The following is a 57,671-nucleotide window of genomic DNA, read 5'->3' as shown; positions in this document are numbered from 1 at the left end:
AGGTGCCCTTCACCGTGACCATGCCCCACATCGTCTTGTGCTTGATGGCAACGGTGGTGCGGGCGGGGTCGAGCTGCCACAGGCCGGTTTCGACGGCGACGGTCATAAGAGTTCTCCAGACGATTACGGGCGGTGCGGTGCACAGGAGTGCACGACGCACGGCGCACGGGGTGCACGACAACACGGGGGTTATGGGGACAACCGCGATTATCCAAATTTGGATGACTCCACGCTAGCCGGTTCTTCAAATTTGGACAACCGGTAGACTGTGACACCATGGCCAACTCTTCCGCCCCCGCTGAGCTGCCCGAACGCGAGCCGTCGGGCGAGGGTGAGCTGCTGCCCGCCCCGCTGCGGGCCTGGATGCGTCTGCTGGCGGCGGCCGGGGCGATCGAGCAGCAGCTGCGCTCCCGCGTCAAGGACACTCTCGACATCTCGCACGACGAGTTCCTGGTGCTGTGCCTGCTGGCCGACCAGCCCGATTCCAGCCTGCGCATGACCCAGATCGCGGAGTTGCTGGGCAGGCCCAAGACGCGGCTGACCTATCAGGTGGCCTGTCTGCAGCACGCGGGCCTGATCACGAGGAACTCGGCGTGCGGCGACCGGCGCGGCATCGAGGTGGCGCTCACGGACAAGGCGCGCCGGCTGCTGCGCGAGTCCTCGGGCCCGCTGGCCGACGCCGTCTCGCAGGCCATTGCCCAGACGGCCTGCGCCCGGCGGTACGAGGCACTGCACGACTTGTTGCCGCCCGAGCCGGAGGCCGCCGCGCGTTCCGGAAAGCCGGCAGAGGCCGAAATGAGCCCTGAGGGGCGCACCCAATAGCCCCTTCGTACCCCCGGCGTGGCCCCTCAGGGACGGAGAAGCGTTTGAGGGGGCGAGCCCGGCACCCGGCCGGATTTCGTATGCCGTATGCCGTAGGTCATGACGACCTGGTGAAGTCGTGATGACCCGGTGAATCAGAAAGCGGGGAAGACCCGGCGCAGGTCGTCCAGGGTGAGGGTGTCGGCGCGGTCCGGAAGATGACCAGCGCCCCGGGGGCAGCAGATCCAGGTCCATCGCAGGATTCTCGCGGCGCGGGCGGCCACGGCGGCCGGTTCACCCGACCGGTCGAGCCGTGTGTGTCGTGGCCACAACCGGCGGGAAGGCAGCGGCGAGACTGCCGCCATGAACCGAGTACCCGACGAAGGCATGGTCCTCGTCCCTGGCGGCTCCCTCCTCACCAAGACGCCGGAGGAGGGCCGCGCGCTGGCCATCGACCTGGCCCGGCACACCATCCATAACATCCAGCCCGACCTGGACGTCCTCAAGGGCGGACGGCCCAACTACTCCACCCTTCCCGACAGTCTGATCCACGCGAGCCAGGTGGTGGCGCTGGAGTTCCAGACGATCGCCGCGGCGAACAACTACTGGCGGAGCTGACCGTCGGCTCCGGCCGAAGCGGGGTGCCGTACGCGATCGGACGTAGTCCGATCTTCGTATGCGTGATCGGACGATGGTTGGACGCGGTGGCCGACCGGCTTCACCAGGGTCGGCGGGAGTCCACGGTCTTCGGGTGCAGCTCAGCGGTGGACCGTCCGGAGTTCGGGCTGCCCGCCGAAGGAGTCCACCGCGTGTCGCGCCATTCCTCTGCTCCCCGCCCGCACCAGCCGGTCGCCGCCTCCCATCCCGCGCAGCACACGGCACTGCTTCTGCTGCGCGGGTACGCCGCCGGTGACGCGCGGGCCGTGGCCACGGCCCTGGACGGCCTGGACGATTCCGCCCTCGACGACACGTACACGTACCTGTGCGCCGTCATGGACGTGACCCTGCACCTCACCCTGACCGCCCAGCCCGCGGCCCGCGACATGAGCCGGGCCGCCGAGCACGCGGCCGCTGCCGCTCCGCCGCACTACGAGTTCGCCTTCGGCCAGGCGATCCGGGCCTGGGCGGCGGGCGACACGGAGGCCTTGACCCGCACGGCCGACGCGGACCTGCCGGGGCCGTACATCTGCTGGCCGTGATGACCGTCGCCCTCGGCGTCGCCGTCCTCGGCCTCGACGGTCTGAACGCCCTGCTCAACTGCCTCCCGGGAGAACCGGGTTGACCGGAACCTCCCGTCACCCCGGCGTCCGCGGCGGGGGCGACCTTCCCGGCGTCCCCGGTCCGCCCTGCACTGCTCCACCTTGCGCTGCTCCACCTTGCGCTGCTTCGACTTCTGGTGTTGCGACTTCAGGTGTTGCGACTTCAGGTGCTCCGACGAGGCGGCGCTGACGCCCTCGGTGACGGTGCCGGCCGTGAACTCCGTCAAAGGTGTGAATCCGGGGCCGGGATGCGGTCCTTAAGGGGCGCGGGGAACCGCGCGACCAACAACGAACCACCGCACGTGCGTTCCGGCTGGGAGGTCCGTGACATCCACCGGCGTGCCGATCCCGACCCACCGATCCGGCCGAGGCGCTCGCCTGCGACCACAGACCGCGCCGCCATGGCGCGCGGCGCGTCGCTGATCGTCGCGCCACCGCAGCCTCCATCCTGACCAGGTGCGGGCGCCCGTACCCGCCTACGCCGGTCCCGCGCTGCCCCCACCCACGGAGAACCATGGCCGCCGACAGCACACCCACCCCCGACGCCGCCCCTGTCCGGGCCCGCGCCGCCGTGCTCCTGCGCCGCCCCAAGCTGTGGCTGGTGCCGACCGTGCTGAGCGGGCTGCTCGCGCTGCTGCTGTCCCTGCTCTACATGGGCGGCATCGTCAATCCGAACGGGGCCCTGCACGACCTGCCCGTCGGCATCGTCAACGGGGACCAGGGCAAGCCGCTGACCGGACAGACCGCGAACCTGGGCACGCAGATCACCCGGTCCATCACCTCCGGCACCTCCGACAAGCCCGACTGGGAACGGCTCACCCGGGCCCAGGTCCAGGACGAGCTGGCCTCCGGCAAGATCTTCGGCGCCCTGGTCATTCCGGCCGACTTCACCCCCTCCGTCGCCGCGCTCACCACCGCGAACGCCACGACCCGGCCGACGCTGACGGTACTCACCAACCCCGGGATGGGCAGCCTCGGCTCCTCGCTGGCGAGCCGCATCACCACTGCGGCCGCCCAACAGGCGTCCACGACCATCGGCAAGCAGCTGAGCGCGTCCCCCGCCACCGCGCAGGCCGACGCCACCACCCGGCTGCTGCTGGCCGACCCGGTCGCCGTCGCCACCCAGGTCGGCCACCCCATCGGCGACCACAGCGGGCTGGGGCTGAGCGCGTTCTACTACACGCTGCTACTGGTGCTGGTCGGCTTCCTCGGCGCCAACGTCATCAGCAACGGTGTCGACACCGCCCTCGGTTACGCCGACAACGAGATCGGCCCCTGGCACACCCGTCGCCCCACCGTGCCGATCAGCCGCACCCAGACACTGCTGCTGAAGATGGGCATGACCGCCGGGCTCACCGTGCTCACCACCACGCTGGTCATGGTCGCCACCATCGGGATCCTCGGCATGGACGCCTCGCACCTGCCGCTGCTGTGGGTCTACTCGTACTGCGCCTCGCTGGCCGTCGGCCTGGGCGTGCAGGCCATCAACGCCGCCTTCGGTGGGATCGGGCAGCTCGTGTCCATGTTCGTGTTCATCGTCCTGGGCCTGCCGTCCTCCGGATCCACCGTCCCGCTCCAGGCCGTCCCCGGCTTCTACCGCTTCCTGAGCGTCTTCGAGCCCATGCGCCAGCTCGGCGGCGGCGTCCGCGCCATCCTCTACTTCGACGCCCGCGCCGACGCCGGCCTCGCCCGCGCCTGGCTCATGATCGCGATCGGTGCCGCCCTGGCCCTGCTCTTCGGCTTCGCGATGACCCGCTACTACGACCGCAAGGGCCTGCACCGACTGACCCCACAACCCGTGCCCGAGCCCGCCTGCCGAACACCGCACCGGCGATGCGGCCCGAACCGCCCGGGTAGGTGAAGCAGAAGAGCCCGCCGACGAGTTCACCCGCCGCGTACAGGCCGGGTATCGGCCGAGATTCCGTACGTAGGGGGCTCAGCCGCGGCAGACCTCACCGCGCCGCTGTCGCGGTCAGGGCGTGATCGGAGCCAGCCACCCACCACCAGCCGCCGCCCTGGCTTCAGCCGATCCCGCAGGGCGAGCGCGTCGTCCAGGGTGCGCAGCACATGCGCGTCGCGTTCGCCGGGCAGCCTGCGCGGGCGTACCCCGGTGGCGACGATCAGACCGTCGTACGACAGTTGCGTCCCGTCGGCCAGCAGCACCGTACGGGCGGTCGCGTCGAGGCCCGTCGCGGCAACCCCCAGGCGCAGGTCCAGGTCGAGCCCGTCCAGCTCCGCCGGCGCGCGCAGCGCCAGCCGCTCGGGTTCCCACTCCGCGCCCAGGAGCTGTTTCGAGAGCGGCGGCCGGTCGTACGGGGCGTGCGGCTCCTGGCCCACGACGGTGAGCGTGCCGTCGTACCCCTCCCTCCGCAGCGTCTCGACCGCCGCGAGCCCGGCGGCCTAGGTGTTCTGTCCACGGAGGTTGGTGACAGCGATCACTGGATAGTGATCTTGAAAGAGTGAGGGCCTTCCGGGTTCGGTGTGGATTGCGACATCAACATCGAACGATCAGAAAGCCCTCATGCCCCACCGTAATGCACCCCTGACCGAGACCGGCCGCCTGCGTCTGGCCCGCTGCATCGTGGACGACGGCTGGACCCTGCGCCGGGCCGCCGAACGCTTCCCGGGCGGGTCGCGCAGTTCCCCGCGCCCCTTGCGGGGCGCCCCTGTCAGCGGTGGTTGCGTATCGCTGCTCGTATCAGGCCGTCGAACAGACGCGGCCACGGTCATACGAAGGTCACCTCGGCCGTGGCGTGTCGTGGATCCCGGTGGGTGGCGATCCGCAGGTCGGCGCGCCCCTCGGCGGGCGTTGCGCTCGGCCACCGTCACCAGCGCCTTGAGCTGCTTCCTGTCCACGGCCGCCTCCCGATCATCCGCATCCGGCATGGAGCCATCACATTTCGCTATTTCTCCGACGCCTGCATGAGTGACCATGATGACGCTACGGCGGCGTCGCCGCGGTCTCCCGGCCAGCCCTCTGGAGGTCATCCCATGACCGAGCTTCCGCTCTCCGGCATCACCGTCGTCAGCGTCGAGCAGGCGGTGGCGGCGCCCTACGCCACCCGTCAGCTGGCCGACCTCGGCGCCCGGGTGATCAAGGTGGAACGCCCGGGAGGCGGTGACTTCGCCCGCCGCTACGACACCACCGTGCACGGCGAGTCCAGCTACTTCGTGTGGCTCAACCGTTCCAAGGAGTCCCTCACCCTGGACCTGAAGTCGGCCCGTGGGCGCGAGATCCTGGAACAACTGCTCGCCGGTGCCGATGTGTTCGTACAGAACCTGGCGCCGGGCGCGGCCGCCCGGCTCGGACTGGACGCCCCGTCGCTGCAGGAGCGGTACCCGTCACTGATCCCGTGCACCGTGTCCGGGTACGGAACCAGCGGGCCGTGGGCCGACCGCAAGGCGTACGACCTGCTCGTGCAGTGCCAGACGGGCCTGGTCTCCCTGACGGGCAACGCGCACGGGTCCGCCCGGGTGGGGGTGTCGGTCGCCGACATCGCCGCGGGCATGTACGCCTACTCGGGCGTCCTCACCGCCCTGTTCACGCGCGCCACCACGGGCGTGGCCCGCGCCGTGGAGGTCTCGCTCTTCGAAGCGCTGGCCGAGTGGATGGGCCAACCCGCCGCCTACACCCGCCACGGCGGCACCCAGCCCCCGCGGCTCGGCACCCAGCACGCCACCATCGCCCCGTACGGCGCCTACCCCGCGGCCGACGGCAAGGACGTGCTCTTCTCCATCCAGAACGAGCGCGAATGGGCCGCGCTGTGCGAACAGTTCCTGGGGCGCCCGGACCTCGTCGAGGACCCGCGCTTCGCCACCGGCCCGGACCGCGTGGCCCACCGTGACGCGCTCAACGCGATCGTGACCGAGCGGTTTCGCGCGCTGGACAGCGGGGAGGTGCGGAAGCTGCTGGACGCGGCGGGCATCGCCAACGCCGGCGTCAACACGGTCGAGGAGTTCCTCGCCCATCCCGTACTCGAAGGGCGGGACCGGTGGCGAGACGTACGGCTGCCCGGCGGCGCTGGCCCCGTGCCCGCGCTGCTGCCGCCGGTGGAGCTGGCCGGGGTCAGTCCCCGCATGGACGCGGTCCCCGCCGTGGGCGAGCACACGGACACGATCCTGACCGCACTGGGACACGGTGCGGCCGACATCGCCGCCCTCCGGGCCGACGGCGTCGTGTGAATCCCCGGCGGAAAGCCCCGGCTGAAGCCCCGGCACCGGACATCTCCCGACCGGAGACCTCCCCTGCCTCACCCCGCCCCACCCTGCCCTGCCCTGCCCCAAGGAGCGGCACGCCATGAGCACTCTCGATGCCCTGTCCGAGGACGAGCGGTTCATCGTCGCCGCCGTGCGCGAGTTCGTCGACAAGGACGTCAAGCCGGTCGTCCGGGCTACTCGACCGAGTTCGACGTGGAGCGCTACCTCCGCGACGCCCCGCTGATGATCGTCGGCGAGGGCACCAACGAGATGCAGAGCGATGTGATCGTGCGCCAGCGCATCAAGCGCAGAGGACTCGACACATGAGCCACCGCCGCCCTGGAAGCACTTCTACTCGACGCCGTCCAGGAATTCGAGCACGCGACGAGTGAGCAGGGTGGCTGCGTGCTCCTCGTACGAGGGCAGGCTGTTGTCGGCGAACAGGTGCTGCTTGCCGGGGTACAGGAACAGTTCGGCGACGTCCGGGGCCGACTCGACCAGGGCGCGGGCCGCGTCGAGGTCACCCTCGTCGACAAAGTCCTCGTCCGCCTCCATTCCGTGGATCTGGACCGGCACCCCCTGCGGCCAGCCGTCGCCGAACTCCGAGGTCGGGACGCAGGAGTGGAACAGCAGCGCGCCCTTCGCGCCGGCCCGGGTCTGGGCGAGGGACTGCGCGGGCAGGACGCCGAGGGAGAAGCCGGCGTAGACGAGTGCGGTGGGCAACTCCTCGGCGACGGCCCGACCGCGCTCGACGATCGAGCCGAACCCGATCCGCCGGGCGTTGGCGACGCCCTCCTCGATGTCCTCGAAGACCTGTCCCTCGTACAGATCCGGGACGTGGACGGTGTGCCCCGCCTCCCTGAGCGTCTCGGCGAACGCGCGCACACCGGACGTCAGTCCCTGCGCGTGGTGGAACAGCAGCACCTCGGCCATGTCGGCCCCCTCCGTGTGTGCGGTGCCAGGGTGGCCCCGCGGCATCGAGTATGACCTGAGGCACTGACAACGCCCCGTCGGTGGCCGCCGGCCCACGTCAAACACGTCACCCGGCGGGCGGGTGCGGCGTTCAAAGGGCGCGCGGAGCGGGAGATTCCGCACTTCGCCCATCGGGTGCGCGGCGCGACGGCAGAGTGCTTCTTCACTCAGGCGCACACCCCCTGAGTGCACTTGTCCGCATTGATCCACAACGGGTTAGGTAGGCACCACGCTGCTGTTCCGGCAGCTGACCTGGGGAGAGGTGGTAGTGGTGTCAGCTGCTGTGGTCTGTGGGATCGGCGCGTGTCTACCGGAGCGGGTGGTCCGCAATGACGACCTGACGGCCCGTCTGGACACATCGGACGCCTGGATCCGTTCGCGTACCGGGATCGCACGGCGCCGGATCGCCGAGCCCGGCACGAGCACGGGCGATCTCGCGGTCTTGGCCGGACGCGCGGCGCTGGACTCCGCGGGGCACGCCGCCGCCTCCATCCCGCTGGCCCTCGCCGACACCGCCGCGCGCGGACTCGTACGCCCCGGCGAGCGCAGTCTGCTCACCGCCTTCGGCGGCGGCCTGACCTGGGGGTCCATCGCTCTCTCCTGGCCGAACGCGGTGCCGGTTCACCACCCCCTGTCGATCCCCGCCACCCGCCGGTTGGCCTCGGTGCCGGCTCCGTCGCACGCCCTGAGCAGCCCTTTTCCCCCAGGCCATCTGAGTGGGCAACCGGTTCCACATGAGTAGCGGTACTCATGCCCACCCTCGGGCGACCCGCGGCCGACACCCGAAGTGCGCGCCGGGCACCCGCCAAGACCGCGATGCCGCCGACATGTCCGCCGGGGCCGGGCGGGCGGGCGGCCTTCCTCGCCGCCTTCCTCCCCGCCTACTTCACGCCCGCCGCATCCAGCAGCGCCGTCACCGTCGTCGTGGTCAGCCCCTCCAGCGTCTCGATCCCGGCGCCGGCCCGGGCGCTCGCGCCGTCGAAGATCAGCATCAACTGTCGGGCGAGGAGTTCCGGGTCGCGCGCGCCGCCGAGTTCGGCCTGTGCGCGGAACACCTCTTTCAGACGCTCCTTCGCGCCACTGGCGACCACCGACGCCGGATGCCCGGGGTCCTTGAGTTCCACCAGCGCGGCGAGAAACGGGCAGCCCCGGTACTCGGGTCGCACCGAGAACTCCTCCAGCCGCGCGAAGACGCCCAGGATGCGCTCGCGCGGGGTGACGACAACCCCCGGATCGACCGCGATCTGCTCCTCGTACCGCGGAATCCGTCGCTCCAGACTCGCCGCGAGGACGTCGTCCTTGCTCTCGAAGAGCTGGTACATCGACCGCTTGGAGACACCGGCCGACCGGCACAGCGCCTCGATGCCGACGGAGACGCCTTCGCGGTAGATGAGGTCGGCCGCCGCGTCCAGCAGCCGGTCCCTCGTGGACGCCTTGTCTGTAGTGGCCATACGGGAAGGTTACCGCGCCGGAGAGGACAAGGAAACCGATCGGTCTACCCGTACCGCGTGGGCACCGTCACACGTGACAGATCCACTGAACAAGCGCTTGGATAGTGGCGCTGGAGAGTGCGCCCGACCCCGCCCGCCCCGCGCTGGAGGCCCCGTTGCTGTTCACATCCGTCGACGATGTCTCCGCACGCCTCGCGGATACCGGCTATCTGGCCTCCCCCGCGGTCGCCACCACCGTCTTCCTGGCCGACCGCCTCGGCAAGCCGCTCCTGGTGGAGGGTCCCGCCGGGGTCGGCAAGACCGAACTCGCCAAGGCCGTCGCCCAGGTCGCCGGGGCGCGACTGGTCCGCCTGCAGTGCTACGAGGGCGTCGACGAGTCCCGGGCACTGTACGAGTGGAACCACGCCAAGCAGCTGCTGCGCATCAGCGCCGGCCGCGACGAGACCTGGGACGAGGCGCGCACGGACATCTTCAGCGAGGAATTCCTGCTGGCGCGCCCCCTGTTGACCGCCATCCGCGGCGACGACCCCAAGGTGCTCCTCATCGACGAGACCGACAAGGCCGACGTCGAGGTGGAGGGCCTGCTGCTCGAAGTGCTCAGCGACTTCCAGGTCACCGTCCCGGAGCTCGGCACGATCGCCGCGACCAGCCGCCCCTTCGTGGTCCTCACCTCGAACGCGAGTCGCGAGCTGTCCGAGGCGCTGCGCCGCCGCTGTCTCTTCCTGCACATCGGCTTCCCGGAGGAGGAGTTGGAGCGGCGCATCGTACGGCTGAAGGTGCCGGGCCTCGACGCGGCGCTGACGGAGTCCGTGGTGCGGGTGGTCGGCGCGCTGCGCGAGATGGACCTGCGGAAGGTCCCGTCGGTCGCCGAGACCATCGACTGGGCGCGCACCCTGCTCGCACTCGGGGCCGACACCCTCGACGAGACGGTGGTACGGGGCAGCCTCGGCGTTCTCCTCAAGCACCAGGACGACATCCTCAAGGCGGCCGCCAAGCTCGACCTGGAAGCCATGTGAACGCGCCGGCGGGCGTTACCGAGCGGCTGACGGGGCTGGTCGGCGCGCTGCGCTCGCACGGCGTACGGATCGGCACCGGCGAGACCGTGGACGCCGCGCAGGCGATGGAGGCGCTCGGCCTGGCGGACCGGGAACGGCTGCGCGAGGGCCTGGCCGCCACACTGCTGCACAGCACCGGGCAGCGGCGGGTGTTCGACCCGGTCTTCGACATGTATTTCCCGCGGCTCGTCGGGGCGCCGCTGTCCAACGGGCAGGAGAGCGACGCTCCCGCCGCCGACCGGGACGAGCTGCGCGACCGGCTCGCGGCGGCACTCGCCGCGGGCGACCGGGCGTTGCTGGAGCGGTTGGCGGTCGAGGCTGTGGACGGCTTCGGTGGCTACGGTTCCTCGCCGGGATCGGACGGCTGGTCGTCGTACCAGACCCTCGACCGGCTCCGCCCGCAGACGCTGCTGGCGCGGGTCCGCGACAGCATCCGCGCGCAGCAGGCCGGAGCGACGGGGTTCACCGACCGGCTGCTGGAGGACGAGATCCGGCGGCGTATCGAGGCGTTCCGCGCACTGGTCGCGACGGAGGCGCGGCGCCGGGTCGCCGAGCGGCGCGGCCGGGACCAGATCGCGCGGCGGGCGGTGGCCCCGACCGCCGACCGGGTCGACTTCCTGTTCGCCGGGCGCGACCGGCTCGCCGAACTGCGCAAGGCGGTTCAGCCGCTCGCGCGCAAGCTGGCCACCCGGCTGGCCGCGCGCCGCCGCCGGGCCGCCCGCGGCACCATCGACCTGCGCCGGACCCTGCGCGGTTCGCTGTCGACGGGCGGGGTGCCGATGCGGCCCGTGCTGCGTCGGCGCCGCCCCATGCGGCCCGAACTGGTGCTGCTGTGCGATGTGTCGGGCTCGGTGGCGGGGTTCTCGGACTTCACGATGCTGCTGGTGCAGGCGTTGCACGACCAGTTCAGCAAGGTGCGGGTGTTCGCCTTCGTCAACCGGATCGACGAGGTGACCGGGCTGCTCGTGCACGGCGCGACCGATCCGGAGGGGCTGGGCGCCCGGATCCGGGCGGAGGCGACGCTGACGGGCTGGCACGGCAGCAGCGACTACGGGGTCGCGTTCGGCGAGTTCGCCGAGCGGTATGTCGACGCGGTGGGGCCGCGCACGACCGTGTTCGTCCTCGGCGACGCCCGTACGAACATGGGCGACCCGAATCTGCCGGCTGTACGGCAGTTCTCCGAACGGGCCCGCCGCTTCTACTGGCTGAACCCCGAGCAGCGGTCCCAGTGGGGCACGGGCGACTCGGCGGCGCCCGACTACGCCGGGCTCGTCGAGATGCACGAGTGCCGCAACGTACGGCAGCTCAGCGAGCTGATCGGCCGCCTCCTGCCGGTATGACCGCCGAGGGGCGGAACCGGCCACGCTTGCACGACTGCGCGGCTACGCGGCTACGCGGCTACGCGACCAACTGCGGGTACAGCACACCCAGATCCGCGGCCAGCCCGGCCTTGACCTGCCGGGTGAGGTCGTCGGCCAGGACTTCGAAGGCACCGGACTCGATGCCGTCGAGGGCCTGCGCGGCGACGCCCTCGGCAGTGGACTTCGGCGCGTCGATCTTCGCGGTCATGTCCGTGTCGACGTAGCCGACATGGAGCCCGGTGACGTCGATGCCGCGCGGCTTCAGGTCGAGGCGCAGGGAGTTGGTCTGCGACCAGAAGGCGGCCTTGGACGCGCTGTAGGAGCCGGCGAGGCCGATCCACGACAGCACCGAGTGGACGTTGAGGATGTGGCCGCCGCCGTTGCGCTCGATGATCGGGACGAAGGCGCGGGTGACGAGGAGCGGACCGTAGAAGTTCGTCTCGAACTCGCGGCGGATGTCCTCGACGGGCGAGTCCAGGAAGTTGGCGCTCAGGGCCGCGCCCGCGTTGTTGATCAGGACGGTGACGTCCTGCGCCCGCTCGGCGGCCGCGGCGACGGACGCGGGATCGCTCACTTCCAGTGCCAGCGGTACGGCATCGGGGTGGGTGACGGTGCGCGGGTCGCGTGCGGTGGCATACACCTTCGTCGCGCCGCGCTCGTACAGGGCCTGCACCAGCGCCCGGCCGATGCCGCGGCTGCCGCCGGTGACCAGGGCGACCGAGCCTTCGATGGATGTCATGGGAACTCCCGAAGCAAAGAGGAAACCGATTGGTTTCCTTCTGCGAGAAGAGTAAACCGATCGGTTTCCAGGGGCAAGGGGGGGCCGCGACGCCGACGGCCGGGAACGGTTCGCTCCGGTCGATGGAGCGAACCGTTCCCGGCCGCGGTCATGAGGCTCCCGGCGCCCCGAGGCACGGGCGCCGAGCGCGGATCAGGCCGTGACGCCCGTCGTCTCCACGACAGCCTCGTCGACGGCCTCGCCATCCTTCTTGTCGACCTTCTCGACCTTCTCGGTCTCCTCGGCCTTCTCGGCCTTCTCGACCGTGTGCTCCTGAGCCGCACCCCTCGTCAGGCCGACCAGGGCCACCGCCACGATCAGCACGAACGCGATGCCGGCGATCGCGAAGCTCAGGGTGAACTGGCTCTCGGCGGGCAGCGCGGGCGCGCCGGCCGGCAGGTGCTCGATGGTCTTGGAGGCCAGCAACGAGGTGATCACCGCACTGGCGATCGCGCTGCCGACGGAACGGGAGATGGAGTTGAGGCCGTTGGCGATGCCGGTCTGGTGGTGCGGCACGCTCGCCACGATGAGCGCGGGCATGGCGGCGTATCCGAAGCTGATGGCCACACCGATCAGCAGGCCCGAGAGAATGATCGACGCCGAGGTGTCGTGCGCCGCGGTCAGCCAGGCGAAGCCGGCGACACCGAACACGGCACCCACGGCGAGGGTGAACCGCGCCCCGATCCGCCCGACCAGCATCCCGCCGAACTGGGCGGCGAACAGCGACACCAGGGTGGTCGGCAGCAGGTACTCGACGGAGGCGCGCAGGACGGAGGCGCCGAAACCGTAGCCGGTGAGCTCCTTCGGCATCTGTGCCAGATAGGCCACGCCGATGAACTGGGAGAACATCGCGAAGCCGAGGAAGAGTCCGGCGAGGTTCGTGAAGAGCACCGGGCGGTGGGCGAACATCCTCATGTCCACCATCGGCTCACGGACCTTGCGCTCGATCAGCACCCAGACGGCCGCCATGACAACAGCCGCGACGAACAGGCCGATCGTGCGTACGGAGGACCAGCCCCACTCGTGTCCCTGCGAGATCGGCAGCAGGAGAAGGACGAGCAGCGCGGCCAGCGTCACCGCGCCGAGCCAGTCGGTCCGGCCACCGGTCTTCGCCCGGGAGGACGGCACGCGCAGGACGACGCCGACCAGGGCGACGGCCGCGAGCGCGACGGCGAGCCAGAACACCCGGTGGTAGTCGGGGTCCGAGCCCCGGGTGAGCAGTCCGGCCGCCACGAGGGCGAATCCGCTGCCGACCGCGAGGGTGCCACTCACCAGCGCCATCGCGCCGTGCAGCTTCGCCGGAGGTATCTCCTCGCGCAGGACCGAGAGGGCGAGCGGGAAGATCGCGGTGGCCGCGCCCTGGAGCACCCGGCCGACGATCAGCCACAGCAGCGAGGTGGTGGTCGCGGCCAGCACCGATCCGGCGATCATCAGCAGCAGCACCCCGATCAACGTGGGCTTCTTGCCGTGCATGTCGCCGAACCGGCCGAGCAGCGGGGTGAAGACCGCGGCGGACAGCAGGGTCGCGGTGGTGACCCAGCTGACGTTCGCGGTGCTGGTGCCGAGGTCGCTCTGGATGATGCTCAGGATCGGCACGACGAGGGTCTGCATCATCGAGACGATCATGGCGGCGAGGCCGAGGACCAGGACGAGCGAGAGGTCACCGGCGGGGCGCCCGGGCGCCCCGCGATCTGTGGATGTCACGGTTTTCTTCCGTAGGTCAGGACGTCGAGCAATCACGGGGGGTGATGCCGTGAAACTTGAAGTTCACAAAGCTATAGAGACTCGAAGGTTGAGGACCTCAAGTAACTCGATAGAGGTAAGCATCGAAGATTGAGGTAGTCAAGTTTCGGGTTACGCTGGTTCCATGTCCGCGACACACGGAACGAGCAGTTCCACCGAAGCGCCCGACGGCGGACACCTCGGTGTCTCCAATGTCAAGCTCCTCGACACCCTGTGGGCGTCGATGGTCAGCCTCTACGTGGATCTCACCAGCGCCGCCGCCGCGCACGGCCTCACCTACAGCCAGGCCAAGGCGCTCAACGTGCTGCGCCAGGGCCCCGCACCGATGCGGGCCCTGGCGGGTACCTTGCGCTGCGACGCCTCGAACATGACCGGGCTCATCGACCGGCTGGAGGCCCGCGGCCTCGTCTACCGCGAGCCCAGCCCCACCGACCGCCGGGTCAAGAACGTCGTCCTGTCGGAGGAGGGCGCGGCCGCCGTGGCCAGCATCCGCGACGGAATGCACGCCACCCACCAGGCCCTCGACTCGCTGAGCGACACCGAGCGCTCCACCCTCGAGAGCCTGCTCTCCCGTCTGTTCGTCGCGGACGGCGGGGGTTCCTGACCCCCGGACGGGTCAGGCGGTCCCGAGGGCCGTGCGCAGGGCGCTGATCGCCAGGCCGATGGCGGCACGGGCGGCGTGGGTGTCGGCGAGGGCGTTGAGCATCACGAAGTCGTGGGTGATGCCCTGGAAGCGGACGGCGGTGACGGGTACGCCGGCCTCGCGGAGCTTGTTGGCGTAGGCCTCGCCCTCGTCGCGCAGGACGTCGGCCTCGCCGGTGATGACGAGCGCCGGGGGCAGGCCGGTGAGCTGGTCGGTGGTGGCGCGCAGCGGGGAGGCGGTGATCTGGGCGCGCTCGGCCTCGTCGGTCGTGTACTGGTCCCAGAACCACTGCATGCCGTCGCGGCGCAGGAAGTAGCCGGTGGCGAACTGGTGGTAGGAGCCGGTGTCGAAGTTCGCGTCGGTGACCGGGTAGAACAGCACCTGCTGGACCAGCGGGACATCGCCGCGCTCCTTGGCCATCAGGGTGAGCGCGGCGGTCATGTTGCCGCCGACGGAGTCACCGGCCACGGCCAGCCGTGTACCGTCCAGGCCCTTGGTCGCGCCCTGCTGGACGACCCACTGGGCGACCGCGTAGTTCTGCTCGATGGCGACCGGGTAGCGGGCCTCGGGCGACAGGTCGTACTCGGGGAACACCACGGCGGCGCCGGCGCCGACGGCCAGCTCACGCACGAGACGGTCGTGGGTGTGGGCGTTGCCGAACACCCAGCCCGCGCCGTGGATGTAGAGGATCACCGGCAGGGCTCCCTCGGCGCCGGCGGGCTTGACGATGCGGGCCCGGACACTGCCGGTCGGACCGCCGGAGACGGTGATCCACTCCTCGTCGATGCTCGGCATCTCGATCTCGCCGGACTGCACCTCGTCGACGGCCTTGCGGCCCTCCGCCGGGGCAAGGTCGAACAGGTACGGCGGGTTCGCGGTCGCCTCGGCGAAGGCCGCGGCGGCGGGCTCGAGGACGGGACGGTTGTCGGCGCTGTCGGTCATGGCGAACTCCTCGGTTCGGGTGCCGCGGACGGGCCCCGTCGGCGGTCTTCGCCGGGGAGCGGCGGCACAGCATGAGAGTAGCGTGCGATTAAGTCGTGCGCTACTTATTGGCACGCGATACGATCGGGAGGACTTGAACGATAAGGTGGAGATCGCGCGGGTGGAGATCGCCCCTTGGGGCCGGAACCGTGGAGCGCACAGGCGCCGAAACACCAAAACGCCAAGACACCAAAGACGCCAAGGACGCAGACATCAGGAGCCGCACCGTGAGCGCAGCAGCAGCCGAACCGCCGCAGGAGGGTTCGCTGTTGCTGGACGACCAGCTCTGCTTCGCCCTCTACGCAGCCTCCCGGGCCGTGACCGCGCGCTACCGGCCGCTGCTGGACGCGCTGGGGCTGACCTACCCCCAGTACCTGGTCATGCTCGTCCTGTGGGAGCAGGACTCGATCTCGGTACGCGATCTGGGCACCGCACTCCAGTTGGAATCCAGCACGCTCTCCCCGCTGCTCAAGCGCCTGGAGGCCGGCGGACTGCTCCGCCGCGAACGGCGCCCGGAGGACGAGCGTTCCGTCGCCATCCGCCTCACCGAAGCCGGGGCGCAGCTGCGCGAACGGGCGCAGACGGTCCCTCTCGCCATCGGCGACGCCATGGGCCTGACGCCCGAACAGGACGCCATGGCCAAGCGGCTGCTGCGCCTGCTCACCGCGAACGTCACCGAGGGCTGACGTCACCTTCGTCGAAGCTCGCGTAGTACGCGGCGGCGATGTCGAGGCGGACGCCGTTCTTCCGGCCCGCCTCGACGATCGAACGGGCGTCCTTGGCCGAGGTGTCCACGGCGAACCGGGCCGGTGACAGCCCTCCGTTCAGGATCATGTCCGCCTTGAGGCGCGAGGCTCTTGCTTCCGCACCGTTCTCGCCGGTCCAGATTCGTGTGTGCGCCCACCGCGTCGAAGACCGGTTGGACGGCTGCGCGCCGGTCTCTCGGTCCGGCGGCGCCGTGCGCGGTTGCGTGGCGCCGTACTCGGGTTACTTGGCGGCGGCGCTCACGAGGCCGTCGAGCCAGGCCTGGTGGCCGTTGAGCATCGGGTTCGGCCGCTCGTCGGCCGGTGCGGCGGCCGGCTCACCGATCTGGGTCTCCTGGGCGAGGATGCGGACCCGGCCGCCGGGCAGGTCCTCCACCAGCCAGGCGTGCAGGACGTCGAGCCGCTCCTCGGGCGTGCCGTCCTGCTCCACGACCCCGCCGAGCCGCCCCTGAACACGCTCTTCCTGGTCCAGCGCCCCGGCGCGGACGCCAACCCGGACGTCGTACGGGTGCGTGACCGCCTCCAGCACGCGGCCCGCGCCTGGTGAGGCAGCCGCCCGGGCGCGTGACCACCCGGGGGCACCGCGTCGGCAGGCCCAGGGAGGGACCCGGTGCACGTGCTCGGCGGCTCCGGCCCGCTGCCGGGCACCGCAGCCGGGCCGCTTCGTCGTGGTCGTCGGCGAACCCCGCGGCGCGCTCGTACAGGTCGGCGCAGGTGTCCGGGTCGGTCTCCTCGGCCGCGTTGGCCATCGGCCGCGCGAGGTGCGCCGCCGGGGGAGATTGCGGCCCACCGCGTACCTCGTTTTCTGGCCAGTTTTTTACCCCCGGGTGGGTGTGAGGACGACGGACACGTCCGCACCTCGTCCCTTCCCCCGCCTCGATCACCAGAACGGAGCGCCGTAACCAAGCGTGTCCGAATTTGAAACCACGAGTTCACAAGCGCGCAAGTTTCCCCTGTGTCGATAGCGGCTAACCCGCAGATCACAGGGGTTGAAAAGGTTTCCTCCCTTTCTGCGAGACGGGCCAAGAGGTGCGCGTGATGGACGAACTGCGTGTGCTGTCAATCTATGAAGGATTCTTTTCGGGCGGGGCCCGGATCGTGCACAGCGATGTGGTGCTGGGGCTCCATGAGGGCGGTCAGCGGCATGCGGTGCTGAGCGTGAGTGGCGAGATGTATCGGGAGGCGACCCGGCAGCGGATGGAGGACGACGTCTGCTACCGGTCGCTGACCGCGGCCGGCGTGCCGGTCACCTCCCTGGGCCGCACCCCTGGGACACCCGCCGACACGGAGGGCTTCAGCGGGCCGGAGCTGGCGGCCACTGCCCGGGCGGTGGCGGGCGCCGACGTCATCCTGTCCCTCAAGGAGCAGCCGCTCGGCCTGCTCAACCAGGCGGGCCTGCCCCGGCGGCCCGTCGTGGTGTGCCTGCACCGCTCCGACCCGGAGAACCAGGGGGCGGCCCTGGACGAGCTGAGGACCGCGGTCGCCGACGGCCGAATCGCCGCCGGGATCTGCTGTGCCGAGTCGACGCGCACGGCGTACGCCGCGGCCGGGATCCCGCCCGGGCTGCTGCACGTCATCCCGAACGGCGTGGACCTGCTGCGCTTCCGCCCCGACCCCTTCAGACGCGCTCTGCTGCGGACGTCCCTGGGCATCCCGGAGGGCGCGCCTGTGATCGTCTTCGCGGCACGCTACGCCGCGATGAAGAACGTGCCGCTGTTCCTCCGGGCCGCCCGGGCCTGGCTGCGCCGACAGCCTGACGGCCATGTCCTGATGTGCGGCGCGGGCATGACGCGGGCCAACGCCTGCTTGGGCGAGGACATCGCCGACGCGTTCGGCGACGAGGCTCCGCTCGCCGACCGCCTCTCGCTGCTCGGCGTGCGGAACGACATGGAGACCGTGTACGCCGCCGCCGACGTGGTCTCGCTGACCTCCTCCAGCGGCGAGGCGGCACCGCTGTGCCTGATCGAGGGCATGATGTGCGGCGCCGTCCCGGTCGCCACCGACGTCGGCGACAGCGCCTCGATCGTGGCCGGGCACGGCTTCCTCACCCCGCCGGAGCCCGAAGCGATCGCCCTGGCCTGGTCCGAGGCCGTGGAACGCGGGCCCGAGCTCGTACCGGCCCTCGCTCTCAGTCGCGAACGGTTCAGCCGCACCCGGATGATCGCCGCCTATGCCGCGCTCATCGAGCAGGTCCGCACCGGTTCGGGCCGGGTGCCCCTCCCGGAACCCTTCTGAGGAGCACGCCGACAACGGGCTCTTACCGGGCACCCAGAAGGCTCTCATCTGCGATTGCTATATTGCGCGACCACGCAAGTGGGGCGGGGTTCCCGCCTCACTTGACGCATGCGGCCGCGCGCTCCACCGCGGCGCCGACGGCCTGAACGGCCCGACCGTTTCGCGGGAGTGCGAGATGACTGACCCTGGGGACGGCCCCATAGGCCACGCCACACGCAGCCGCGTACGCGGAGTACCCCGGCAGCGTACGGACGAGGGCGACGCGGCGCGCCCGGCGGGTGGCCGGGCCTCGTCCCACGCCACGACATCCCGCTCCACGTCGTCTCATTCCATGCCGTCTCGCACCGCGACGCGGCCCGGGGCTCGCGCACACGGTCGCGCCGGGTCGGGGCGCCGCGCGAGGCCCGTAGGCCGCGGCAGGCGGATTCTGCGGATGACCGCGATATCCCTGTCGGTGCTGGTCCTGGTCACCGCGGGCGCCGGTTGGTGGTTCTACGAGCATCTGAACGGCAACCTCCACAGCATCCCGCTGACCGACGGCACGGGCAGCGACAGCGCGGGCAAGGAGAAGGCCGACTCCTTCGGCCGGACCCCGATCAACATCCTGGTGATGGGCAGCGACGGCCGGACCAGCGCGAGCGACTGCAAACTGGGCGGCGGCTGTTCGCAGACCGGCGTGCAGTCCGGGTCCAACGCGGACGTGGAGATGGTGATGCACATATCCGCCGACCGCTCCAACGCCACCGTGATGAGCATCCCGCGCGACACCGTGGTCTCCGTCCCCGCCTGCAAGAACAGCGAGACCGGCACCTCCACGGCCGGTTACACCGGCATGGTCAACAGCGCCCTGCAGTACGGACCGGCCTGCCAGGTGGCCACCGTGCACAAGCTCACCGGCATCCCCATCGACCACTTCGTCAAGCTCGACTTCTCCGGCGTGGTGAACATGTCGGACGCGGTGGGCGGAGTGTCCACCTGCGTCAACGCCAACGTCTACGACACGTACTCGCATCTGAAGCTCGCCAAGGGCACCCACACCCTCAAGGGCGTCGCCGCCCTGGAGTTCGTCCGCTCCCGGCACGGCTTCGGCGACGGCAGCGACCTGGGACGCACCTACTCCCAGCACCTCTTCCTCAGCTCCATGATCCGCAAGTTCAAGAGCGCGGGCACCCTCACCGACCCCACCGCCGTCTACAACCTGGCCGACGCCGCCACCAAGGCCCTCACCGTGGACACGGGCCTGGGCAGCATCAGGAAGCTGATCGGGCTCGCCACCGATCTGGACAAGGTCCCGGCCAAGCGCATCACGTTCACCACCATGCAGACCGCGCCCGACCCGAACGACAGCAACCGGCTCGTGGCCGCTTCCACCGCCCAGAGCCTCTTCTCCACCATCGCGAACGACCAGTCGCTGACCGGCGCGTCCGGCAAGACGTCCGCCGCGGCCTCCACGACCGCCACGGCCTCCGCGGTCCCCGCCGCGCAGATCGCGGTGACCGTGGAGAACGGCACCGCCGTCACCGGCCGCGCCGCCGCCATCGCCACCGCCCTGATCGGCAAGGGATTCAGCCCCGACACGACCACCGGCAACGCCTCCGGCGCCGCCTCCAGGACCACGCTCACGTACGGCGCCGGGAAGAAGGCCGAGGCCCAGACCGCCGCCAAGGCCCTGGGCCTGGCCTCCTCTCACCTCAAGCAGGGCACGGGCACCGGTCTGACCCTGGTGATCGGCACCGACTGGACCAGCGGCACCACCTACCCGGGCACCACCGCCTCCTCCGCCGCCCCCGCCGACACCAAGGCCGCCACATCCAACGCCCACGCCCAGACCGCCGACCAGTCCAAGACCTGCGCCAAGGTCAGCACCTACAAGACCGTCAGCCTGAACGGCGTCGCCATGACCCCGACCCAGGCCTACGCGGCAGCGGGCAGCGAAAAGGACTCGGCGCCCTGAGGGTCGGTCCTTCTTCTCGCCCAGTTGCTGGACATACCGCTGGACCGCCGGGGCGAGAAGCCCTCGGGACGCGGTCCGCGGCTCTCTCCTGTTCGGGCTGACGTTCGGGTTCACGTTCGGGGTGGCATTCGGGGCCGCGACCGGGGTCACCTGGGGATTCCCCTCGGGGCTCGCCTTCGGGATCACGTCCGGTCGGTTTCTGCCCCGCCGACTTCATGGACCGGCCAGCAGCACCTCCAGCGCCAGCGCCGTATCCGGATGGAGACCGGCCAGTGCCGCGCCCGACGGGCCGGGATTCGCCGTCCCCCAGGTCCCGTCGCAGCCCAGCAGACTCGCCACCGCGTCGCACGTCGCCGGGTGGGCGGCGAGCAGCGCGGCACCGCGGTCGTCGTCCGCGCGCCGCGCCGGAGGCACGGCTTGCGGCTCCGGCTGCGCCCGCCACGGCGGCGCCCACGCGTCCAGCACGGCGAGGCGGCCGGGGAAGATACGTCCGGCCTCACGGATCAGCAGGGGGGCCAGCTCGGAGCCACCTGAGCGCAAGGTGGTGATCAGGGTGGGCAGCCACGGCAGAAGGACCGGGTCCGGCAGCCGTCCGAACGCGTTCGACACGGCTTCCACGACGAAGTCGGTGAGGCCCGGGACGGGTTCGAGGGCGTGTACGAAGCCGCTGAGGTAGCGCGGATAGGCGGGCACCACCAAGGGGTTGCCGAGCAGTTCGTCGCACCTCGCCCGGAGGTCCGCGCGGGAGAGGTTCCCGAGCTGCGTCTGGGCCGCCCACAGCAGCGCCGTCTTCGACGGGTCCTCGGGGTGCGACTGGGCGACCGCCAGCTCCAGTTGGGTCCGGTCGCAGCCCAGCGACAGTGCCAGGCTCTCCATGCTGAACAGGAAGCCCAGCATCGCCGCGACGTGGCGGACGGTGGCGTCTTCGTCGGTGAACGCCGTCGGCAGCAGGGTGCAGTAGTGCGCGTATCCGGCCTTGACGAAGGACTCGATCCACGGCGGCAGCACCGGCTCGCTGGTGCGGTAGTACGCCAGCAGCCGTCGCACTCGGCGCAGTACCTCCGGTGCGCCGTCGACGCTGCGTTCGGCCGACAGCACCTCCAGGGCGCGGGTGCCCAGCTCGTCGGTGAGGCGACGGCCGCCCAGGTACAGCGTCGCGTCCTCGACGGCTTCCAGGACGGTCGCCGCGGTGGCTCCCGGCGCGTACGCCGTGCGGCGCAGGCGCTGTTCGAGAACCTGCTCGATGCTGACGCCCTCGTAGCCGAGCTCGATGAGCGCACGCTGGTGGGTGCCCAGCGCCAGGTCCCAGGACTCCTGGATCGGCCGCTCCCCCAGCTTCCGCTCGCCCATGATCGGCCGCGCGGCGCCCTGTGGCATCAGATACCGCAGCATCCACAGCACGTCCGAGCACCTCCCCAGCTCCGGCTGGGAGGCGACGTCCAGCAGCGCCCGCTGCACACCGCGCTGTTGGAGCTTCAGGTTCAGCGGCGCGAGCCGGTCGTGCACGTCGCGCGCCAGAGGGGGCAGCGCGTCGTAGCCGACCTGGCCGATCCGGTCGCCGCCCATCATGATGTCCACCAGGCGGCGCACATCGCGCCGGCCCGGCACGGTGTCCTTCTCGATACAGGTGACGGCCGCGTCCTGGAAGTCGTACGGCGTCGGCTTGGCCCGGTCGCGCATCCCGGCCAGCAGGATCGACGTCTCGAACACCGCGATGGCGTCGGCGGTGGAGGCGAGATAGCCATTGCGGCGCGCGGCACGCACGATCTCCACCGACCAGCCGAGCAGTTCGGCCTCGTCCAACCGGTCCAGCACGGGCGGTTGCCGCAGAAAGCCGGTCAGCTTGTCCGAAGGCGGGAGGGCCGGTTCCGAGGGCGGGAGAGCCCGTGCGGGAGCCGCCGCGGCCGTGGTCTTCTTGGCCCTCGTTTTCTTCGCGCCCGCCTGTCCCTCCAGACGATACGGCTCCACGCGCGTGCGCTTGACGTTCTTCGCCCAGACCGTCGCGGCGATCGACACCGAGCCGGCGGCGAGGCCGAACTGCGCCTCGATCGCCGCGTGGCTGGACGGAATCAGGCCGTGCTGCCACTTGGTGGCGGTGCGCGGGCCGATCTCGAAGGTGTCGGTGCCGTGGACGCCGAACTCCGCGACCCGGCTGGCCGCGTGGAAGGCGCCGCAGATGTAGAGGCAGTCGTCGGGATCGGTGCCGGTCGCGGTCAGGTGCTCGCGCATCCTGGTCCACATGTAGCGCTCGCGGTCCTCGTCCACGCGCACCCGATGGGGGTCGCCGGGTGCGAGGCGCCGGAAGAGGCTGCCGATCAGGAGCATGACCTGGCGGTAGGTGTCGTGGTCGCTGTCGCCGAGCGGCAGTTCGACGTACTGGTGCCACCACTCCGACCAGTGCCGCACCCTGCCGTGCCGCAGCAGGTGTTCCTCCAGTTCGGCGAAGCGCGGCCGCAGGTCACCGATCTCCACGCCGACCGCGTCGCCGTGCAGCGCGGCCTCCTCCTCAGCGGGCGGTGCGTCGGGGTCGGCAGGCTCGGCGGAGTGCGTGGTCCCGCGCGCGTCCCATTGGAAGACGTGGTCCGAGGAACGGTCGACGAGGACCAGTTCGACGCCGGGCGTGTCCAGTGCGTAGGCGATCGCCTGGTACTCGGCCGAGGCCTCGGTGATCGGTGCGACCACCGACAGCGGGGACCACTCGGCAGGGAAGCCGTCGACCTCGGTCGCGAATGCCTGCACCGCCACCGGGAGCCTGCAGTTGCGCAGTTCGGTCAGCAGCGGCGCCATGTCCTCGCACAGCTCCAGGTACACGACCTTCGGCTGCTTCTCCCGCAGTCGGCGTGCCATCGCGAGCGCCGAGGCGGGCGAGTGGTGGCAGACGGGGAAGATCTCCAGTGGCTCGCGCACCGCGCGGTCGACGTCGTCGACGAGGCCGAGGAGGATGCCCTCCAGGGCGTCGGGACCGTCGGCGAACGTCGCGGCGGCCTCCTGCAACTGCCCGCGCAGCGCTTCGAAGGTCCCCTCCCGCGTGCCGCTCTTGGTCCCCTCGTGCGTGCCCTCGTGCGTGCCCTCGTGGGTACTCTCGTGCGTGCGGCTCATGACAGGGTGGCGATCGCGTCGCGGCCGCCCTCCAGGAACTCCGGCCAGGATCCGCCCTCTTCCTTGCTGCGCGGCTCGACGACGCCGTGCAGGTACTTGTTGAGGATGGCCAGATCCTCGGGCTCGCGCCGGGCCAGTGACCCGACCAGCGAGGAGGCCAGCGTGTGGGCGGTCAGGGCGCGCTCGCCGAAGAAGTTGCTGTGCAGGATCGCGTCCTCGAGCACGCCGATCTGTTCGGCGGTGGACAGCGCGGACTCCAGCTTCTCGTCGTCGCTGCCGGCCGCTGCCGCCGAGGCGCGCAGATCGGCGAAGCTCTGCAGCAGAACGTCGAGCAGCGTCGGCGGCACGTCCAGTTCGAGCTGGTGGCGGCGCAGCAGTTCCTCGGTGCGGAAGCGGACGATCTCCGCCTCGCTCTTCTTGTTCGTCACCACCGGGATGCGGACGAAGTTGAAGCGGCGCTTGAGCGCCGAGGAGAGGTCGTTGACGCCCCGGTCGCGGCTGTTGGCGGTGGCGATGATCGAGAAGCCGGGCTTGGCGAAGACGATGTTGTCGCTGTCCAGCTCCGGGACCGAGATGTACTTCTCGGAGAGGATCGAGATCAGTGCGTCCTGGACGTCACTGGTGGAGCGGGTGAGTTCCTCGAAACGGCCGATCGCGCCGGTCTCCATCGCGGTCATGATCGGCGAGGGGATCATCGACTCCCGCGACTGGCCCTTGGCGATGACCATGGACACGTTCCAGGAGTACTTGATGTGGTCCTCGGTGGTGCCGGCCGTGCCCTGCACGACCAGCGTCGAGTCGCGCGAGATCGCGGCGGACAGCAGCTCGGCCAGCCAGCTCTTGCCGGTGCCGGGGTCGCCGATGAGCAGCAGGCCACGGTCGGAGGCCAGCGTGACGATGGACCGCTCGACGAAACTGCGGTCGCCGAACCACTTCTGCGGGATCTCCCGGTCCAGGCCGTCGGAGCGCTCGGAGCCCAGGATGAAGAGCCGGACCATCTTCGGGGACAGCCGCCAGGAGAAGGGCTTGGGGTTGTCGTCGATGGACTCCAGCCAGTCCAGTTCCTCGGCGTACTTGATCTCGGCGGGGGCGCGCAGCAGGTCGGACATAAAGGGCCTTTCTAAGCGTCTGAGCGTCTGGGGCTGGGCCTCTGGGCCTCTGGGCCTCTGGGCCTCTAAGCGAGAAACGTCTTGAGCTCGTGGACGAGCTTGCGGATGTGGCCGGAGAGCACCGGCGTACCGAGATCCTTGAAGCGCTCCCGGAACCACGGGTTGACGCTGCCGCGGCCGGAGCTGGTCACCGAGCCGACCGGGATGAACTTGGCTCCCGAGCGGTGAATGGCGGCCATGCTGTCGAACAGCGGCTGGGATCGCCATTCGTAGAAGTCGGAGATCCACACCACGACGGTGTTGCGGGGCTCGGCGATCTTCGGCTGGGCCAGTGCCATGGCGACGGTGCCGTCGGTGCCGCCCCCGAGGTTGGTGCGCAGCAGGGTCTCGAAGGGGTCGTGCACCCATGGCGTGAGGTCGAGCGCCTGTGTGTCGTACGCGATCAGGTGGACGTCCACCTTCGGCAGCCCGGCGAAGATCGACGCCAGGATGGTGCAGTTCACCATCGAGTCGACCATCGAGCCCGACTGGTCCACGACGACGATCAGCCGCTGGGGCGTCGTCTTGCGGGCGGTGTGCCGGTAGTAGAGGCGGTCGACGTACAACCGCTCCTCCTCCGGGCTCCAGTTGGTGAGGTTCTTCCAGATCGTGCGGTCGAGGTCGAGGTTGCGGAACACCCGCTTGGGCGGGACGGAGCGGTCCAGGGCGCCCACCGTGGCCTTCTCCACCTGGGTGCGCAGCACTTCGGCGACCTCGTCGACGAAACGTCGGATCAGGGCCTTGGCGTTGGCCAGCGCGACGCCGGACAGATTGTTCTTGTCCCGCAGCAGCTGCTCGATCAGCGACATGCTCGGAGTCAGCTGCGCGGCGAGCTTGGGGTCGGCCAGCACCTCACGCAGCCGCATCCGCTTGACGAGATCGGCCTCGAGGGCGCCGAGTTCCGGCCCGATCGCCGGAATCAGCCGGCTGAGATCGGGCGTCGTGCCCGGGCCGCCGGTGCCGGTCGGACTGACACCGCGTCCCGCGGCACCTCCCCCGGTCCCTCCGCCGGCCCGGCCGCCGCGCAGCTCGCCGGGCTTGCAGCCGAGGGCGCGCTCCAGCCAGCCCGCGTCGGACTGCCAGCGCGCCAGCTGTCCGGCGGTGACCGTACCGGAGCCGACGGCGAAGACGTTGAGCAGCACCTTCGACACCAGCGCCGCGCGCCGTACTTCGACAGCCCGGTCGCGGGCACCGTCGGCGGTTTCGGGGCCTGGATCGGGCGCCATCAGACCGGCGAACTCTGCGGCCAGCTCCGGGTGGCGCTGCACGATCGAGTCGACGGAGGCCCCCGGGTCCAGCAGCGCGGACGGCAGCCCGATGTCCTCGACGACGGCGAGGCTCGCCGATTCCAGCGTGGTCTGTTCCTCGTGGTCGAAGAGCCGGGCGAGGAGCCGCCAGTAAAGGACCTGACGGCGGTTGTCGTGGGGATTCACCCCGGGGTTCTGTGGGTCCGTGTGCTCGGCGTGCTCGGCGTGCTCGGCCAGTTTTTCCGTCGGGTGCTCCGTCATTTCCGCAGCAACCTCCCCGCCCGCTCCCGCAGCACGGCCACGGCGTCGGTGGCGGCCTTCTCGGCCTTGACCCCGACCTTGTCGGTCGTGCCCCCGGCCCATCCCCCGGCGTGGATCGCGAGAGCCTTCTTCCGTACGGTCGTCTCGACGGCCAGCGGCTGGACGCTGAACGATCCGGCGTCCCAGCGGAGCAGCCCGATGCACGCGCCGGACGCCGCGACGGCCTCGGGGGTGAGCGGGCCGGCGGTGGGAATGCGGTCGGTGTCGACGGCGAGCGGGTGTCCGGCGACGATGAACGTCAGTGCGTCGCCGTCTTCCTGAGCGGCCTTCTGGACTGCCTTCTGGACGGTCTTCTGAGCGTCCTCCTGGGCGTCGTTCTGGGCGGCCTTCTGAACGACGTAGCCCTGCAGGAACACGGGGACGGCGATACCTGCCGGGTGGCGGTCCAGCGGCGCGGTCACCTGAGCGGTCGCGGTGGACAGGGCGACACGGGCGGTGGCGAAGGCGTCGGCAGGCTCGCTCGGGCGGGCCTGCTCGTCGCTCCAGATCAGGTCGCCCTCAGCGGTGACCGGCATGTCGGTGAGGTCCATCGAGCGGCCTTCGCTGAGGGCTGCCAGAAGCGACAGGTGCGGGCGGAGCAGCTGCCAGAGGCCGGCTCCGACGACCGTGTCGGGCTTCGGCACCGATACTCCGGCACGCACCAGGCGGGGCGCGCCACCGTCCGCGGGCTCGAACACCGCGTGGACCTGGGCCTGTGCGGCGGTCGCGTGTTCCTGCACGTCGACGCCGAGAGGCAGCAGGCGGCCGGTGGCCGTACCGGTCGCGGGCACGTCGGCCGCACCGGGAACTGTCAGGAGCATCGCACGCGACCAGAGGTCCCCCCAGCGGCGTACCGGAATCCTCTCCAGAGACGCGCCCGGGCAGGAGGCGGCGAGTTCGGCGGAGAACCCGTCGAGGAGGATCGCCAGGCGGCGCAGGGCCGGGTCCGGAAGCATCGCGGAGACGACTTGCGCCGCCCCGGAGACCAGGTCGTGGTCGATGCCCTGCCAACCGGCGCGCGCGAGATCGGAGAGCCAGGAGCGGGCCGCGGAGAGCAGGTTCGCCGGTTGCCGTCCGCCGGGCGCCGGGCGGGTCTCCTCACCGTGGGTCCGGCCGGTCGCCTCCTCGACACGGGTCATCAATGCGTCGTGGACGGAGCCGAGCAGTGCGGTGCGGGCGGCGGCGAGGGCGACGAAGTGGTCCTCGCTCGCGGCTCCGGCCGCCGCCTTCTCGGCCGCCTCGGCGACCCTGGCGGCCAGTGGCGTCCCCGTGACGGCGTGGGCGAGCTCCGTCAGGCCGGCGGCCTGGGCGGGCTGGGGACGGAGCAGGCCGGCGACGAGGGCCTGATCGAAGGCGTCGACGGCCGCCAAGGCTTCGTCAAGCCCGGCGATGGTGTCGGAGAGCGGGTGGGCGCGCTCCCCCACGATCGAACCGAGCTCGCACTGGGGCACTCTCATCGCCACCGCCCTGGTCGGCGGGAACCACTGCATCTCCGGCAACGGCGCGGTGGTCGGCGCGAGTTCCAGGTAGGCCAGGTGCCGCAGGAACCGGCTGAAGACGGGCGCGGCGGCCTTGATGTCCCCCTGCGATGGGCGTGTGTCGCTCATGTCGGCGGTGATGGACAGCGCGCTCGGCGCCCCGTCCACGGTCTCGACCCTCAGGTAGCGGGCGACGCGCTCGGCGCCGTACTGCAGCACCGCCTCGTTGATCAGGGCCCGGATGTGATTGCAGAACATGCCCCGCGCGCCGCCGCAGGGCCGGTTGTTGTTGGTGCTGCAAGCGAACGCGTAGGTGCCGACCGCGACCGACGAGACATAGACCCGCTCGATGTCCGAGCCGCTGGACACCACGCCCTGCAAGCGTCCGTCGGCCAGCTCGACGAACGGGACCTTGGCGAGCTTGCGCGGCCGCGCGGGTGCTATCACCCGCGCCGAGCTCGACCTCTCCCAATCCGACAACGCACCATCTCCTATGCACCAAGGGGGACTTCCTCGCCACATCGGCGGGACACGACTGAACATACTGGCGACCACTGACAACGCCGCCCGCGCACGCACAGCCGCGGCACGCACAGCAGCGCCACGCATGGCGTCGAGAGCAGGGTCAGCCCGCAGACGAGGTGGCGCCCATCCGGTCGCCGCCCACGGCCAAGGGCGCCGCGGACCGGGTACGGCCACCGCTTCGGCGCGGGACGGAACGCACGGTAAACCGGATTACCACGCAGCGCCCCCGTCACCGTCAGAGCAGCGACCACATGGGACCTGTTCAGGGCAGGCCCACGGGGCCCCGTCGATGCGGGTACGAGTCTTTGGCCGGGCGGGGGGCAGGAGCTGCGGACCTCTGCCACGGTGAGGGCGCGAGACGGACTGTTTCCTCGGCCGCCCGACGACCACCGCAGCAGCCACGACGGCAGGCAAGGCACGGAGGCGCGGAGGAGCGCAGGCACGGAGGGCGTAGAACGCACGGAACGCGCGAAAGACACAGGCGAGCCCCGCCAGGGTGATGTGCCGGTAGCAGCCGCGACAGCAGCGGACCTGCGTACGCGTCCAGGCCGCACTCGTTCTTGGCGGCCTGGACACACTCTTCGATCAGATGGCCGCACGGCAGCGGCACCTGAGCCGGATGGCGGTTCGCGAGAAGCCCCAGGACACGGTGGAGCGGTGCGGACGGCCGATCCGGTGCGCTGTCAGCCCTGGCGGGCCTTGAAGCGCGGGTTCTTCTTGTTGACGACGAAGACCACGCCGCGCCGGCGGACCACCTGGGCCCCGGGCTTGGCCTTCATCGAACGCAACGACTTGCGCACCTTCATAGCTCTGCTCTCCTTTTGCTGGGAACCCGGACCGCCGTCAGTGCCGCGGCGAGGCCGCACGGCCGTAACGACGCTCGAAGCGCTCCACACGGCCGGCGGTGTCCATGACCCGGGAGGTCCCTGTGTAGAAGGGATGGCTCGCCGACGAGATCTCGACATCGATCAGGGGGTACGTGCTGCCGTCCTCCCACTCGATCGTCCTGGACGAGTGCGCTGTCGAACGGGTCAGGAACGCGGCGTCCGCGGCCCGGTCGCGGAAGACGACCGGCCGGGATTCAGGGTGTATACGAGGCCTCATGAGGATTCCTTCCTTACGACTGTCCGCCCGGCGACGCCGGGCTCGGCTCAGCGTTCTTCCCGGAACGGGACGTGCTCCCCGGCCACCGGGTCGTACTTGCGCAGGACGAGCCGGTCGGGGTCGTTTCGGCGGTTCTTGCGCGTCACGTAGGTGACGCCGGTCCCGGCCGTCGACTTCAGCGTCACGACCGGTCGCGCAGTGTTGCGTGCCATGAGGTCCTCCTTCCGCCCACATCACGCGATCTTGACTCGCGCATGTCAGCTACGTGTGCTGTAACAGCACCCCTGGTCGCCACATTCCCGCCACACCCGGGCCGCACGGCCGCCCCCTACGCGGATCCAGGCGGCGCTCAAGCCTGCCGGTCGCAGGCGTGGCAGCGATCATTCGGAGATGAGACCTTTCGGGGATGAGACCCGAAGTGCACGTGTTCATAGCCGATGGCCCCTGCCTGACCAGGACGCCGACGAAGAGGAGATCGACCGACGCGACGGACAGCTCGGGGCGATCCACCGACCCGTGACCGGAGAAGAGGCGAGAGCACTGGTCTCCTGTTTCGGTCCGGACGACTGCTATGGCGTCGCCTGGACACTGCTGCACCTCATCGAGACAGGCCCGAACCCGGTGCTGACCACCCCGCCCTCGCCGGACGCGAACGAGTGGCAGCACACCCTCTGGAGGCGGATCGTGAACGGCGGCCTCGCCCCGGGCGGCGTGACGGCGTAGCAACATGCCGAGCAGGCCGCGAATCCGGCACGCACTCGCTGCAGCGGCGCGGCGTTCTGCGCCGCCGAACGGAAAGTTCTGCGCCGCCGAACGGAAAATCTGCATCGGCCGCCGGTCGTCCCCACCTGACGTCGAGGGGCGAGTTGACGACGGCGGCCAGGATGGCTTCGGTGCCGTGAGGGGTCAACGAGGCTGCCCAGAAGCAAGCCCCGCCTCCAAAGTATCGGAGGCGGGGCTGTGTGGAGCGCCGGGCAGGCCTTGCACCTGCATCTCCCCGCAGGAAGCGGGACGTCTTTCCTTGGACCACCAACGCGAGGCCTACCGCCGAGAGTTCCGGCGGGCTGCTCAAGATCCATGGTAGCGCACCCACAGCGGCCGCCGAACCGCCCCACGGTCGCCGCCATGGCGCGTCTCGCACCCGACCGTCCCGGTGGAAGGTACGGCTGGTGAGAGTGGGGTGTGTGTTTCCCCAGCGTTACGTGGTTCGCCCGAATGTGTGCCTAGGGTGATCGACGGAACTGGCCCATCTCGTCGCCGGCGGGTGCGGGTTGCCCCGGCGACAGGCACTGAGCGGCCGAGCGCCGGAGCCCGCGGGGAAACCGCCCACGCTCTGTGAAGCAGGCGACAGAACGACAAGGGGTGTTGATGGAAGGCGCGGATCTTCCAGTGGGGAACCGGTGCGCGCCGGACCGGAACGTCGTCGGTCAGTTGGTGCGGTAGGCCCTTGTGAGGTGGGACGAGAGCCGGAAGAACGAAGTGGGAACGACACCGGCGCAGGCCCCGGAGGAAAGTCGGAGCCGAGCGGGTGGGCGAGCGGAGGGACGGGCCGTCCCCTGGGTCGCGCGGCAGGAACGCAACGGCGTGCGGCCCCATATCGCCGTGCTGGCGGCATGGACGTTGCTCTGGTTCCTGATGGTGCAGAGGCATGGCGGGATCTCCTGGCACTACTTGCGGACCGGAGGTGAACTGCTCTTCGGTGGCGTGCCCGGCGGTGGTCTGGCCATCTACGCCAACCATCCCGAGCTGCAGATCGGACCCGTGAGCTTTCTGGCGGCCTCGCTGTTCGTCCCGCTGCCGCCCCACCTGGCCGAGGTGCTGGCGGAGGCGGTGATGTCTGGGCTCGGCCTCTACATGCTGGTCCTGGTAGGCCGTAGCGCGGCCGACTACAACCGCGGCACCGGACTCAACCACCGCCGGCTCCAGCAACGGGTGCTGGTGGCGGGCGTGGCCTTCATCCCGATGTGGGTCGAAGTAGCGGTCCGTTTCGCCCACTTGGACGACGTTCTCGCGCTGTTCTTCACCACCCTGGCCGTACGTGCCCTGGTGCGGGGCCACGGGCGCACGGTGGGCGTCATGCTCGCCCTGGCGGTGGACTCGAAACCCTGGGCGTTGGCGTTCACGGCTCTGCTGCTCGCCCTGCCGGCCGCGCGACGACGGAATTCCGCGCTCTGGACGGTCGGCCTGGTGGCCGTCGCATGGCTGCCGTTCTACGTCACTCATCTCGGTTCGGCGGCCGCCGCCAGATTCACGATCGCCAATCAGTCCGCTTCGGCACTCCGCTGGCTGGGGGTGTTGGCGCCGACCACACCCTGGTGGGACCGCCCGGCCCAGGTACTGCTGGGACTTGGGCTCGGCACACTGGCGGTCCTCAGAGGGCGCTGGCCGGCCGTCGTTCTGCTCGGCGCCGACGCCCGCATCGCGCTCGACCCGAGTGTCTACACGTACTACACCGCCTCGATCCTGCTGGGCACCCTTTTGTGGGACGCGGTCGGACAGCGTCGCCTCGTACCGTGGTGGAGCTGGATCGCCCTGCTCACCCTGTACGGCAGCACCCTGCTGGTGCCCTCCGCTCATATCTGTGGCCTGATCCGGCTGGCGTTCGCCGCCGGCTCAGCGGGCTACGTCCTGCTGAAGCCCGCCCCGCGCCGCCGGCGAACAGCGGCGAAGGATCCTTCTGCGGCTTCCCTGGACGCGTGACGTCCACGTGGTCAGGAGTCGTACGCGCCCCGTACCGACGCCACCTCGGTGGCTCGGGGCCGGACAGCGCGGCGGGCGTGTCCGCGATCACGATCGCCACGTACGCGCGCCTCGGCATCCCGCAGAGGGGCAGGGATGAATGGGTTGATGAATGTCACACGCCCAAAAAACTCCCAATTAGTACATACCGATATTTTCGGTGCACCGGCGCCTTCTCCGCCCCTGTAGCGTCGCCGTCGTTCGGGAATCGGAACGTGCCTGCGAGTGGACGGCCGATGTGACCGCAGACACAGAGCAGGGAACCTTCATGCCGGAAATGCACACGCTGCGCCGCACGCGGCGTGGACTGGCCGCGACCGCGGCCGCCGGGGCAGTGCTCGCGGCGCTCTCCGCCGCCGCCCCGGCCCAGGCGAGCACCGCCGACGCCACCGCCACAGTCGGCGGCTCGCAGGTGAAGTGCGCCTCACAGCGGCCAGGGCTGGCGGACCGGCTTTCGCAGGACATCGCCGGCGCCCTCCGCGGGCGCGCCGGCACCTCGGCGCTCGCCCTGTACGACCGCACCACGGCGACCTCGTGCACGTTCCGGGCCGATGCCGCCTTCGACTCGGCGAGCGTGGTCAAGGTCACGATATTGGGGGCACTGCTGCGCCAAACCATGGAGCAGCACCGCGGCTTGACCCCTCGCGAGATGGAACTGACCACCGCGATGATCACCAAGTCGGACAACGACTCGACGAACGTCCTGTGGCACCAGATCGGCCCCGTCGGCATCCAGCATTTCCTGACCGTGGCCGGAATGCGCGACACCGTCCCCGGCCCCAAGGGCTACTGGGGACACACCCAGGTCACGGCCGGCGACCAGCTGAAGCTGCTCCGACTGCTCACCTCGGACAACTCGGTGCTCGACCGGGACGCCCGCACCTACGCCCTCCGTCTGATGAACCGAGTCGTGCCCCAACAGCGCTGGGGCGCACCGGCCGGGGCGCCCGCGACCGCGACCGTCCAGGTCAAGAACGGCTGGCTGCCGCGTACGACCAACGGCTGGCGGGTGCACAGCGTCGGCGTGTTCACCGATGGCGGTCACGACTACGGAATGGCCGTGCTCTCGCAGGGCAGCCGAACGATGGGCGAGGGCGTCGCGACCGTCGAGGGTGCCGCCCACGCCATCAATCGCGACCTGAACCTGCCGACCACCGCATAGGCATCCAATTGGGGCGATTCCCAGCCTCGATTCAATATCACTATAAAGATAAAATATCAACGCCAAGACCTTGCGATATGCATCACCTCCAATGGAGGGGTGAAGGCCATGGGTACTTCCGAAGCGGCACCCGCCACGCACGCCGGGCATCCCGGCCTGCGGCGAGAAGTCGGATTCATCGGGCTGATCTGGGCTTCGGAGGGGTCGATCATCGGATCCGGCTGGCTGTTCGGCGCGCCCGGCGCGCTGGCGGTGGCCGGCCCGGCCGCGATCATCTCCTGGGGAGTCGGAGGCGTCGCGATCCTCATCCTGGGGTTGGTGCATGCCGAACTAGGCGGGATGTATCCGGTGTCCGGCGGCACGGCCCGTTTCCCGCACTACGCGTTCGGCGGTGCCGCGGGAGCGTCGTTCGGCTGGTTCTCCTGGCTCCAGGCGGCCACGGTGGCGCCGATCGAGGTGCTGGCGATGATCACGTACGGTCAGCACTACTCCTGGGCGAACGGCTGGCTGAAGACCCAGGGCGGCCAGCACCTCCTGACCGCTTCCGGGATCGCCGTCGCAGTCGGGCTGATGGCGGTGATCACCGCCATCAACTTCCTGAGCATCCGCCTGCTGGCGCGCACCAACAGCGCGGCGACCTGGTGGAAGGTCAGTGTCCCGCTGCTGACGATCTTCGTGTTCGCCATCGCCCAGTTCCACGCCGGAAACTTCACCGCCGCCGACGGGTTCGCCCCCTACGGCGCGAAGGGCATCCTCTCCGCGGTCTCCACCGGCGGCATCATCTTCGCGCTGCTGGGTTTCGAACAGGCCGACCAGCTGGCCGGTGAGAGCGCCGACCCGAAACGCGACATCCCGCGCGCGGTGATCGGCTCCATCGTGATCGGCGCGATCATCTACATCCTGCTTCAGGTCGTGTTCCTCGCCGCGCTTCCCCCTTCGCAGATTCAGGGCACCTGGGCCACCGCCGCCTTCAACACACTGACCGGTCCGTTCGCGCAGGTCGCCACGCTCATCAGCCTGGGCTGGCTGGCCACGATCCTCTACCTCGACGCGGTGGTCTCTCCCGCCGGCACCGGCCTCATCTACATCACCGGTTCCTCGCGGGTCTCCTACGGACTCAGCCGCAACGGCTATGTGCCGTCGGCCTTCGAAGCGACCAACCGGAACGGGGTGCCGTGGGTCGGGCTCATCGCCGCCTTCGTCGTCGGCTGCGTCTGCTTCCTGCCGTTCCCGAGCTGGCGCTCGCTGGTGGGGCTGATCACCAGCGCCAGTGTGCTGATGTACGCCGGCGCGCCCCTGTCCTTCGGTGTCTTCCGCCGCCGCCTCCCGGACACCGACCGCCCGTACCGGTTGCCCGGCGGCGTCTGGATGTCCCCGCTGGCCTTCGTCGTCGCCAACCTCATCATCCTTTGGTCGGGATGGACGACGGACTGGAAGCTGGGCGTCGCGATCCTCATCGGCTACGTCATCCTCATCGCCAACCGCGTGTTCAAGATGAACCCGATCACGCCCCAACTCGACATGCGTGCCGCCCAGTGGCTCCCCGCCTACCTGGTCGGCATGGGCCTCATCGTCTACGCCAGCGACTTCGGCCCGCTCGAGCACCCGTGGTTCCCCCTGTGGTGGGACATGCTGGTGGTAGCGGCGTTCAGCCTGGCCATCTACTACTGGGCCATGGCCGTAGCCCTCCCCACCGAACAGATCCAACGCATGGTCGACCAGGTGATCGCCCCGGAAAAGGCCACCCTTCGCTGAACACGGAGAGGGCCCGGCGCTCGCACGCATACGGGATCGGCGTCAAGGTGGGTAGGAGGCATGGTTCAGCCGCTGATCCAGCTGCCTGAGCAGCTTTTCTCGGTGAATGCGCCTCGTGCAGCACTCACTCATCACGCTGGAGCGGACACAGTTCGATCCGGACCCGCGCCGGGCCGTCGCCCGACAGATCCTGACCGACGACCACGAAAAACGGATGGTGCTGGCCGCAAGTCGACCAGCACCATCCGTGTGTAAAGGTAGTGCCCGAGGGGGGACTTGAACCAAATCCCCAACCGGTTGTCCTGCGCGCGGACCTGGAGATTCAGACGGCCCCGCGCGCTGACCGAGGGCGGTTCGAGCCCGCTACGCCGGATGGTGCGCCGCGACGGCCACCAGGACAAGGGGGACCTCGAAGCTCACCCCAACGGATGTTGGAGCAGGGCCGTACCTTGCGCGCGGTGACCGCGACCATGGCCACCGTCGTCGCCTGACCTTCCTCTTCGGCTTCGGCAACGTCTGGACCCTGGCCCCGCGCCTCGGCGTGCCGGACTGGGTGGCCCCCCTCTGGTGGCTCCGGCGGCGGACCTGTCGGTACTCGGCCTGCTCTTGGGCTTCCGCTGCCTCGCCCCGCACGGTGCGGCCTCGGAGCAGTTGCGCCCCGCCCGGCGACTGCTGATCTTCAACGCCACCTCCACTCCCAGGGCGCGCTCCACCTCTACCACGGCGACTGCGACTGGGGCGGGCTGCGGATCGCGATCTCCCCGCTCCGCCGCGTCCCGTGGCACCCCTGGCGCTTCACCGCCACCGACTACCGCGCGGCAGCACGGGCCGCCACTGCCGCCCCACCCCTGGCCGGCACCCCTGCCGCCTCCCCCCTGGGACCCGGCACTCGCCGAGGCCCTGGACGAACACGGCGTACGCGTCGAGGAGGAGGCAGTCCCGGAAGACCTCCTGATCGACCTCGCCTGACCGCCACAGCCGTCACGAGTCCGTCACTGTCAGTGGCCATCTATACCGTTCTTGTCACCGGTATTCGACACACAGCACAAGGGGCAGAAATGGGAAAGCGGACGAAATCCAGGCTGATGACGGTCACTTGCACCTTCGCCGGTTGTCAGAAAACGCAACAGGTCCGCCCGTCACGCATCACCAAGTGTGACGGCTACGCCTGCTGCTCCGAGCACCTTCCGCACAACGACGGCAGTTCAGCGCCACCTCCAGGCCTCGTCCGAGAGACGGTACTGACCGCAGCCGGCGCCTTCTGGGGCTGGCGCGACATCCCGCTCGAACCGGGCCGCCACGCGTCCGTGGAGCGAGCACGGCGGCTGGCGCTCTTCGGCCTCGCGCAGGCCGTCCCGGCGGCTCGGGTCCATGCGGTGGTTTCCGCGTTGATCGAGCCGATGGCCTCGGGCCGCAGCCTTCACATCCTGCACGTCAACGAGATGAGCACGGGGATCGAAACCGATCAAGAGAGTGGCTCCCTGGAGATCGAGTTGCCGAACGTGGTGGCAGCGCTGTGTGTGCTACTCGAGAGCGACCAGCAAGCCGGCGTCATCCTGCGCACGTTCACCGACGAGACCGTACGCCTCCCCGGCCGCAGCGTTCCACTCCCGGTCAAGGAGGTGCGCGGCTGGCTACTCGCCGATGGCCGTCTCCAACCACTGACCGCCAGTGAAATCGCCGACACCTATCGCGCGGGGCCGGATCCGGATCCGGCCCCGGGGGTGATGCCGCCGCCCATGGAGTGCGACGTCCGGTTCCACGACGCATGGCACGTCGATCTCCCCAGCTGACATCGCGGGCTGCCGCACACCGAGTTGCACGTGCGGCAGCCCGGCCCTGGCGGACAACGCCGGCCTGCCTTTCAGCCGCGCATACGGGTCGATCAGCCGCAACGGCCTGCGGGCGGCTTCCGGTCGGCAGACAGCCGACGGCAAGGACAGGCAGGAACGCGGCCCTGAAATCCGACAGTCGATCCTCGACATGCACGTGGCGATCGGACAACGGGATTTCGGACTCGAGGGCCCCTGACTTCTTCGGCCGCGACCGACCGGGGAGCGCTCAGAGAACATCGCTTACCCGTTCAAGGTCTAAAAGTCCGGAGTATGCCTAGGCGTTGCAACTCCTCAATGTGCTCAGCTGCGCGCCGTGGTGCTTCGCCGCATCCGCGGTGACCCGAGCGGGCCTCCCGAATATGCGGTGCCGGACCAGTCAGGCGCCGCGCGACCACCGGTCGCGGACGGAACGCCATGCGGTCGCCGTGCTCCAGGTCCTGCGCCGACGCTTGGAGGTCGGGCATGACAGCCGGGGTCGCCGACAAGCCGTCCGCGCGGCGGCCGGCGACCGTGGGGCCCATTGGGCGGGGACGGAATTGTTTGGAACCCTCACGCGCTGATGAAGCCAGAGGGCATGGGATGCCGGCAGTGTGCGAGCCGAGCAGCCCGAATGACCGAGGCGACAGACATTGGAGGGGCCGAAATGGCAGCGCAGACGCAGAGGGCCGTACTGGCGGGCGGATGCTTCTGGGGGATGCAGGACCTGATCCGCCGGCTCCCGGGCGTGACAGCGACCCGGGTCGGATACACCGGGGGTGACGTGCCGAACGCGACGTACCGTAACCACGGCACCCACGCAGAGGCCATTGAGATCCTTTTCGACCCCGAGAAGACCGACTTCCGCGCGATCTTGGAGCTCTTCTTCCAGATCCACGACCCGAGCACCAAGAACCGCCAAGGCAACGACATCGGTCTCAGCTACCGCTCTGCGATCTACTACGTGGATGACGAGCAGAAGCGGATCGCCGAGGACACCATCGCGGATGTGGACGCCTCCGGACTATGGCCCGGCAAGGTCGTCACCGAGGTCGAGCCGGTCGGCCCCTTCTGGGAGGCCGAGCCCGAGCACCAGGACTACCTGGAGCGTTACCCCGACGGCTACACCTGCCACTTCCCGCGCCTGGGATGGCGGCTGCCCGCCCGCGCGGACGGCTGACCGCGCGAGGCGGCAACCAGCTCGTCCAGCGTGAGGAAGAACGGCGCGTGCGTTGGCGACCGGGCCGGGGAGCGGAACGAAAGTCCGACGACGCAGTGTTGCGCGGGCCAGGCCAGACCCCCATGACCGTGATTGCAGTCCTTGAGGTCCCGGATTTCCGGGGAGCATGTCAAGGCATGGTGCGTCCGGGCGTTCGGGTTTGGTCGGCCGCGGCCCGTGTACCGCCGACATGGTCAGGGGCGTTCATGCTGGCGAGCAGACGCAGGCGTTCTTCGGAGGCGCTGCCCGGCTGTGCGTGGTAGGTGATCAGCGTTTGCCCGTCAGTGCCCGGGACCAGCAGCTTTTCGTAGTGCAGTTCCAGAGGGCCGGCCTGGGGGTGATGAAGCAGGCTGGTGCCAGTGGTCTTGTGCTTGACGTCCTGTCGGGCCCAGAGAGTGCGGAAGCGCTCGCTGCGCAGGGAGAGTTCTCCGACGATCTCGACAAGGCGCGAGTCTTCGATGTTCGCGCCGACAACCGAGCGCAGGTACGGGACGACCCGGGCGGTCATGTCTTCCCAGTCCTGATGGAGTTCCCGCATCTCTGGTTCCAGGAACGCGGCCAGAATGCCGTTGTGCCCCGGCGCGTTGAACGGTGAGAGCGCGATGGCGAGGCTGTTGGCGGCCAGGACGTCCATGTATGTGCCGTGGATGTACGCCGGGGTGAGTGGCCAGGAGTCGATGAGCGTGCGCATGCCGTCGCTGACCTGCTCCGGCTTGCGGGGCCGCTTGCGCCGCGGGCTCTTCCGTGTGGCGATCTCCAGCAGGTAGGTCGTCGCCTCCTCGTCCAGTCGCAGGGCGCGGGCGATGCTGTGCAGGACCTGCTCCGAGGGGTTCCTGTCGCGGCCCTGCTCCAAGCGGTTGTAGTAATCGGAGCTGATCCCCGCGAGGAAGGCGACCTCCTCCCGGCGCAGCCCCGGGACGCGCCGGTTGCCGTGATCCCAGGCTTCATCGGGCTGGACCAGTTCCCTGCGGGCGCGCAGATACCGGCCCAGTGCGTTGGCGTCACCGGTGGCTGTCATGTTTCCAGCGTACGGACGCGTTCCGGGCTCATGGGTGGCCCTGTCAGTCCCAGTCTCAACCCGTCCTTGCTCGTCCCGCAGCGTTCGGCGCAGTCTGACAGCGCAATGCGAACGACCGGAGGAATGCATCACATGTCACAGCTCTTCACGACCCCGTTCGGCCGCGACAGCACCGGCTCGGAGGTGATCGAAGGCGTCGACCTGTCAGGCAGGCGGGCGATCGTCACGGGAGCCAACTCGGGTATCGGCGTCGAGACCGCCCGCGCTCTGGCCGCCAACGGCGCCGAGGTCACGCTCGCCGTCCGCCGTCCGGAAGCCGGCGAGCAGGTCGCGGCTGTCCTGCGCAAGGCCACCGGGAACGAGGCGATCCACGTCGCCCGCCTGGACGTGGCCGACCTGGAGTCGGTGCGGGCGCTGACTGCCGCCTGGCAGGGTCCGTTGCACATTTTGATCAATAACGCCGGCATCATGATGCCGCCGGAACTCGTGCGGGGCATCGGCGGCCACGAGCAGCAGTTCGCCACCAACTACCTGGGGCACTTCGCCCTGGCCCTGGGGCTGCACCGCGCCCTCGCCGACGGCGACGGCGCGCGCCTGGTCTCGGTCTCCTCCAGCGGCCATCTCTTCTCTCCCGTCGTCTTCGACGACATCGACTTCCGCTTCCGCCCGTACGACGCGCTCGTCGCCTACGGCCAGTCCAAGACCGCCGCCGTCCTCCTGGCCGTCGAGGCGCAGCGCCGCTGGTCCGGCGACGGCATCACGGCCAACTCCCTGCACCCCGGTGCGATCGCCACCAACCTCCAGCGGCACACCGGAGGCCTGCGGACCCCCGAGCCCTACCGCAAGACGATCGAGCAGGGCGCCGCGACCACCGTGTTCCTCGCCGCTTCCCCGCTGGTCGAAGGCGTCGGTGGCCGCTACTTCGAGGACGTCAACGAGGCGCCTCTCGTCCACGCCCGGCCCACCCGACTGGGCGTCCCCGGCGTGGCCCCCTACGCGCTGGACCCGGAGAACGCCGAGCGCCTGTGGGAGCTGGCGAGCGACGTCGTCCGCTGAACGGCTTCTGGACGGTCACAGGCGACTGGCCGCCATCGTCCCGGAACGATCACCGTCAACCACGCCTTCTGAACGGTCCACGCGGGCCGTGGGGGGGGAGCGGTGACGTCGGCGAGGTGAAGGCGCCGGGTGCCGTGCTCGAGCGTGGCAGCGGGCGCCGTGATCAGGGCAGATCCGCCGTTGATTGGAAACTCCCCGACTTCACGTTCCGCCTCGACAACGACAGACATCCGCAGAGGAAGCCGGGGCGGTGTGGAAGCTCGTCGGCGACCAACTGAACGGCAAAGGCCTGACAAAGGCATGGAAGCCCCGCCCCGCACCCCACCCCAACCAGGGGCGCGGGGCGGGGTCTTGTCCGTACGATCAGGACCAGACCAGGGGAGATTTCGGGGAGATTCCGGGGAGGTTCCGTGGTGCTGTTCGACACCGGGGAATCCGTTTTGAGAGACGAGGAATTCGCCTTGTGGGTCCGGTCGCGCCGCGCGGCGGCCCTGCTGACACAGGAGGAACTCGCCGCACTGGCCGCCGTGTCGGTGCGCACGATACGCAACCTGGAGGCAGGGCGCGTCGGACGGGCACACACCCGGCGCCTGGTCGTCACGGCGCTGGCCGACCTGCCTCCCCAACCGCCGCCGGCCCCGGCCCCCAACGCGGTGCCCGCCCAGCTCCTGCCCGACGTGCCCGCCTTCACCGGCCGCGACACCGAACTGCGGACCCTGGACGACCACCTGGCCGCCGCCACCGCGATCTGCCTCCTGTCCGGCCCCGCCGGAGTCGGCAAGACCGCCCTGGCCGTGCACTGGGGCCACCGGGTACGCGACGTCTTCCCCGACGGGCAGCTCTACGCCGACCTGCGCGGCTCCTTACCCGGCGCAGGCCCGTCCACCACCGACATACTCGCCGCCTTCCTGCGCGCCCTCGGCGTACCCGGCAACGACATGCCCCAGGCGCCGGACGAGCGGGCCGCCCGCTACCGCACCCTGCTTGCCGGGCGCCGCGTTCTGGTGGTGCTGGACGACATCGCGTCGGCGGACCAGATACGGCCGCTGCTCCCCGGCACCCCGCGCTGCCCCGTGCTCGCCACCGGCCGGGGCCGCCTCGCGGACCTGGTCGCCCGGCACGGGGCGCACCGCATCGGGCTCGGCCCGCTGCCGCCCGGCGACGCGCTGCGCCTGCTGCGCATCCTCGTCGGGGACCGGGTCGCCTCCGACAGCCACGGCGCCACCGCCCTCGCCGAACGGTGCGGCCGGCTGCCGCTCCCGCTGCGCGCCGCCGCCGAGGCCGCCCTGACGCACCCGACGCTTCCGCTGTCCGCGGTCGACGTGGGCCTGGTGGCGGCGGACGCCCGGGGGGCGGGGCCGCAGGGGTGAGGTCCGGGTGCTCAGGAGGTCACAGCCGGAATCCGGGCGCGAGGAGCGTGCGGCGGGATCCCGGCGGGAACCGGACTCCCGGCCCCGCCCCGGCTCGGCCGCCGGGGGTGGGCGCCGACGCCGGAGGCCCGGCACCCACCCCCGGACCTGCGGCCCGTGGGCGTACCCCGGCGGATCAGCCGCGCAGGAACGTGACCCGCTCGCCCGTCTCTGTCATCTGCCGGGCCAGCGCCCCCGCCGTGAACGCCGCCGGGTCCGCGCCCAGCCGCGCCGCCATCGCGTCGGCCAGTTGCCGCACCGGCACCGTGCCGCGCGGGCCGAGCGGCAAGGGCGCCAGCTCACCGGCGTCGGGGGCGGTGTCGGCCAGGCCCCGCAGCCGCTTGGTGAAGCTGCCCCCGGGCTGCGGTTCGACCCCGAAGTGCAGGGATTCCGGCTGCTGGTGGATGTCGAGACGGCCCAGGTCACCCCGGTACAGGCACAGCAGGACGCTCGGCGCCAGGCGCTCCACCCGCACCGGCGTCAGCAGCCGCGCCCCGGCCGGGTCGGCATAGCCGTCGACCAGCAGCCCCGGATAGCCGGAGACCACGTCCGAGCGGATCAGCGCACCGGTGACCAGGGGATAGTCCAACGGCAGCGGATGCGCGGCGTCGAGCTCGGCGTCGGCCGTGCCCACCCGGCCGAGGCTGTAGGCGCCGTCCACCAGGTGGCGCATCCACTCCTGGTCGAGGTGGAAGAAGCGCACCGTCTCCACCGGCAGCAGCCGCTCGTCGGGGACGAGATAACCGAAGGGGACACCGTCGAGCCGGCAGAGACCCGTCAGCCACTCGGTGACGCCCGCCGGGAGCGCGTCGTCGATCTGCGCCACCGCCAGGGGGTGCGCGGCCGCCACGGTGCGCTTCTCGGCCTGGTCGCGGCGGCGCTTCCACTCGTACAGCGCCCCGGCGAAGCCCGTGCTGCGCAGCGCCAGCAGCCGTCCGGCCTCCCAGGCCGCGGCGTGGCTGACGTCGAACATGCCGACGCCCGGGTGGTAGCGCAGCAGCTCGTCGGCGGCCCGGGCCGGGCCCTGGTCCGGGTCGGCGGAGGTGGCCGGGCCGATGGCGAACGGGCCCCGGTACCAGGCCACCGACCGGCCACCGCCGCGCAGCCGGTGCCGCACCGGGACATAGCCCTGCCGCAGAAACGTGTCGGCGTGCTGCTCGCCGCTGTCCGGCAGCCGCAGCGGGCTGCCGGAGTCGGTGAGCCCGGCCACCAGCCTGCCGAAGGTCTCCGCCTCGTCGAGGCAGGCGAACCGCCAGTCGGCCAGCGAGACCAGGCGGACCAGGGAGTCCGGCCCGCCCGGCCCGAGGTCGAAGTCGCCGCCCGCCGGGAACCGCCCCTCCAGCGAGACCAGATGCACGGTGCTGGACGTGCCGGCCGGCGGCAGCCGCTTGCCGACCACCACCGCGCCGTCGGGAACGTCCCCGTCGCCGCGCCGGATGTGTGCCAGCAGGGGCAGTTCGGCGCGGGTCGGCAGCAGGTCGGCCAGCAGCGCCCGGGGCACGTCGATGACCGTCACCTTGGGGTCGTCACCGGCCGGGAGCGCGGCGGGTGCCGGAAAGTACGCGTCTGCGGTGCCCGTCGCCGCCGACAGGGGCATGACCTGCGGCTCGGGCTGTTCGTCCCCGGCGAACAGCAGCAACGCCAGCCACGGCAGCGGCGCGCCCTGGCCGCGCGCCGCCTGCGGAGCGCGCTCCCACGGCAGGCTTGAGCGGCTGAGCACCAGGTGCGGCAGCACATGGCTGTGGTCGCCGATGCTGCCGTCCGGCGGGAACACGGCCCCGACCAGCTCCGGCGGCAGCGCGAACCGCTCCCCGGCGACGGAGAAGGTCCGGGTCGCCGTGTACGCCTTGGGGTCGACGCCGATGGTCTGGGTGACCTTGATCGAGTAGTCCCCGGCGGCCAGCGAGGGCACCTGGTAGTCGACGAACAGCGTCCGGTCCAGCGGTGTCGTGCTCACTGCTCCACCCCCACCTGAGGTACGACCAGGAACCCGTCCGCGTCGAACCCCCCGAGATCCAGCGGGTCGTCACCGGTGGCACCGGTCAGCACCGCCGCCGCCACCGCCGACCGCACCGCCGCTGTGTCCGGGGCGGTGACGGAATCCGCGATCACCTGGCGGCGGGTCGCCGCGTCCCGCCCGTCAGGGACGAACGGCTGCCGGTCCAGCCAGCGGTAGGCGTTCTGCTGGGTGTCCAGCGCCGTGGCGGCGCGCAGCACGTCGCGCGGCAGATACGGTGCCGTGGCCGGCTCGGCCGGCGGCAGCGGCCGGATCGTGTAACCCGTCAGCAGATCGTCGACCAGCGCCGGATCGGTCACGGCCGGCAGCAGCCGGTCGCCCCACATGGCCGCCGGAAGGTTCTTGGTCACCGGCTGGTAGCGGAAGCCGTCGTCGGCCCGGCTGCCGTCGGCCCGGCGGATCTCGATGCGCTGGCTGGCCGCCACCGGGTGGTTGTGGCCCCGGCCCAGCGGCGCGATCCCGAACGCGGTCGCCGCACCGGTGGTGTCCAGCGCCTGGCCGCCCTGCTCCGGGCCCCGGTAGGCGTCATGGCTGGGGATGACCGAGTCGGTGCTCAGCACCAGCTCCAGCGGGTTGACGCTGCCCAGGTCGCCCTTGGCGGGCGCTCCGCCGGTGCCGGCCGCCCCGCCCTGGAGCACCACGGTGACCATGGCGTCGTCGGCTGTCGGCAGGAACGCTTTGCGGAACGCCGTCCAGTCGATCGGCTGGGGCCCGGCCGGGTCCCCCGCCCCGAACGCCAGGGTGAAGGAGCAGATGCCGATGTCGATCGCGGCCCGCCCGCTGAACTCCGGTCCCCACAGGCTCACCTGGGCCCCGACCTGGGCCGAGACGGTGTGCGTACCGAAGAAGCTGAAGGTGTACGACGCCCCGATGCTCGCCCAGAAGTCCGCCTGGTAGTGGTACGGGCTCCAGCCGATCAGGAAGTCCATCGACGCGTTGAACCACGCCTTGAGCGACCCGTCCTGCCAGGTCGCGCCGAAACTGCCGCCCGCCATCAGGGCCGACGGGGTCAGCGCGAAGTACGCCGACCCCTTCATCGTCAGTTGCGGTGTGACCTGCCAGGTGAAACCCAGCCTGGGGACCGCCGGGTAGTGGGCGGGGACGGTGAAGCGCGGGTGGTAGCCGCCGACGCTGAGCACGAAGTCGCCGTTGTGGTCCTCGCCGAACCACACCTGGAACGCGAAACCGCCGGTCAGCCGGCAGTCCCGGGACAGCAGATAGGAGTTCTCGGTCAGCTGGGCCCGCAGCGCGAAGTACCCCTCGTCGGGCACGAAGGTGGCGCGCAGCGCCAACTGCACCTGCGCCAGCGGTGTCGCCCCGGCCTTGACCGCGTCCGGGGACGGCAGCACCAGGGTGGACAGCCCCAGCAGGTCGACCTCGAAGCGGTGCCCGAAGCCCACCGACAGCAGCAGCACCGAGTCGATCATCCGGAACGAGCTGAAGTGCACGCCGATCGCCAGGAAGAAGTCGCCCGGCGACGGCGGCAGATAGTCCTGCAGCGCCCGCAGTTCGTCGGCGAGCGCCCCCGGGGCCTGTGTCCCGGCGGCCTCGGCGACCAGCGGGAAGGTCGCGACAGCGGCCACGTCCGGGGCGATGAAGCGCCGGTTGTAGCCGAACCCGGCGGCCAGTCCCTGGACGAAGAAGACCGGCGGCCCGCCGATCGGGTAGTCCAGGAAGGCGTACACGAACAGCGAGGGGCCTTCGGGCAGTTGGACGTACGAGCCCAGCGCGCCCAGTGAGAAGGTCTTGGTCCGCAGCACCGCCTTGCCACTGTAGGCGGGCAGCTCGCGGCCCTGGTAGGCGATGGTGTCGGTCAGGAACGCGCCGCTGATCTCCACCTCGCCCGAGCTGTACGACACCCCGAGCCCGCGCAGCTCGAACTGCGGCCCCCGGGCCGGGTCGGCGAGGTCGATGCCGATCGCGAGGCCGTCGAGGGTCAGTGCCAGCCCGGCCACGTTCAGCGAGGCGTCCAGCAGGAACGCCAGCTTGGCGGAGCCGCCGGGCGGGCGCTGGTAGGCGAAGCCGACCCGCTGGAAGGTGACCGGTCCGAAGGTGCGCTGCACCTTGTACCAGACCACGTTGTCGTCGGTCGCCTTCGGCTGCCCGGGGGCGGCGGCGAGGGTCTGGGGCTGACCGGTTCCCGGCGCGGGCAGGCTCAGCGGCTGGGTGATCTCGCCCAGCTTCAGCACCGCGTCGGCGGTGAACCCGGCCGCCAGGTCCGCGGCCGCGGGCAGCGGGGCCACCTCCGCCGGGAGCAGGGTGTTCAGCCCGGCCGCTTCGGCCGCGGCCAGCGGCCCCGACACGGCCAGCAGCCGCAGCGGGTCCACCCCGAAGGTCCCACCGCCGCCGGCGAACCGCTCGCCGACCAGGGGCAGGTTCGCCAGGTCGACGGTGACGGCCAGGTCGGCGCCGAGAACGTAGACGCCGGTGAGCCCGGCCTTGTCGAAGGCGAACAGGGCGTCCTTGAGATCGACGGTGACGCCGTCGGGTATGTACTGGGCGGCGGACGGCGACAGTGCCCCGACCAGCCGTTTCAGCGTGGGCGCCGGGCCGGGGCCGTGCCGGTAGGTGGCGACGAACCGCTGGGCGTCGGGGCTGTCGGCGAACCGGACCGTGAAGGCGTAGGCGGTGCCGTCCACGGTGACGGTGAAGTCGCCGCTGTAGCGCCGTTCGGCGGTGTCTATGGTGACGGTGAGGTCGAGTTCGGTCGACCGGTCGACGGGGAGGGTGACTTCGGCGGTGACGAACAGGGCCTTGGTGCCGGTGGTGAAGCGCACGCCTAGGTTGGAGACGGTGAGTCCGGCGAGGGGGGCGGGCAGGGCGAGCCCGGCGTAGGTCCGGGCGAGGTCCGCGGCGATGCCGCCGATGGGAATGGCGATGCCCGAGCCGGTCTCCCCGGCGAAGGTCCAGCCCTTGGCGGGGGCCGGGTCGTAGTCGGCGGTGACCGTGATCGGTATCCCGCCCGCGGAGAACTTGGTCAGTGCGCTGACGGTGGTGCCTGACTCCTGGTGGTCCAGGAGGAAGGCGACCTCGGTCAGTACCAGTTCGTCGCTGATCGTCCAGTCGGCGTCGAGTTCGATGCGCCCCTCGTAGGCGAGCTGCTGCCCGGCGGCGGTGTCGGGGAGCGTCAGGGAGAAGTAGAAGTCGCTGACGGCGATGTCCGGGATGTGATCGGCGGCGCCGCCGATGAACTGCCCGAAGATCTCCCGCATGTGCAGCGGCGGGTCGCCGTCGCGGAGCCGGCCGGAGAGCGTACGGGTCTCGAAGACGGCACCGATCTCCAGGGTGCCGTACTGGCCGACGGCGACCAGTCCGCGGACGCTGCCGGTCAGCTGCCGCCGGGCGGACAGCGGCCGGCTGACGGTGAAGGCGACGTCGATCTCCTCCAGCGTCACCACGCCGGGGACCAGCGGCCACTGTTCCTGTGTCTGGAGTACCACGCCCACCGTGTCGACGAGCTCGGACGCGCCCGGGGTGAGCAGCAGGACCAGGTCGGTCAGGACCACCGGTGAGGTGATGTCGAAGTCGAACGGCACGGCCAGCCGGGCGGGGCCGGTCAGGGCGGCCACATCGGCGAGACTGATGGGTCCGACGTCACGGAAGTCGGCGCGCAGCCGGATCCGGGAACCGTCACCGGCCACTTCCATGGCCAGCACGACCGTGTGCGGCCCGGAACCGGTGGTGAACGGGATCGCGCCGATGACCTGGAGGTACGACGGCACGTCGAAGTCGACGAGGTAGTAGTTGAAGTGCGGGGTGCCGTAGATGGCGTACCGCAACTGCTCGACGGAGAAGAGACCAAGGTCGGCACGGCCACCGCCGGGGCCGTCGATGGCGATGTCCGGCACGGTCGATGTGGTGATGTCCTTGCCGGGCAGACCGGCGGTCATCCGTACGGTCCCGGTCAGGGCGTGGTCGGCGCCCGGGAAGAGGACGTCGAGCAGTGCGAGCCGGGTGCCGACCACCAGGGTGCCGGTGAAGGAGGCGGAGCCGTTGCCCGGTTCGGCGGCCTCGGCGGCGGCGATGGCCGCGGTGTCGATGTGCAGCCTGGGGTTCTCGAACCGCTGCCCGTCGAAGAAGGTGCCGTCCAGGGCCGGAAAGCTGTCGGCGAACGACCAGTCGGCGCCGGGCTCGGCGTCCAGCACGGCCACCACGCCGGTGTCCTGCGCGGTGAGCGTGGCGGTGACGGTCATACCGGTGAAGGGCGCGGCGTCGCCGGTGCCGACGACATCGACGCCGTTCGCGGTCTCGGTGCGGACCGCGTCGCGCAGTACCAACCGGCCCTGGGACAGGAAGCGGCCGAGGAAGACCGCGATACCACCGCTCAGCAGCCCGGCCAGATCGAGGTCGAGGCGGCGGTCGGTGAGGGTGACGGCGGCCCGCAGTTGACCGGGGGTGAGCGTCATCAGTCGGTCCCCCCGATGTCCTCGGTGTCCTCGGTGTCCTCGGTGTCCTCGGTGATGCCGTTGACGTCGACGGTGATGCTCTTGGGGGTCGAGTGGACGGGATAGCCGACGACCGCCGTGAAGCAGCCGTTGCGGTCGGCGACCGGGGTCAGGCTCCGCATGCCCACCTTGACCTGGTCCGACCGGTCGGCCGGTGGCGGCGACGCGACCTCTGCCTTGCCGTCACCTCGCCACAGGACGACGGGGACGTCGCCGGCGGCCGCGGCCGTGGTGAACCAGGTCAGATAGCGCTTGACGGCCAGCCATCGGGGATGTTTGAAGGAGCTGTACTGCCGCCCGGCGCTGATGACCACGTTCTTCGGCCGCACCGTGCTGATGAAGGCCGGGATGGAGGATGTCCCGGAGGCCCCGTGGTGGGCGACCCGCAGCCAGTCGGTGTCGCGGAGCCGGCCGCCGTGCTGGGCGATCAGGAACTGCTCGGTGCTGCGGGTGGCGTCACCGCAGAAGAGCAGCTTCTTTCCGAACGCCTCGATGAGGACGACGAGGCTTCCGCAGTTCTTGCCGACGGTGTCACCGTCGTCGATCGTCAGTTTGTCCGCATCGATGACCACCTTGTCGTCCCGCTGGACGTTGCCGGCGAGGATGGTCACCGTACAGTTCTCCTCGACGAGGATCGTGATGCCGGCGTCGCCCTTGACGTCGACGGCCACCCCCTTGGGTCCCGGAGCGTTCAGGACCCCTGCCTTCTTGTCTATCTGGATCCTGACTTCTGTTCCCTTGGCCCTGTCCTTGGGGTCCGCCCAGCGGCAGAACACTGCCTTCGGTGCTCCCAGGAACGTCGGATCCGTCGCGTCGTCCGGCTTGTTCGGGTCGGTGAGCGGGGACTGTATGGTCCCGCCGGTGTTGAGCAGATCCTGGGTGTTCTGCAAATGCGTGCCGAACCTCCCGCTGAAATAGACGCTGCCGATCGTCTTGCGGTCGAGGACCTGGGCGACGGTGTTGTTGTGGTCGTCGTCCGGGTGGGTGAGGACCAGAAGGTCCAGGTGTGTGCCGCCGTTGAGGAATCCGGCCCCGTTGACGGCGTCCTCCAGGACTTGCTTGCGGCGCGTGTTCGCCGCCTCCTTGGCCGCGGTCCGCTCCTGCGGTGTCTCCTCTCCGGTGAAGTCCACCTCGGCGCTCTTGTTGTCATGCCCGCAGTCGATCATGATGTGCCGGCCGGCCGGCGTGGTGATCAGCGTGCAGTCGCCCTGGCCCGCGTCGAGGTACATCACGGAGAGCTTTCCGTTCCCGCCACCCCGCGGCGGCCCGCCCGGCGGCCCGGTCAGACTCTCCACGTCCATGGACGCGATCTCTTTCTCCTCCGCCTCCAGCGCCCTGCGCTTGACCAGCTCCTCCTCGGAATCGAGTTCGCCCACCCGCTTGGGCTTGTCGTCTTCACGCTTGCGTTTGCCGCCGCCCTCGATGCCCCCGGTGTCGGTCACTGCCCCACCAGCCTCAGTGTCCAGGTGCCCCCGCTCCGGCTGTGCGGGACGTCGTACAGCTCCACCTCCAGTTCGCCGGACGACAGCTGGTTGAGGACCTCCGCGTCGTGCAGCCGCAGCAGCAGCCCGCCCAGGTTCAGTTGCTGGACGAAGAGCGTGGATGCGTAGAGGTCCACCAGGGCGTCGCTGGTCAGGTCGCCGGTCTTGAGGTGGAAGCCCTCGGGGCGGGCCTCGATGCGGTGCCAGAAGGAGTTCCACTGGTGGAAGCGGATGCTGGGGTTGGTCTGGGTGGTCGACTGGGCCTGGAAGAGTTCCAAGAAGAGCAGATTGCCGGCCGGCGCGTTGACGATGTCGCGGCGCAGTTGGAGGTGGGCGGAGGCGGCCGAGACGGTGAGCGGGTTGGGTGGCGATGTGGTGCCGATGCCGACGTTGTTGCCGATGGGGTTGAGGGCCAGCGGCTTGATGCCGTGCGACTGGATCCAGCTGTAGGTGGTGTCGTAGCCCATCCGCAGGTTGGAGTTGGTGCCGTCGGTGGGGCCGAGGATGAGGCTGCCGGTGTAGGGGGGGCCGGGGGCGTCGATGATCTGCAGCTTGGCCTGCGGGGTCGTGGTGCCGAGTCCGGCGCGCCGGCCGGCGAAGAGCAGGGGTGACTTCTCCACGGTGACGGCGGTGGAGGCGTCGGCGTAGCCGGGCACGTTGACGTAGCTGACATACACCTGGGACTGGCCCAGGGAGGCGGGCGCGACGATGCCGCCCAGGGACAGTTCGAGCCAGCCCGTGGGCGGCACGGTCACCGTACGGGACGTGGTCAGCTTCCACTGGAGGCTCTGGGCGCCGATCTCCCGTACGGGCTGGGGAAATGCGCCGAGGGGAAGCGCGACCGCATCCGAGGTGCCCGTGACGGCGAGGGTGGCGGCGGGCGCGGCGCCGGCCGTGAGGAGGGCCCAGTCCGTGGACTCGCCGGCGTGCTCGACGTCGAGGGCTACGACGACGGCGGACGCGCCGTCCGCCCCGTCGCCGGTGCCGGTGAGGGTGATGGGCTGGTCGTGGGAGGCGTTGGCGATGCGCAGCCGCAGGGTGTTGGGCGTGGAGCCGTCGCTGAGCACCCGGTTGCCGCCGGAGAAGGCGGCGCGCAGAGGGATGTCGGTACGGCCGAGGTGGTTGACGATGTCCAGGAACTGCAGCCGGGAGCCGGTCAGTTCGTCGGTCTCGCCGGTGAAGGACAGCTGCTGGTAGCCGAGTTCGACGCGGGTGCCCCGGGTGCCGCCGCGGCCGTCGGCGTTCATGCCCGTCAGGGGCAGGGCGAGGCGGGCGCCGGGGCGGAGCGTGGCGGGGGCGGTGCACAGGAAGTAGAGGGTGTCGCCGCCGGTGCTGGTGTCGGGGGAACGCAGCAGCTGCCAGCCGGGGGCGCTCAGCACCGGCTCGGGGGTGGCGGCGAGGGTCTGCGCGCGGAACCGCAGCGCCAGGTGGTGGTTGTCGGCCGAGACGGGACCGGTGAGCGGGCGGAGGGTGATCTCCTGCCGGGAGGTGTTGCTCACGGTCAGCGTCATCGGCTGGCCGGAGAGCCCGTCGTCGATGAACAGGACCGGGTGCTGGTCCTGGTTGGCCAGTTCGAAGTCGACCGGGTGGCTGCGGACGAACGCGGCCAGTTCCGCCTCGTCCTCGGCCATGTCGAGGCGGATCTCGGCCTCGGTCAGCGGGCCGTCGTAGACCCTGATGTGGACGAGGCGCCCGTCGTAGTGGCCGGAGGGGCCCTGGGCGAAGCGCCCGGCGACCAGGGCGTCGGCGGCCGGTCCGGGGGCGGTGCCGGTGGGCAGCGGGCGTTCGGTGACGAGGGTGCCGTTGATGTACGTCCGCACCGCCTGCCCGTCGGAGGTGGCGGCGATGTGCGTCCAGGCGCCGGGCGGTACGGAGCCGGGCGGGGCGGTCGCGGTGGCGGCCCCGGCCGCGCTGACGTGGTCCACCGAGCCGTCGGCGGCGAGGGTGAGGGTGAAGACCTGGGCGGTGGTCGCGGCGATCCCGGCCCGGTCGGCGGGGAAGTGGCCGGGGTTGATCCAGGCTTCGGCGGTGTAGCCGGCGGTCAGCGCCAGCCTGGGGGTCCGGGCCAGGGTCAGGGCGTCGGCCGCGCCGTCCAGTGCCAGGCAGCTGCCGAAGCGCTCGTCGGGAAGGCTCTTGGGGGCGCCCTCGGGGGTGCCGTTGAGGTGGTTGTCGGAGGCGTCGATGACGCCGTCGTCGGCGAGGACCTCGTCCAGGTGCCAGTGCAGGATGAGATCGGCGGTCGTCATGCCGGGGTCCCCCCGTCGGCCGGTTGGTTGGCGAGCTGCTTGTGGGCCTGCTCCTGGATGGCGGCGATCAGCTGGTAGACGCGGGCGAAGGGCAGCTGGCCCAGCGCTTCGAGGACCAGGTTGGTCTCGTCCAGGCCGAGGGTGAGGGTGATGCCGGGGGCGGTGTCCGGGGGCGGCGGCGTCTCGGGCATGGGTGGTGTGCGTCCCTACTGTCGGTTGGCGTTCGTCGTCGGGCGGGGCCGCAGGGTCAGCCAGCCTTCCCGGGCGGTGGGCCGGGCGGCGAAGGAGGCGTCCTGGCGCGGTTGGGCCAGCGCGGGCCGTTCCAGGAGTGCGGTGAACGCGTCGGCGTGGCCGGCCAGCGCGGTGGGCAGCGGGGGGCGCTGTTCGGCGGGGGTGACCAGCGCGGTGTCGTCGTCCAGCGGCGCCAGCCAGCCCGCGTCGGCCAGCTGTCGCCACAGGGCCGCCTCGCCGGGGAAGGCGGCCAGGACCGCGGCCCGGTCGATCAGCGGCTCGCTGCCGGTGCGCAGCCAGCCGGTGCCGGACGGGACGTCACGCTCCAGCCAGCACCATACGAAGCCCGGCTCGTCCGGCAGCGGGAGGTCGGGGGCCGCGGCGGTGCCGTCCCCGAGCACGGGGGCGGCGAGGAAGGCGATCTCCATCGCGCCGAGCGCGTCCCGGTAGTGGGCGTCGGGAATGCGCAGCGATTTCGCCGGGAGGATGCCGCAGCAGGCGTGCACGGCGCCGCGCGGGTCGACCAGCATGGTCAGCGCCTGGACCGGGGCGTCGATCGCCTGGAACAGCGCCGCGTCCTCGGTCTCGTCCCCGTCGGTCACCGAGTGCAGCACCGGGCCGAGCCGCCCGTCGGGTTCCTCGGGCCAGTAGCCGACCAGCCCGTCGCCGAGCCGTCCGTGGTCGCCGAGCCGGACCGGGAACCGTACCCGGGTGAAGCCGTTGGACTCGCAGCCGCTGCGGCGCAGGTCCTGCCGGAAGACGTTCCAGTCCTGGTGCACCGCCGGGCGCCCGGCCAGTTCCAGGCTCACCGTGGCCCGGGTCACCGCCACCGGGCGGCTGACCAGCAGGGCCCGGTTCCGGTTCAGGGCGTAGTCCTCGGGCTCGATGGCGGCCAGCGCCTGGTCCAGGGTGCCCAGGAAGGCGGCCACCCCGTCCGGTCCCAAGTCGCGCAGCCGGGCCACGACCGCCCTCAGGTGCGGGTTGCCGATGCCGTCCACCGGCACCGGGGCCCGGCCGGGGGCGGGCTGCCACAGGGCGGGGACGCCGGCCGGCCCGGGGTCGCCGGGCAGGGCGTAGACCGCCCCGAGCGCGCTCCCGTCGGCGGCGTGCACGGCCACGCTGCCGTCGAGGTGGTTGGCGAGCAGCCAGCCACACACGGGCGAGGTGGCGGGGACTGCGTTCATCTCGGCGAGGTCGCTGTCGGCGTCCAGCCAGCGCAGCGACAGCCGGGCCGGCTGGGCGAGCCGGGGCGGCAGGTCGACCCAGCTGGGATGCCCCTCGACCCGTAACTGGGTGGTCGTGCCGACGGTTTCGACGGGGATGTCCCGTACGGTGCCGAACGTGTCGACCATGCGGAGCCGCAGCAGCCGCATCGCTCCGGCCCTGATGGGGTTGAAGTCGCTGAGCGGCTGCGGGGTGTACCGGCTCTCGCCCGCCACGGCGGGGGCGACCTCGGTCTCGGTCACCGTCCGGTGGTCGGGGAAGCCCAGCGGGTCGGCGACCGGCAGCTGGCGGGCGAGCCGGCGCATCAGCAGCGCGTCGTCGAAGCCGCCGAGCGCCTGGGCGAGGTTGTTCTGTTCGTTGGCGGCCAGATGGCGGTAGACGGCGACCAGGGTGACCGCCCGCTGATCGGCCTTGCCGGACGCCAGGAAACGGTCCAGGGCCGGTTCCGGGTCGGCGGTGAACGCGTCCTCGGTGACGGCGCCGTCCAGCGCGGCCAGCACCGGCTTGGCCAGGTAGCGCAGGATCCGGGCGGCCAGCAGCGGCCGGGCCGAAGGCGAGAGCACGGCGGCGCCGGTGTAGACGTTGGCGGCCTTGGCCAGCACCGCCCCGCCGGCCGCCCGGGGGCGCAGCTCGGCCTGGTCGGCCGACAGCGTGTAGGTGGCGGTGATGAAGTCGGTGTGGAAGTCGCGGTCGGCCGGATTGTTGAGGTTGCCGTTCGGGCCCGCCGGGAAGAACTCCGCCTCCCACTGCAGCAGGAGCGGATGCCAGGGCTGCGTCTCCCAGGCACGGGTGTGCGCGGCCAGGGCGGGGAGGCCGGCCACCGTGTCCCGCAGGGCCCGGACGGCCTCGGCGTCGGCGGGGATGTCGCCATCGGTGACCTGGCACTCCAGCAGTCCGTCCTGCCCGAAGCGGTCGGAGGGGGTCGCGGCCGGGCCGGTGAGCAGCACCACGGGCTCGTTCGGCAGGTAGTACTGCGGGGCCGGGCCCGGCAGCAGCCGGTAGCCGTCGGGCAGTACGGTCTCGGCGGCGGCCCGCGCGGCGTCGCGGTCCTGGCCGAGGGCCTCGGCGCGGGCGGCGCGGCGGGTGATGAGGGCGGCCTGGCGACGCAGGTGGAAGAGCACCTGGTCGGGGTTCGGGTAGCTGTCCCGACTGGTGTCCGGCGGGTAGACACACAGCATGTAGCGGTACCAGTCGGCGTACAGCTCCTGGCGCAGCCCGGTGAGTTCGGCGCCCGCCCGGTCGCAGGCCGCCTGTGCGGCGTTCAGCGTGTTCAGCGCGGCCCCGGCGGCACGCGGCAGGGCGGTCAGGTCGGCGTCCGCGCCCTGGCCGGCCCGGTCGTCCGTCACGGTCCACAGATTCCCGGACGGCACGGCCCGGAAGGTGTCGGCGTGCCGGGCCTCCAGCAGCTTCAGCCCGACGTCCAGCGGTGCCGACTCCAGCTCCTCGGCGAAGGCCAGCGCCTCCAGCAGGTTCTCCAGGTCGTCGGCCGCCAGGCCGGTGTCGCCGAGCACGGCACCCAGATGGGCCGCGAGTGCCTCCGTCGGGGTGTTGCCGACCCACACCCCGGTGTCGTCGACCGCGATGTCCTTCCGGAGCTCCTGCGCTCCGGGCGCGAACGCGATCCGCCCCCAGCACACCATCCGGTCCGGCCCGGCGCCGCTGTCCGCCGCCGTCCAGCCGAACGCGGCGCGCAGCACGTCGGGCCAGCCCGTCCCGGCATCTCGTGGCGCCCCCAGCGCGGCCGCCAACGCATCCTGGCCCGGGTCCTCGTACCAGCCCAGCACGTCGTACGTCACGTCCTGCGGCGGCACCCCCTGGAACGCCGGGTCGTGCAGCCCGAACACGCTGTGGCAGTGCGGATAGAACGACGCGAACGCCGGCTCCCCGTAGCCCACCGCCGTCAACGCCCGCAGATACCGGGCCCGGTCCGCCGGGTCGGCGGAGCCGGTCCGTCCCGCCGGCTGCCAGGCGGTCAGCGGCACCCTGCGCCCCAGCAGCCGGTACGGCAACCGCTCGGGCCCGTCCATCTGGTCCGCGATGTAGGGGTACGGCACGCCGCCCGCGTTGTCCTCGGCCAGGAAGTCGCTCTCGACCACCCACTGCTGCGCCACGGCACCGCCTGCGCTGCGGGTCACCAGCCACCGGTTCGGCACCACCGGCGCCGCGCCCGCCGCGTCCTGCGACGCTGCCAGCCGGGTCAGCGCGTCGGGCAGCGACCAGTGCAGATGGACGCCCGCCTTGAGCCGGAAGCCCTGGTCCTGGAACGGCACCGACAGCAGCGTCTCGCTGACGTACGGCATGTCCGCCTGGTGGTCGTGCCCGTCGGCGGGGTCCCGGTACGGCAACCGCGTGAAGTCCGTGAAAGGCTCCGTGACCTGGCGCTCCCCCGCCAGGCACAGTGCGTCCAGATGTACGGGTACGACAAGCAGCCTGCCCAATGCGATCCCCCCAGTCCCGGCCTCCCGAAGTATGCGCACACCGCCCCGCCCGGCAACGAGGCAGCAGACAGGCAAGAAGACGGCATTCCGCGCGGGGCGCGGCTCGTTTCGAGGGAAAATCCTGACCGACCGGTGAGGGTGTATCGCTGCTGGTCGAGGGTGAAGTAGAGGCGTTCATGCCTACGGCCGGTGCGGAAGGCCCAGTAGTTGTGGAAGTCGCCGTTGTCGACGAGAGCGCGGGACTCAGTACTGCAACGGTGCTTGTTCTGAGTGCTGGGCAGTTTTCAGGGGCTGTGTCCGCGTCGTTTGCAGTGGCTGATGCGGGCTTGGTGCCGGCGTCGTCGTCGCCAGTGGGACCAGTGCAGAACGTCGTCGACCGGAGAGACTCGGAGACATCGCACAACGCATCCAAGCCGCCGGCGCCAAGAAGAAGGAGCCCCTCTACGACGCCCTGGGCATCACTGTCACCTACGACAACGCAACGAGGACCGCGACCGTAAGGTCGAGGCCCTCGATTCCGTATCGTTACTACAAGTGTCCGAGGGGGGATCGATACCGGGAGCCCACGGAATGCGTGTCTCACCGCAGTACTTGAGCTATCGGTGTAGGGCAGGTACCACTCAGCGTATTGAGCTTGGACGCCGGTTGACATCCCTCACAGGAGTCGCACACAGTGACCATGCCGCCACTTGCACCGGTCTGCCAGGTCTGGCAGGCGGACATGACCAAGCACATACTCGCTCATCAGGCCGCCCATCCAGTCGGTGTAGATGTCGACTGGTGCCACCCGCCAGATGCAAGGACGAAGCCCCCGTAAGTGGTTCCGAGGGCTGGCTTTGTTTGCTAGAGCAGTGCGCGGAACGGATTCTCTTCGGGCGGTTCGGGCCGCTCGGTCACGGAAACCAGCGGGCGAACCGACCGCTTCGGTTCCGGCGCAGGCTCCGGGGCCCGGTTCGGTGGCGCCGCCGAGGATGCGGGTGCGCAGCCGATGGCGATCACCGCGTCTCCGAAGAACGTGAGCCGCTCGGCGGCGGCCGCCCGTGTCTCCACGTCCTCGGGCGGCACCTGCTCGGTCGAGATAGTCATAGCGGTAGACGATGACACACACCTTCACAGCCGCGGGACGGCCACTGTCCATCGGCAGGGCCGGCGGGGTGGTACCCCTGTTCCTACCCTCGCGGCTGTCCCTTTCCCCGTCCCCGGACGACAATCAACCAGGCGGCTCGTCCGGCGAGTCCGTTGGCGTCGGCCGTTGGCTCCTCGTGACGTCACCCGGGCAGGAGACGGCCATGACGGACGCCCGAGACAGGAGCGGACGCGTCATCGCCGAGTTCCGCGCCAACCACGGACAGGTCGGTGGTGGTTTCACCGGAGCACCCCTGTTCCTGCTGCGGACCGTTGGCGCCCGCCCCGGCACGCCGCGGGCCATCCGCGGACGTACCTGCGGGGCCGGGCCGCCGGTGGGCGGTTGCGCCGCCTTCGCCGCTCCCTGAGGGCCGTTCGCCAGGAACGCCGAGCCCACGCGGCACCTGCGGCATTCGCGGTTGCGGGGCTCGTAGGCTCGCGCGGAGCGTGTCCAGCTTGGACTCGTCGGCGGTGTCCGGATCCGCGGTGTAGGTGACGACGCGGAAGTCGGGGCCGGCGACCGTCAAAATGTCCAGTTCCAGGTCGATGTCGCCGACCACCGGGTGTGCGACCGTCTTGCGGTCGCCGCTCAGGGCGCCGGCGGATCCGCTGGTCCACAGCCGAGCAAAGCGCGGGTTGGCGTGGATCATGTCGTCGACCAGGGCGGCCAGGCGTGCGTCCGCGGGGTAGGCGGCGGCGGTGACGCGGAGGTCGGCGACGAGCGCCTCTTCCTCGGCGTGGTCGCCCAGCCGGGACCGTACGGGCCATGCCGCGATGGAATCGGGTCTGCGGCCGCCGACCGAGCGGAACATCCCGGCGACGAGATTGCGCCCTGCCCAGCCGTACGTGCCGGGCTCGCCGATCGTGGCGGTCCACATCGCGTTCCAGCTGACCAGCGTCCAGTCGGCGGCGAAGACCGCGACCGGGTTCCCGCCCATGCGGTGCGCGAGCCGCTCCACACGGGGCGGTACGTCGAGGGGAACGTTTCCGGACGAGGGCGGCATGAGGTCGGCGCAACGGAAGAGATGGTCGTGTTCGGCGACGCTCAGTTTCAGCACCCGGGCCAGTGCGGCGACGACCTGTGGTGAGGGGTGGCGGGCGCGACCCTGTTCCAGCCGTACGACGTAGTCCACCGACAGCCCCGCCGCACGCGCCAGTTCCGCGCGGCGCAGCCCGCGCACCCGTCGGCCGGTGTCTGTG

The 57,671-nt window shown here is 70.8% G+C and carries 45 protein-coding genes and 5 pseudogenes (2 of these 50 running past the window's edge); 24 read left to right on the top strand and 26 right to left on the bottom strand.

Going from position 1 to position 57,671, the window contains the following annotated elements:
• On the bottom strand, positions 1–106 hold the 5' end (the start) of the coding sequence (locus OG747_RS39235; RefSeq protein WP_405884100.1) for a YceI family protein. The gene continues 410 nt to the left of window position 1, outside the view; the window shows 106 of its 516 coding nt (coding positions 1–106); the start codon lies at positions 104–106; the stop codon falls past the left edge of the window.
• A 170-nt stretch (positions 107–276) separates the two neighbouring features.
• Between OG747_RS39235 and OG747_RS39230 the strand changes: the two genes are divergently transcribed.
• The 4 genes from OG747_RS39230 to OG747_RS39215 all read left to right on the top strand — a co-directional run bounded on the left by OG747_RS39230 (position 277) and on the right by OG747_RS39215 (position 3,921).
• On the top strand, positions 277–822 hold the full coding sequence (locus OG747_RS39230) for a MarR family winged helix-turn-helix transcriptional regulator (RefSeq protein ID WP_405884099.1): 546 nt from the start codon (positions 277–279) through the stop codon (positions 820–822).
• Between the two features lie 342 nt (positions 823–1,164).
• Positions 1,165–1,419 (top strand): hexameric tyrosine-coordinated heme protein, encoded by a 255-nt coding sequence (locus OG747_RS39225; RefSeq protein ID WP_405884098.1) that lies wholly within the window; start codon positions 1,165–1,167, stop codon positions 1,417–1,419.
• A 62-nt stretch (positions 1,420–1,481) separates the two neighbouring features.
• The gene (locus tag OG747_RS39220; protein WP_405884097.1) at positions 1,482–2,000 is read left to right on the top strand and encodes a hypothetical protein; all 519 of its coding nucleotides are present in this window, start codon (positions 1,482–1,484) and stop codon (positions 1,998–2,000) included.
• A 574-nt stretch (positions 2,001–2,574) separates the two neighbouring features.
• Positions 2,575–3,921, top strand: a complete 1,347-nt coding sequence (locus tag OG747_RS39215) for a YhgE/Pip domain-containing protein (RefSeq protein ID WP_405884096.1) — start codon at positions 2,575–2,577, stop codon at positions 3,919–3,921.
• 131 nt (positions 3,922–4,052) lie between these two features.
• Here OG747_RS39215 and OG747_RS39210 read toward each other — a convergent pair.
• Positions 4,053–4,433 (bottom strand): annotated as a pseudogene (locus tag OG747_RS39210) (FAD-dependent oxidoreductase); the annotation flags it as partial.
• Positions 4,434–4,581: 148 nt separating this feature from the next.
• Between OG747_RS39210 and OG747_RS39205 the strand changes: the two are divergent.
• The 4 genes and pseudogenes from OG747_RS39205 to OG747_RS39190 form a co-directional block, all read left to right on the top strand.
• Positions 4,582–4,683: pseudogene (locus OG747_RS39205) on the top strand (IS481 family transposase); the annotation flags it as partial.
• A gap of 368 nt (positions 4,684–5,051) precedes the next feature.
• Positions 5,052–6,242, top strand: a complete 1,191-nt coding sequence (locus OG747_RS39200) for a CaiB/BaiF CoA transferase family protein (protein ID WP_405884095.1) — start codon at positions 5,052–5,054, stop codon at positions 6,240–6,242.
• Positions 6,243–6,357: 115 nt separating this feature from the next.
• Complete coding sequence (locus OG747_RS39195; RefSeq protein ID WP_405884094.1) at positions 6,358–6,501, top strand: hypothetical protein; 144 nt, start codon at positions 6,358–6,360, stop codon at positions 6,499–6,501.
• Positions 6,441–6,584: pseudogene (locus OG747_RS39190) on the top strand (acyl-CoA dehydrogenase family protein); the annotation flags it as partial. The gene OG747_RS39195 and the pseudogene OG747_RS39190, both read left to right, overlap by 61 nt.
• A 24-nt stretch (positions 6,585–6,608) precedes the next feature.
• Here OG747_RS39190 and OG747_RS39185 read toward each other — a convergent pair.
• Complete coding sequence (locus OG747_RS39185) at positions 6,609–7,190, bottom strand: dienelactone hydrolase family protein (protein ID WP_405884093.1); 582 nt, start codon at positions 7,188–7,190, stop codon at positions 6,609–6,611.
• Between the two features lie 310 nt (positions 7,191–7,500).
• Here OG747_RS39185 and OG747_RS39180 point away from each other — a divergent pair, with 310 nt between their 5' ends.
• A complete protein-coding gene (locus OG747_RS39180; RefSeq protein WP_405884092.1) occupies positions 7,501–7,971 on the top strand; it encodes a 3-oxoacyl-[acyl-carrier-protein] synthase III C-terminal domain-containing protein in 471 nt (156 codons plus the stop codon).
• 139 nt (positions 7,972–8,110) lie between these two features.
• Here the strand turns inward: OG747_RS39180 and OG747_RS39175 are convergent, their stop codons facing one another.
• On the bottom strand, positions 8,111–8,680 hold the full coding sequence (locus OG747_RS39175; RefSeq protein ID WP_405884090.1) for a TetR/AcrR family transcriptional regulator: 570 nt from the start codon (positions 8,678–8,680) through the stop codon (positions 8,111–8,113).
• Positions 8,681–8,838: 158 nt separating this feature from the next.
• Between OG747_RS39175 and OG747_RS39170 the strand changes: the two genes are divergently transcribed.
• Positions 8,839–9,696 (top strand): AAA family ATPase, encoded by an 858-nt coding sequence (locus OG747_RS39170; RefSeq protein ID WP_405885938.1) that lies wholly within the window; start codon positions 8,839–8,841, stop codon positions 9,694–9,696.
• Positions 9,693–11,075 (top strand): vWA domain-containing protein, encoded by a 1,383-nt coding sequence (locus OG747_RS39165; protein WP_405884089.1) that lies wholly within the window; start codon positions 9,693–9,695, stop codon positions 11,073–11,075. Before OG747_RS39170 ends, OG747_RS39165 begins: the two co-directional genes overlap by 4 nt.
• Before the next feature lie 58 nt (positions 11,076–11,133).
• Here OG747_RS39165 and OG747_RS39160 read toward each other — a convergent pair whose 3' ends face one another.
• Both OG747_RS39160 and OG747_RS39155 read right to left on the bottom strand, forming a co-directional pair.
• A complete protein-coding gene (locus OG747_RS39160) occupies positions 11,134–11,835 on the bottom strand; it encodes an SDR family oxidoreductase (protein ID WP_405884088.1) in 702 nt (233 codons plus the stop codon).
• 192 nt (positions 11,836–12,027) lie between these two features.
• A complete protein-coding gene (locus tag OG747_RS39155) occupies positions 12,028–13,578 on the bottom strand; it encodes an MFS transporter (protein WP_405884087.1) in 1,551 nt (516 codons plus the stop codon).
• Between the two features lie 163 nt (positions 13,579–13,741).
• Between OG747_RS39155 and OG747_RS39150 the strand changes: the two genes are divergently transcribed.
• Positions 13,742–14,221 carry a MarR family winged helix-turn-helix transcriptional regulator gene (locus tag OG747_RS39150; RefSeq protein ID WP_405884086.1) on the top strand — a complete coding sequence of 160 codons (480 nt, stop codon included), beginning with the start codon at positions 13,742–13,744 and terminating at the stop codon, positions 14,219–14,221.
• Positions 14,222–14,233: 12 nt separating this feature from the next.
• Here the strand turns inward: OG747_RS39150 and OG747_RS39145 are convergent, their stop codons facing one another.
• Positions 14,234–15,202 (bottom strand): alpha/beta hydrolase, encoded by a 969-nt coding sequence (locus tag OG747_RS39145; protein ID WP_405884085.1) that lies wholly within the window; start codon positions 15,200–15,202, stop codon positions 14,234–14,236.
• Between the two features lie 266 nt (positions 15,203–15,468).
• Here OG747_RS39145 and OG747_RS39140 point away from each other — a divergent pair, with 266 nt between their 5' ends.
• Complete coding sequence (locus OG747_RS39140) at positions 15,469–15,927, top strand: MarR family winged helix-turn-helix transcriptional regulator (protein ID WP_405884084.1); 459 nt, start codon at positions 15,469–15,471, stop codon at positions 15,925–15,927.
• Here OG747_RS39140 and OG747_RS39135 read toward each other — a convergent pair.
• Complete coding sequence (locus tag OG747_RS39135) at positions 15,914–16,075, bottom strand: hypothetical protein (protein ID WP_405884082.1); 162 nt, start codon at positions 16,073–16,075, stop codon at positions 15,914–15,916. The genes OG747_RS39140 and OG747_RS39135 overlap by 14 nt on opposite strands.
• A 153-nt stretch (positions 16,076–16,228) precedes the next feature.
• Positions 16,229–16,534 carry a hypothetical protein gene (locus OG747_RS39130; RefSeq protein ID WP_405884081.1) on the bottom strand — a complete coding sequence of 102 codons (306 nt, stop codon included), beginning with the start codon at positions 16,532–16,534 and terminating at the stop codon, positions 16,229–16,231.
• Positions 16,535–17,058: 524 nt separating this feature from the next.
• Here OG747_RS39130 and OG747_RS39125 point away from each other — a divergent pair.
• Positions 17,059–18,240 (top strand): glycosyltransferase, encoded by a 1,182-nt coding sequence (locus tag OG747_RS39125; RefSeq protein WP_405885936.1) that lies wholly within the window; start codon positions 17,059–17,061, stop codon positions 18,238–18,240.
• Between the two features lie 433 nt (positions 18,241–18,673).
• Complete coding sequence (locus OG747_RS39120; protein WP_405884080.1) at positions 18,674–20,194, top strand: LCP family protein; 1,521 nt, start codon at positions 18,674–18,676, stop codon at positions 20,192–20,194.
• Positions 20,195–20,407: 213 nt separating this feature from the next.
• On the opposite strand, the gene OG747_RS39115 is transcribed toward OG747_RS39120, so the two are convergent.
• The 8 genes and pseudogenes from OG747_RS39115 to rpmG form a co-directional block, all read right to left on the bottom strand.
• Positions 20,408–23,293: a hypothetical protein gene (locus tag OG747_RS39115; protein ID WP_405884079.1), complete on the bottom strand. Its 2,886-nt coding sequence runs from the start codon at positions 23,291–23,293 to the stop codon at positions 20,408–20,410.
• Positions 23,290–24,402 carry an AAA family ATPase gene (locus tag OG747_RS39110; RefSeq protein ID WP_405884078.1) on the bottom strand — a complete coding sequence of 371 codons (1,113 nt, stop codon included), beginning with the start codon at positions 24,400–24,402 and terminating at the stop codon, positions 23,290–23,292. The genes OG747_RS39115 and OG747_RS39110 overlap by 4 nt, the downstream gene beginning before the upstream one ends.
• Before the next feature lie 65 nt (positions 24,403–24,467).
• Positions 24,468–25,949, bottom strand: coding sequence for a vWA domain-containing protein (locus tag OG747_RS39105; protein ID WP_405884077.1), 1,482 nt, complete (start codon positions 25,947–25,949; stop codon positions 24,468–24,470).
• Complete coding sequence (locus OG747_RS39100; RefSeq protein ID WP_405885934.1) at positions 25,946–27,445, bottom strand: hypothetical protein; 1,500 nt, start codon at positions 27,443–27,445, stop codon at positions 25,946–25,948. The genes OG747_RS39105 and OG747_RS39100 overlap by 4 nt, the downstream gene beginning before the upstream one ends.
• Positions 27,446–27,988: pseudogene (locus OG747_RS39095) on the bottom strand (hypothetical protein); the annotation flags it as partial. It abuts the gene before it with no gap.
• 686 nt (positions 27,989–28,674) lie between these two features.
• Positions 28,675–28,797, bottom strand: a complete 123-nt coding sequence (gene ykgO / locus OG747_RS39090; protein WP_405884076.1) for a type B 50S ribosomal protein L36 — start codon at positions 28,795–28,797, stop codon at positions 28,675–28,677.
• Positions 28,798–28,834: 37 nt separating this feature from the next.
• Positions 28,835–29,095, bottom strand: coding sequence for a type B 50S ribosomal protein L31 (locus OG747_RS39085; protein ID WP_405884075.1), 261 nt, complete (start codon positions 29,093–29,095; stop codon positions 28,835–28,837).
• A gap of 47 nt (positions 29,096–29,142) precedes the next feature.
• Positions 29,143–29,307: a 50S ribosomal protein L33 gene (rpmG, locus tag OG747_RS39080; protein WP_405884074.1), complete on the bottom strand. Its 165-nt coding sequence runs from the start codon at positions 29,305–29,307 to the stop codon at positions 29,143–29,145.
• 304 nt (positions 29,308–29,611) lie between these two features.
• Between rpmG and OG747_RS39075 the strand changes: the two genes are divergently transcribed.
• The 7 genes and pseudogenes from OG747_RS39075 to msrA all read left to right on the top strand — a co-directional run bounded on the left by OG747_RS39075 (position 29,612) and on the right by msrA (position 37,742).
• Positions 29,612–29,818, top strand: coding sequence for a hypothetical protein (locus OG747_RS39075; protein ID WP_405884073.1), 207 nt, complete (start codon positions 29,612–29,614; stop codon positions 29,816–29,818).
• An 861-nt stretch (positions 29,819–30,679) separates the two neighbouring features.
• Entirely contained in the window at positions 30,680–31,795 is a 1,116-nt protein-coding gene (locus tag OG747_RS39070; RefSeq protein WP_405884072.1) for a hypothetical protein, read from the top strand.
• Between the two features lie 307 nt (positions 31,796–32,102).
• Positions 32,103–32,996: a serine hydrolase gene (locus OG747_RS39065; RefSeq protein WP_405884071.1), complete on the top strand. Its 894-nt coding sequence runs from the start codon at positions 32,103–32,105 to the stop codon at positions 32,994–32,996.
• A gap of 108 nt (positions 32,997–33,104) precedes the next feature.
• Positions 33,105–34,751, top strand: a complete 1,647-nt coding sequence (locus OG747_RS39060) for an APC family permease (RefSeq protein ID WP_405884070.1) — start codon at positions 33,105–33,107, stop codon at positions 34,749–34,751.
• Positions 34,752–35,368: 617 nt separating this feature from the next.
• Positions 35,369–35,566: pseudogene (locus tag OG747_RS39055) on the top strand (DUF2399 domain-containing protein); the annotation flags it as partial.
• 186 nt (positions 35,567–35,752) lie between these two features.
• Positions 35,753–36,544, top strand: a complete 792-nt coding sequence (locus OG747_RS39050) for a hypothetical protein (RefSeq protein WP_405884069.1) — start codon at positions 35,753–35,755, stop codon at positions 36,542–36,544.
• Between the two features lie 685 nt (positions 36,545–37,229).
• Positions 37,230–37,742, top strand: coding sequence for a peptide-methionine (S)-S-oxide reductase MsrA (gene msrA / locus OG747_RS39045; protein ID WP_405884068.1), 513 nt, complete (start codon positions 37,230–37,232; stop codon positions 37,740–37,742).
• A gap of 169 nt (positions 37,743–37,911) precedes the next feature.
• On the opposite strand, the gene OG747_RS39040 is transcribed toward msrA, so the two are convergent.
• Positions 37,912–38,799 carry a helix-turn-helix transcriptional regulator gene (locus OG747_RS39040; RefSeq protein WP_405884067.1) on the bottom strand — a complete coding sequence of 296 codons (888 nt, stop codon included), beginning with the start codon at positions 38,797–38,799 and terminating at the stop codon, positions 37,912–37,914.
• Positions 38,800–38,931: 132 nt separating this feature from the next.
• On the opposite strand from OG747_RS39040, the gene OG747_RS39035 reads away from it, so the two are divergent.
• Together OG747_RS39035 and OG747_RS39030 are read left to right on the top strand one after the other, a co-directional pair.
• Positions 38,932–39,855 (top strand): SDR family NAD(P)-dependent oxidoreductase, encoded by a 924-nt coding sequence (locus OG747_RS39035; protein ID WP_405884066.1) that lies wholly within the window; start codon positions 38,932–38,934, stop codon positions 39,853–39,855.
• A 410-nt stretch (positions 39,856–40,265) separates the two neighbouring features.
• Complete coding sequence (locus OG747_RS39030; protein ID WP_405884064.1) at positions 40,266–41,225, top strand: NB-ARC domain-containing protein; 960 nt, start codon at positions 40,266–40,268, stop codon at positions 41,223–41,225.
• Positions 41,226–41,400: 175 nt separating this feature from the next.
• Here the strand turns inward: OG747_RS39030 and OG747_RS39025 are convergent, their stop codons facing one another.
• From OG747_RS39025 to OG747_RS38990, 8 genes are all read right to left on the bottom strand, one after another.
• Positions 41,401–43,221 carry a hypothetical protein gene (locus OG747_RS39025; RefSeq protein ID WP_405884063.1) on the bottom strand — a complete coding sequence of 607 codons (1,821 nt, stop codon included), beginning with the start codon at positions 43,219–43,221 and terminating at the stop codon, positions 41,401–41,403.
• On the bottom strand, positions 43,218–47,687 hold the full coding sequence (locus OG747_RS39020) for a DUF6603 domain-containing protein (protein WP_405884062.1): 4,470 nt from the start codon (positions 47,685–47,687) through the stop codon (positions 43,218–43,220). The genes OG747_RS39025 and OG747_RS39020 overlap by 4 nt, the downstream gene beginning before the upstream one ends.
• Positions 47,687–49,168 (bottom strand): ComEC/Rec2 family competence protein, encoded by a 1,482-nt coding sequence (locus OG747_RS39015; RefSeq protein WP_405884061.1) that lies wholly within the window; start codon positions 49,166–49,168, stop codon positions 47,687–47,689. Before OG747_RS39015 ends, OG747_RS39020 begins: the two co-directional genes overlap by 1 nt.
• Positions 49,165–51,453 (bottom strand): LamG domain-containing protein, encoded by a 2,289-nt coding sequence (locus tag OG747_RS39010; protein ID WP_405884060.1) that lies wholly within the window; start codon positions 51,451–51,453, stop codon positions 49,165–49,167. The genes OG747_RS39015 and OG747_RS39010 overlap by 4 nt, the downstream gene beginning before the upstream one ends.
• Positions 51,450–51,644 (bottom strand): hypothetical protein, encoded by a 195-nt coding sequence (locus OG747_RS39005; RefSeq protein ID WP_405884059.1) that lies wholly within the window; start codon positions 51,642–51,644, stop codon positions 51,450–51,452. The genes OG747_RS39010 and OG747_RS39005 overlap by 4 nt, the downstream gene beginning before the upstream one ends.
• A gap of 15 nt (positions 51,645–51,659) precedes the next feature.
• Positions 51,660–55,346 (bottom strand): hypothetical protein, encoded by a 3,687-nt coding sequence (locus tag OG747_RS39000; protein ID WP_405884058.1) that lies wholly within the window; start codon positions 55,344–55,346, stop codon positions 51,660–51,662.
• An 843-nt stretch (positions 55,347–56,189) separates the two neighbouring features.
• The gene (locus OG747_RS38995) at positions 56,190–56,432 is read right to left on the bottom strand and encodes a hypothetical protein (RefSeq protein ID WP_405884057.1); all 243 of its coding nucleotides are present in this window, start codon (positions 56,430–56,432) and stop codon (positions 56,190–56,192) included.
• Positions 56,433–56,614: 182 nt separating this feature from the next.
• A protein-coding gene (locus OG747_RS38990) for a helix-turn-helix transcriptional regulator (protein ID WP_405884056.1) crosses the window boundary here: on the bottom strand, positions 56,615–57,671 show its 3' portion. Its footprint extends 92 nt past the window's final position; 1,057 of the gene's 1,149 nt are visible here — the last part of the coding sequence; its start codon lies off the right edge, out of view; the stop codon is at positions 56,615–56,617.

The sequence above is a fragment of the Streptomyces sp. NBC_01384 genome, assembly GCF_045040035.1.
Taxonomy (GTDB): Bacteria; Actinomycetota; Actinomycetes; order Streptomycetales; family Streptomycetaceae; genus Streptomyces.
The sequence above is the reverse complement of the archived record's forward strand: the minus strand, read 5'-3'. Positions and strand labels throughout refer to the sequence as shown.

Excerpts from the sequence above, each read along its gene's own strand:
- OG747_RS38995 (WP_405884057.1), bottom strand. The coding sequence starts at position 56,432 with ATGACTATCTCGACCGAGCAGGTGCCGCCCGAGGACGTGGAGACACGG.
- OG747_RS39065 (WP_405884071.1), top strand. The coding sequence starts at position 32,103 with ATGCCGGAAATGCACACGCTGCGCCGCACGCGGCGTGGACTGGCCGCG.
- OG747_RS39230 (WP_405884099.1), top strand. The coding sequence starts at position 277 with ATGGCCAACTCTTCCGCCCCCGCTGAGCTGCCCGAACGCGAGCCGTCG.
- OG747_RS39035 (WP_405884066.1), top strand. The coding sequence starts at position 38,932 with ATGTCACAGCTCTTCACGACCCCGTTCGGCCGCGACAGCACCGGCTCG.
- OG747_RS39215 (WP_405884096.1), top strand. The coding sequence starts at position 2,575 with ATGGCCGCCGACAGCACACCCACCCCCGACGCCGCCCCTGTCCGGGCC.
- OG747_RS39115 (WP_405884079.1), bottom strand. The coding sequence starts at position 23,293 with ATGAGCCGCACGCACGAGAGTACCCACGAGGGCACGCACGAGGGCACG.
- OG747_RS39005 (WP_405884059.1), bottom strand. The coding sequence starts at position 51,644 with ATGCCCGAGACGCCGCCGCCCCCGGACACCGCCCCCGGCATCACCCTC.
- OG747_RS39135 (WP_405884082.1), bottom strand. The coding sequence starts at position 16,075 with ATGATCCTGAACGGAGGGCTGTCACCGGCCCGGTTCGCCGTGGACACC.
- OG747_RS39085 (WP_405884075.1), bottom strand. The coding sequence starts at position 29,095 with ATGAGGCCTCGTATACACCCTGAATCCCGGCCGGTCGTCTTCCGCGAC.
- OG747_RS39160 (WP_405884088.1), bottom strand. The coding sequence starts at position 11,835 with ATGACATCCATCGAAGGCTCGGTCGCCCTGGTCACCGGCGGCAGCCGC.
- OG747_RS39175 (WP_405884090.1), bottom strand. The coding sequence starts at position 8,680 with ATGGCCACTACAGACAAGGCGTCCACGAGGGACCGGCTGCTGGACGCG.
- OG747_RS39060 (WP_405884070.1), top strand. The coding sequence starts at position 33,105 with ATGGGTACTTCCGAAGCGGCACCCGCCACGCACGCCGGGCATCCCGGC.
- OG747_RS39110 (WP_405884078.1), bottom strand. The coding sequence starts at position 24,402 with ATGTCCGACCTGCTGCGCGCCCCCGCCGAGATCAAGTACGCCGAGGAA.
- OG747_RS39010 (WP_405884060.1), bottom strand. The coding sequence starts at position 51,453 with ATGACGACCGCCGATCTCATCCTGCACTGGCACCTGGACGAGGTCCTC.
- OG747_RS39020 (WP_405884062.1), bottom strand. The coding sequence starts at position 47,687 with ATGACGCTCACCCCCGGTCAACTGCGGGCCGCCGTCACCCTCACCGAC.
- OG747_RS39150 (WP_405884086.1), top strand. The coding sequence starts at position 13,742 with ATGTCCGCGACACACGGAACGAGCAGTTCCACCGAAGCGCCCGACGGC.
- OG747_RS39120 (WP_405884080.1), top strand. The coding sequence starts at position 18,674 with ATGACCGCGATATCCCTGTCGGTGCTGGTCCTGGTCACCGCGGGCGCC.
- OG747_RS39100 (WP_405885934.1), bottom strand. The coding sequence starts at position 27,445 with ATGAGAGTGCCCCAGTGCGAGCTCGGTTCGATCGTGGGGGAGCGCGCC.
- OG747_RS39225 (WP_405884098.1), top strand. The coding sequence starts at position 1,165 with ATGAACCGAGTACCCGACGAAGGCATGGTCCTCGTCCCTGGCGGCTCC.
- OG747_RS39105 (WP_405884077.1), bottom strand. The coding sequence starts at position 25,949 with ATGACGGAGCACCCGACGGAAAAACTGGCCGAGCACGCCGAGCACGCC.
- OG747_RS39195 (WP_405884094.1), top strand. The coding sequence starts at position 6,358 with ATGAGCACTCTCGATGCCCTGTCCGAGGACGAGCGGTTCATCGTCGCC.
- OG747_RS39040 (WP_405884067.1), bottom strand. The coding sequence starts at position 38,799 with ATGACAGCCACCGGTGACGCCAACGCACTGGGCCGGTATCTGCGCGCC.
- OG747_RS39145 (WP_405884085.1), bottom strand. The coding sequence starts at position 15,202 with ATGACCGACAGCGCCGACAACCGTCCCGTCCTCGAGCCCGCCGCCGCG.
- rpmG (WP_405884074.1), bottom strand. The coding sequence starts at position 29,307 with ATGGCACGCAACACTGCGCGACCGGTCGTGACGCTGAAGTCGACGGCC.
- ykgO (WP_405884076.1), bottom strand. The coding sequence starts at position 28,797 with ATGAAGGTGCGCAAGTCGTTGCGTTCGATGAAGGCCAAGCCCGGGGCC.
- OG747_RS39200 (WP_405884095.1), top strand. The coding sequence starts at position 5,052 with ATGACCGAGCTTCCGCTCTCCGGCATCACCGTCGTCAGCGTCGAGCAG.
- msrA (WP_405884068.1), top strand. The coding sequence starts at position 37,230 with ATGGCAGCGCAGACGCAGAGGGCCGTACTGGCGGGCGGATGCTTCTGG.
- OG747_RS39185 (WP_405884093.1), bottom strand. The coding sequence starts at position 7,190 with ATGGCCGAGGTGCTGCTGTTCCACCACGCGCAGGGACTGACGTCCGGT.